43 protein-coding genes, 1 tRNA gene and 3 pseudogenes (1 of these 47 running past the window's edge) are annotated in these 43408 nt (G+C 63.5%); 19 read left to right on the top strand and 28 right to left on the bottom strand.

The window, feature by feature from the left end:
* Positions 1-74: 74 nt before the first annotated feature.
* A pseudogene (locus FOY53_RS08435) lies at positions 75-290 on the top strand (IS5/IS1182 family transposase); the annotation flags it as partial.
* An 11-nt stretch (positions 291-301) separates the two neighbouring features.
* On the opposite strand, the gene FOY53_RS08430 reads toward FOY53_RS08435, so the two are convergent.
* The 4 genes and pseudogenes from FOY53_RS08430 to FOY53_RS23040 form a co-directional block, all read right to left on the bottom strand.
* Positions 302-1132, bottom strand: a complete 831-nt coding sequence (locus FOY53_RS08430) for an NHL repeat-containing protein (protein ID WP_146587705.1) — start codon at positions 1130-1132, stop codon at positions 302-304.
* 102 nt (positions 1133-1234) lie between these two features.
* Positions 1235-1348: pseudogene (locus tag FOY53_RS24195) on the bottom strand (hypothetical protein); the annotation flags it as partial.
* Between the two features lie 19 nt (positions 1349-1367).
* Positions 1368-3170: pseudogene (locus FOY53_RS08425) on the bottom strand (Ig-like domain-containing protein); the annotation flags it as partial.
* Between the two features lie 1512 nt (positions 3171-4682).
* Positions 4683-4766 (bottom strand) — tRNA-Tyr (locus FOY53_RS23040).
* Positions 4767-4899: 133 nt separating this feature from the next.
* On the opposite strand from FOY53_RS23040, the gene rlmB reads away from it, so the two are divergent.
* Positions 4900-5679, top strand: a complete 780-nt coding sequence (gene rlmB / locus FOY53_RS08420) for a 23S rRNA (guanosine(2251)-2'-O)-methyltransferase RlmB (RefSeq protein WP_146587701.1) — start codon at positions 4900-4902, stop codon at positions 5677-5679.
* On the opposite strand, the gene FOY53_RS08415 is transcribed toward rlmB, so the two are convergent.
* Positions 5676-6632: a hypothetical protein gene (locus tag FOY53_RS08415; RefSeq protein WP_146587699.1), complete on the bottom strand. Its 957-nt coding sequence runs from the start codon at positions 6630-6632 to the stop codon at positions 5676-5678. The two genes, rlmB and FOY53_RS08415, sit on opposite strands and share 4 nt — an antisense overlap.
* 103 nt (positions 6633-6735) lie before the next feature.
* Here FOY53_RS08415 and FOY53_RS08410 point away from each other — a divergent pair, with 103 nt between their 5' ends.
* From FOY53_RS08410 to nusB, 4 genes are all read left to right on the top strand, one after another.
* Positions 6736-7041, top strand: a complete 306-nt coding sequence (locus FOY53_RS08410) for a hypothetical protein (RefSeq protein ID WP_146587696.1) — start codon at positions 6736-6738, stop codon at positions 7039-7041.
* Positions 7042-7247: 206 nt separating this feature from the next.
* Positions 7248-8375, top strand: a complete 1128-nt coding sequence (gene ribB, locus FOY53_RS08405; RefSeq protein ID WP_146587694.1) for a 3,4-dihydroxy-2-butanone-4-phosphate synthase — start codon at positions 7248-7250, stop codon at positions 8373-8375.
* On the top strand, positions 8375-8926 hold the full coding sequence (locus FOY53_RS08400) for a 6,7-dimethyl-8-ribityllumazine synthase (protein ID WP_146587692.1): 552 nt from the start codon (positions 8375-8377) through the stop codon (positions 8924-8926). Before ribB ends, FOY53_RS08400 begins: the two co-directional genes overlap by 1 nt.
* Positions 8923-9405, top strand: coding sequence for a transcription antitermination factor NusB (gene nusB, locus FOY53_RS08395; RefSeq protein ID WP_146587690.1), 483 nt, complete (start codon positions 8923-8925; stop codon positions 9403-9405). Before FOY53_RS08400 ends, nusB begins: the two co-directional genes overlap by 4 nt.
* Positions 9406-9527: 122 nt before the next feature.
* Here nusB and FOY53_RS08390 read toward each other — a convergent pair whose 3' ends face one another.
* The 5 genes from FOY53_RS08390 to FOY53_RS08370 form a co-directional block, all read right to left on the bottom strand.
* Entirely contained in the window at positions 9528-10148 is a 621-nt protein-coding gene (locus FOY53_RS08390; RefSeq protein ID WP_146587688.1) for a hypothetical protein, read from the bottom strand.
* 183 nt (positions 10149-10331) lie between these two features.
* Complete coding sequence (locus FOY53_RS08385; RefSeq protein WP_146587686.1) at positions 10332-11030, bottom strand: anti-sigma factor; 699 nt, start codon at positions 11028-11030, stop codon at positions 10332-10334.
* A complete protein-coding gene (locus tag FOY53_RS08380; RefSeq protein WP_146587684.1) occupies positions 11027-11569 on the bottom strand; it encodes a sigma-70 family RNA polymerase sigma factor in 543 nt (180 codons plus the stop codon). The genes FOY53_RS08385 and FOY53_RS08380 overlap by 4 nt, the downstream gene beginning before the upstream one ends.
* A gap of 726 nt (positions 11570-12295) precedes the next feature.
* Positions 12296-13042, bottom strand: a complete 747-nt coding sequence (locus FOY53_RS08375; RefSeq protein ID WP_146587682.1) for a COG3904 family protein — start codon at positions 13040-13042, stop codon at positions 12296-12298.
* Positions 13039-14388, bottom strand: a complete 1350-nt coding sequence (locus tag FOY53_RS08370) for a hypothetical protein (RefSeq protein ID WP_246107327.1) — start codon at positions 14386-14388, stop codon at positions 13039-13041. The genes FOY53_RS08375 and FOY53_RS08370 overlap by 4 nt, the downstream gene beginning before the upstream one ends.
* A 131-nt stretch (positions 14389-14519) precedes the next feature.
* Between FOY53_RS08370 and FOY53_RS08365 the strand changes: the two genes are divergently transcribed.
* Positions 14520-14972: an MmcB family DNA repair protein gene (locus tag FOY53_RS08365; protein WP_372833804.1), complete on the top strand. Its 453-nt coding sequence runs from the start codon at positions 14520-14522 to the stop codon at positions 14970-14972.
* An 11-nt stretch (positions 14973-14983) separates the two neighbouring features.
* Here FOY53_RS08365 and FOY53_RS08360 read toward each other — a convergent pair whose 3' ends face one another.
* Positions 14984-15184: a DUF6324 family protein gene (locus FOY53_RS08360; RefSeq protein WP_146587680.1), complete on the bottom strand. Its 201-nt coding sequence runs from the start codon at positions 15182-15184 to the stop codon at positions 14984-14986.
* Between the two features lie 125 nt (positions 15185-15309).
* Between FOY53_RS08360 and FOY53_RS08355 the strand changes: the two genes are divergently transcribed.
* Positions 15310-15789 carry a GNAT family N-acetyltransferase gene (locus FOY53_RS08355; RefSeq protein ID WP_146587678.1) on the top strand — a complete coding sequence of 160 codons (480 nt, stop codon included), beginning with the start codon at positions 15310-15312 and terminating at the stop codon, positions 15787-15789.
* On the opposite strand, the gene FOY53_RS08350 is transcribed toward FOY53_RS08355, so the two are convergent.
* Positions 15786-16085, bottom strand: a complete 300-nt coding sequence (locus FOY53_RS08350) for a DUF6476 family protein (RefSeq protein WP_146587676.1) — start codon at positions 16083-16085, stop codon at positions 15786-15788. The genes FOY53_RS08355 and FOY53_RS08350 overlap by 4 nt on opposite strands.
* Here FOY53_RS08350 and FOY53_RS08345 point away from each other — a divergent pair.
* The 3 genes from FOY53_RS08345 to FOY53_RS08335 all read left to right on the top strand — a co-directional run bounded on the left by FOY53_RS08345 (position 16084) and on the right by FOY53_RS08335 (position 19406).
* Positions 16084-17109: an RluA family pseudouridine synthase gene (locus tag FOY53_RS08345; protein ID WP_146587674.1), complete on the top strand. Its 1026-nt coding sequence runs from the start codon at positions 16084-16086 to the stop codon at positions 17107-17109. The two genes, FOY53_RS08350 and FOY53_RS08345, sit on opposite strands and share 2 nt — an antisense overlap.
* A 183-nt stretch (positions 17110-17292) precedes the next feature.
* Complete coding sequence (gene rpoH / locus FOY53_RS08340; protein WP_146587672.1) at positions 17293-18189, top strand: RNA polymerase sigma factor RpoH; 897 nt, start codon at positions 17293-17295, stop codon at positions 18187-18189.
* 248 nt (positions 18190-18437) lie between these two features.
* Positions 18438-19406: a Gfo/Idh/MocA family protein gene (locus tag FOY53_RS08335; protein ID WP_146587670.1), complete on the top strand. Its 969-nt coding sequence runs from the start codon at positions 18438-18440 to the stop codon at positions 19404-19406.
* A 92-nt stretch (positions 19407-19498) separates the two neighbouring features.
* Here the strand turns inward: FOY53_RS08335 and phaZ are convergent, their stop codons facing one another.
* Positions 19499-20767 carry a polyhydroxyalkanoate depolymerase gene (phaZ, locus tag FOY53_RS08330; RefSeq protein WP_146587668.1) on the bottom strand — a complete coding sequence of 423 codons (1269 nt, stop codon included), beginning with the start codon at positions 20765-20767 and terminating at the stop codon, positions 19499-19501.
* 109 nt (positions 20768-20876) lie between these two features.
* Between phaZ and FOY53_RS08325 the strand changes: the two genes are divergently transcribed.
* From FOY53_RS08325 to phaR, 3 genes are all read left to right on the top strand, one after another.
* Complete coding sequence (locus FOY53_RS08325) at positions 20877-22679, top strand: PHA/PHB synthase family protein (protein WP_146587666.1); 1803 nt, start codon at positions 20877-20879, stop codon at positions 22677-22679.
* Between the two features lie 119 nt (positions 22680-22798).
* Positions 22799-23257 (top strand): phasin family protein, encoded by a 459-nt coding sequence (locus FOY53_RS08320; RefSeq protein ID WP_146587664.1) that lies wholly within the window; start codon positions 22799-22801, stop codon positions 23255-23257.
* Positions 23258-23469: 212 nt separating this feature from the next.
* Positions 23470-24018 carry a polyhydroxyalkanoate synthesis repressor PhaR gene (phaR, locus tag FOY53_RS08315; protein WP_146587662.1) on the top strand — a complete coding sequence of 183 codons (549 nt, stop codon included), beginning with the start codon at positions 23470-23472 and terminating at the stop codon, positions 24016-24018.
* Positions 24019-24243: 225 nt separating this feature from the next.
* On the opposite strand, the gene FOY53_RS08310 is transcribed toward phaR, so the two are convergent.
* The 13 genes from FOY53_RS08310 to secG form a co-directional block, all read right to left on the bottom strand.
* Positions 24244-25548, bottom strand: a complete 1305-nt coding sequence (locus tag FOY53_RS08310) for an NAD(P)/FAD-dependent oxidoreductase (RefSeq protein ID WP_146587660.1) — start codon at positions 25546-25548, stop codon at positions 24244-24246.
* A gap of 80 nt (positions 25549-25628) precedes the next feature.
* Positions 25629-26990, bottom strand: a complete 1362-nt coding sequence (locus FOY53_RS08305) for a glutamine synthetase family protein (RefSeq protein WP_146587658.1) — start codon at positions 26988-26990, stop codon at positions 25629-25631.
* Positions 26987-27670, bottom strand: coding sequence for a type 1 glutamine amidotransferase (locus FOY53_RS08300; RefSeq protein WP_146587656.1), 684 nt, complete (start codon positions 27668-27670; stop codon positions 26987-26989). Before FOY53_RS08300 ends, FOY53_RS08305 begins: the two co-directional genes overlap by 4 nt.
* 82 nt (positions 27671-27752) lie before the next feature.
* The gene (locus tag FOY53_RS08295) at positions 27753-29087 is read right to left on the bottom strand and encodes a glutamine synthetase family protein (protein WP_146587654.1); all 1335 of its coding nucleotides are present in this window, start codon (positions 29085-29087) and stop codon (positions 27753-27755) included.
* A 139-nt stretch (positions 29088-29226) separates the two neighbouring features.
* Positions 29227-30033 (bottom strand): ABC transporter permease, encoded by an 807-nt coding sequence (locus FOY53_RS08290; protein ID WP_146587652.1) that lies wholly within the window; start codon positions 30031-30033, stop codon positions 29227-29229.
* The gene (locus FOY53_RS08285; protein WP_146587724.1) at positions 30030-30914 is read right to left on the bottom strand and encodes an ABC transporter permease; all 885 of its coding nucleotides are present in this window, start codon (positions 30912-30914) and stop codon (positions 30030-30032) included. Before FOY53_RS08285 ends, FOY53_RS08290 begins: the two co-directional genes overlap by 4 nt.
* Before the next feature lie 88 nt (positions 30915-31002).
* The gene (locus FOY53_RS08280; RefSeq protein WP_146587650.1) at positions 31003-31731 is read right to left on the bottom strand and encodes a transporter substrate-binding domain-containing protein; all 729 of its coding nucleotides are present in this window, start codon (positions 31729-31731) and stop codon (positions 31003-31005) included.
* A 55-nt stretch (positions 31732-31786) separates the two neighbouring features.
* Entirely contained in the window at positions 31787-32557 is a 771-nt protein-coding gene (locus FOY53_RS08275; protein ID WP_146587648.1) for an ABC transporter ATP-binding protein, read from the bottom strand.
* A gap of 336 nt (positions 32558-32893) precedes the next feature.
* Positions 32894-33334, bottom strand: coding sequence for a tellurite resistance TerB family protein (locus FOY53_RS08270; RefSeq protein WP_146587646.1), 441 nt, complete (start codon positions 33332-33334; stop codon positions 32894-32896).
* Between the two features lie 45 nt (positions 33335-33379).
* Positions 33380-33805, bottom strand: a complete 426-nt coding sequence (locus FOY53_RS08265) for a tellurite resistance TerB family protein (RefSeq protein ID WP_146587644.1) — start codon at positions 33803-33805, stop codon at positions 33380-33382.
* 280 nt (positions 33806-34085) lie between these two features.
* A complete protein-coding gene (locus FOY53_RS08260) occupies positions 34086-34865 on the bottom strand; it encodes a 23S rRNA (adenine(2030)-N(6))-methyltransferase RlmJ (protein WP_146587642.1) in 780 nt (259 codons plus the stop codon).
* A 714-nt stretch (positions 34866-35579) separates the two neighbouring features.
* Positions 35580-37223 (bottom strand): CTP synthase, encoded by a 1644-nt coding sequence (pyrG, locus tag FOY53_RS08255; RefSeq protein ID WP_146587640.1) that lies wholly within the window; start codon positions 37221-37223, stop codon positions 35580-35582.
* Between the two features lie 198 nt (positions 37224-37421).
* The gene (gene secG / locus FOY53_RS08250) at positions 37422-37805 is read right to left on the bottom strand and encodes a preprotein translocase subunit SecG (RefSeq protein WP_146587637.1); all 384 of its coding nucleotides are present in this window, start codon (positions 37803-37805) and stop codon (positions 37422-37424) included.
* Between the two features lie 223 nt (positions 37806-38028).
* On the opposite strand from secG, the gene nthA reads away from it, so the two are divergent.
* Genes nthA through FOY53_RS08235 form a run of 3 tightly spaced genes read left to right on the top strand, consistent with a single transcriptional unit; the run spans position 38029 to position 39643 of the window.
* Positions 38029-38649: a nitrile hydratase subunit alpha gene (gene nthA, locus FOY53_RS08245; RefSeq protein ID WP_146587635.1), complete on the top strand. Its 621-nt coding sequence runs from the start codon at positions 38029-38031 to the stop codon at positions 38647-38649.
* Positions 38646-39335: a nitrile hydratase subunit beta gene (gene nthB, locus FOY53_RS08240; protein ID WP_146587633.1), complete on the top strand. Its 690-nt coding sequence runs from the start codon at positions 38646-38648 to the stop codon at positions 39333-39335. Before nthA ends, nthB begins: the two co-directional genes overlap by 4 nt.
* Positions 39332-39643 (top strand): nitrile hydratase accessory protein, encoded by a 312-nt coding sequence (locus FOY53_RS08235; RefSeq protein WP_246107326.1) that lies wholly within the window; start codon positions 39332-39334, stop codon positions 39641-39643. Before nthB ends, FOY53_RS08235 begins: the two co-directional genes overlap by 4 nt.
* 53 nt (positions 39644-39696) lie before the next feature.
* Here FOY53_RS08235 and FOY53_RS08230 read toward each other — a convergent pair whose 3' ends face one another.
* Positions 39697-40092 (bottom strand): DUF6524 family protein, encoded by a 396-nt coding sequence (locus FOY53_RS08230; protein ID WP_146587629.1) that lies wholly within the window; start codon positions 40090-40092, stop codon positions 39697-39699.
* Positions 40093-40248: 156 nt separating this feature from the next.
* On the opposite strand from FOY53_RS08230, the gene FOY53_RS08225 reads away from it, so the two are divergent.
* Positions 40249-41541, top strand: coding sequence for an adenylosuccinate synthase (locus tag FOY53_RS08225; RefSeq protein WP_146587627.1), 1293 nt, complete (start codon positions 40249-40251; stop codon positions 41539-41541).
* Between the two features lie 22 nt (positions 41542-41563).
* Entirely contained in the window at positions 41564-41785 is a 222-nt protein-coding gene (locus tag FOY53_RS08220; RefSeq protein WP_146587625.1) for a DUF2842 domain-containing protein, read from the top strand.
* A 176-nt stretch (positions 41786-41961) separates the two neighbouring features.
* Here FOY53_RS08220 and FOY53_RS08215 read toward each other — a convergent pair whose 3' ends face one another.
* Positions 41962-43408 carry the 3' portion of a hypothetical protein gene (locus FOY53_RS08215; RefSeq protein WP_146587623.1) on the bottom strand. 1106 nt of this gene lie beyond the right edge of the window, so 1447 of the gene's 2553 nt are visible here — the last part of the coding sequence; the start codon falls outside the window, past its right edge; its stop codon occupies positions 41962-41964.

Here is a 43408-nt window from a genome sequence, read left to right as displayed (position 1 = left end):
CCTCCGGCAAACCATCAGGAAAAGTGAATCATGTCCTAAATCCCGCGTCCAGCGCGGGGTTTTTCAGCAGCGTGTTAGGCATCGACGAGCAGAAGTTGGAAATCAGGGCCATCGAAATCACCGGCAGCAGCGTTGGTGACGCTCCGATGCTCCCCGAACTTCCGGCCCGGATCCGCGCCCGCATGGAGATCGGATCGGTCCCTGCGGACGGCGCCCCGGATCCGCGCAGGTGCCACGAAGCAGTTGCCGCCCGGGGCGCGCATGCCGTCATCCCGCCGCGCAGGAACGCTGCTGAGGCTGCCTACAAGAAGAGCGTGTCGTCCACCTGAACCCCTTGTGTCGCAATGCCCCCAAAAATATCGCCAGGGTCAATCTCGATAAGTCGACCGTCCAGAACATGGCTGTTCCCGAAATCCGCCACATAGATGTGCGTCGCGCCGCTGCCGTCGCTTGCGGGGGCCAGTTCGATGTCCTTCACATTGGTTCTTATCGTGCCGCTGCCGCCGGGAACATGATCATTCCGGTAACCCTCAAGCAGGTCGATCTTTGCCAGCGTGTCGCCATTTCGGTCAACGATCCAGATGTCCGCACTGAACCCACCGCCGACAAGGAAGACATTGTGGACCGGATCGTACGCGATCGCCTCGGGATCTCTGATTTCCGGGTCCGAAAGTACCAACGTATTGACCAATGTCCCGGTCTGGCCCACATGATCGAGCGACAGCTCCTGAATGGATTGCGAGAAGCCGTTGATGATGAACAGATTTCCGGTTGCCGGATCAACCGCCACATCCTCGGTATCATCGCTGCCGAGGTTCTCGACATTCAGTGACCACAGCAAGGTCGTTGGGTCTGACGGGTCAACGACGAAGACCGAAGCAGCATCGTCGTCTGTGATGTACATCCGGTTTAAGTTTCCATCTATCGCCAGCCCCGTGGCTTCTGGTGTGAATGGAAGATCGTATGTCATATCCGGCGCCGCATCGAGTCCGGCAGGGCTCAGGTTGAACGCAAACAGGTCTTCGTTGTTGTAGATCGGCAGTTCGTCGACTTCAGAATCCGAGATGAGTATCCTATTCGAAACCGGATCGTATGCGATGCCTGAAGGGTCGGGGATATTATGTGACCACATCGTATGAATACCAACAACAGTCGGGGGGTTGCTGCCACCGGCGTTGGTGACCGAGATCGAGACTGTTGCCGTGGACTGGTCGCCGGTGCTGTCCTGGATCGTGTAGGTGAAGGTATCCGTGCCGGTGAAATCNATCGTATGCGATGCCTGAAGGGTCGGGGATATTATGTGACCACATCGTATGAATACCAACAACAGTCGGGGGGTTGCTGCCACCGGCGTTGGTGACCCAGATCGAGACTGTTGCCGTGGACTGGTCGCCGGTGCTGTCCTGGATCGTGTAGGTGAAGGTATCCGTGCCGGTGAAATCGGTGACCGGGGTGTAGTCGAATGTGCCGTTGCCGTTGCTGACCACAGCGCCACCGGCGGTGCCGACAGGATCGTAGGTGACGATGGTGGTCGGCGTGTCGCCCTGATCGTCGTTCGCAAGGACGTTGCCGGTGACGGTGGTGGTGTTCACAAGACCGGCCGCGCTGTCATCGAGCGCTTCAGGCAATAGATTGATGGCGACGGTGGCAACGGCAGTGTCGGAGTTCCGCGATCCGTCGTTCACCACCACATTGACCACCCGGTCGACCGGATCCGGGGACGTGCTCGCATTGTCGAACAGAACCTGCTGCAAGGCGAGCTGATAGTCGGCGAGGGAGGCGGTGCCGGACAGGATGATGTTGGTTGTCGTCGAGGCCGCATTGACGGTGATCCCGGGCGGCAGGCCCGCGAGGTTTACCGTCAGTGCATCGCCTGCCTGCGCATTCGTCAGCGTGATGGTGGCGCGCTCCATGTCGGTGTCATCGGTGTCGGTGATCACGGCATCGACATCGGCAATCGCCACCGGAGCGCCGCTCTCGACAAAGGTCGTCGCATAGCCGGTGCCTGCGACCGAGGAGTCATCAAGGTCGAGATCCAGGGTCGGCGGGGCATTGCCGTCATCCGGCAGGGTATATTCGACATGCAGCAGCGGCGCGCCGGCAGAACTGCCCTCAAAGGCTTCCGCGGTGCGCTCCCCGCTGCCGGTGATCAGGAAGGCCAGGTCGTTGAACGCAGCCCAGTCGCCCCGGTCGAGGATCTCCTGCACGATGGCCGCGAGGTCCGAGGTCCGCTGGGCGACCCCCGCCGCCCCCACGACGTTCCACGCGTCAGGCGCCCAGACGGCGGATGCCGCCGTGGCGCCGCGCGAGGAGACATCGAAACGGGCATTGGTGAAGGCGGCGGCGTCGTCTGTGTTCTCGCCCCGGATCGTCAGGGAAGAGGGGCCGGTATCGACCTCATCGACCTGGAACTGGATGTAGGCAGTGGTGATGATCGCAGCTGCCGGGATGTCGATGCTGGTGAAGCGAAGCCCGATGGTCTGGCCGGTCTTGCCTCCGTCATCCACAATCTCGAGATCGGAACTGTTGAGGTATACCGACCCCGACGTACGCTCCTCCGCATCATCCGCGCCGGAGGATATCCTGGCTTCAAAGACCGTCGGAGCAGCGCTGGTGACGGCGATCGAGACTGTTGCCGTGGACTGGTCGCCGGTGCTGTCCTGGATCGTGTAGGTGAAGGTATCCGTGCCGGTGAAATCGGTGACCGGGGTGTAGTCGAATGTGCCGTTGCCGTTGCTGACCACAGCGCCACCGGCGGTGCCGACAGGATCGTAGGTGACGATGGTGGTCGGCGTGTCGCCCTGATCGTCGTTCGCAAGGACGTTGCCGGTGACGGTGGTGGTGTTCACAAGACCGGCCGCGCTGTCATCGAGCGCTTCAGGCAATAGATTGATGGCGACGGTGGCAACGGCAGTGTCGGAGTTCCGCGAGCCGTCGTTCACCACCACATTGACCACCTGGTCGACCGGATCCGGGGACGTGCTCGTATTGTCGAACAGAACCTGCTGCAAGGCGAGCTGATAGTCGGCGAGGGAGGCGGTGCCGGACAGGATGATGTTGGTTGTCGTCGAGGCCGCATTGACGGTGATCCCGGGCGGCAGGCCCGCGAGGTTTACCGTCAGTGCATCGCCTGCCTGCGCATTCGTCAGCGTGATGGTGGCGCGCTCCATGTCGGTGTCATCGGTGTCGGTGATCACGGCATCGACATCGGCAATCGCCACCGGAGCGCCGCTCTCGACAAAGGTCGTCGCATAGCCGGTGCCTGCGACCGAGGAGTCATCAAGGTCGAGATCCAGGGTCGGCGGGGCATTGCCGTCATCCGGCAGGGTATATTCGACATGCAGCAGCGGCGCGCCGGCAGAACTGCCCTCAAAGGCTTCCGCGGTGCGCTCCCCGCTGCCGGTGATCAGGAAGGCCAGGTCGTTGAACGCAGCCCAGTCGCCCCGGTCGAGGATCTCCTGCACGATGGCCGCGAGGTCCGAGGTCCGCTGGGCGACCCCCGCCGCCCCCACGACGTTCCACGCGTCAGGCGCCCAGACGGCGGATGCCGCCGTGGCGCCGCGCGAGGAGACATCGAAACGGGCATTGGTGAAGGCGGCGGCGTCGTCTGTGTTCTCCCCCCGGATCGTCAGGGAAGAGGGGCCGGTATCGACCTCGTCGACCTGGAACTGGATGTAGGCAGTGGTGATGATCGCAGCCGCCGGGATGTCGATGCTGGTGAAGCGAAGCCCGATGGTCTGGCCGGTCTTGCCTCCGTCATCCACAATCTCGAGATCGGAACTGTTGAGGTATACCGACCCCGACGTACGCTCCTCCGCATCATCCGTGCCGGAGGATATCCTGGCTTCGAAAATGAATGTGTCGCTCATTGGTTTCTGCCAATCTGGCCGCAATGCCCATCAAAAAAAATCATAACTGTGGTGCGTTGGTAGAAAGTCCAATTCTTGCCAGTGGCAGTTGATCCTGCTCTGACAACTGTTGTACCGCGTCCGGATATCCGGCTTGCTGAGCCCCTGTCACCCCGACCGAAATCATCAAGGTTACCGGACAAAAATTACCCTTCAACAGACCAATTCCAGCCCGCGATGAGTATCAATACAATACTCCGATCTTGGCCAATCCGGTCGATTTAGTCAAGGTCAGGCTGTTTTGCGCAATCTGGCCTGGGGTCAGCACCCCCTTGGCCCAGATCAGCCTGACCGACGGCAAGAGCCGGCATGTGCTGCAATGCTGAGTCTCCGAACAGCACCCTGCGAGGACGACGAACAGCATTTTGGGGCCGGTCGCTCCCTGCAGCCAAGGTAACCTCCGTGACCATGCAAAGCGCGCTTGCATCGCTCACCGGAGCGACAGGCTGACTGCTTCCATCGCGCCCGCCCCGACGATAGACCCGCGCCGAGCACTATCTACACATCGGTTGCAGTTGCAGCCGCGCAACCGAGATTCCCTGGCTTTGCCGTTCCCGGATACCGTCCGGTCCGCGCCGTTCAATCTGCGGCGTTCGCGGCGGGGTGGATATGCGTTTGATCTGCTCACCGGGGGCCAAAGCGCTGGACGCTGCGCGTTCCGAATCGGATTGGTCGAGCGGGACACCTGACCTGCAAGTCATTGAGATATATGGTTTTTCTGCGTCAGGTGCGCGGGGCGCATCGGCGTTGGTCTCATTGAGTTTTCTGAGAATATGGTGGGCGACCCTGGAATCGAACCAGGCGTGCGTCTCCGCGAGGGAGTTACAGTCCCCTGCCACACCTTGCGGCCTGTCGCCCACTGTCGAGGCACCGGGGCGCTTCGACGTGAGGGGGTGATTACCGGTGCATAAAACCGGCGTCAACTGGAAAATCCCTTGCGGTCACTGTCGCGTTTGCCCATGGTCCCGCGCAATCGCAAAAGGGCCGGAACATGGTTAAAAAACCCAAATGGGTCGTGGAAAAAGAACAGTCCCGCAAAGCGTCCGCCGCCGAGACCGTGTGGCTGTTCGGACTGCATGCGGTCCGCGACGCCTTGATGAACCCCCGCCGCGAGAAGTTGCGGCTGATCGTGACGCTGAATGCGCAGGCAAAGCTTGAGGACGCGATCACGGCCGCGGGAATCACCCCCGAGATCAGCGACCCGCGCCGGTTTTCCGCGCCGCTTGAAGCGCAGTCCGTGCACCAGGGCGCCGCTCTCGAGGTCAAGGCCCTGAACTGGGGGCGGCTTGACGACGTGGCGCTGGGCGACGGTACGAGGCCGCCGCGGGTTCTGCTGCTGGACCGGGTCACCGATCCGCACAACGTCGGAGCGATCCTGCGCTCGGCCGAGGTGTTCGGCGCCTGCGCGGTGATCGGAACGCTGCACCACAGTGCGCCCGAAACCGGCGCACTGGCCAAGACCGCCAGCGGTGCACTGGAGCGCCAGCCCTATCTGCGTGAACGCAATCTGGCGGACGCGATGGAGAAGCTGAAGGCCATGGGCTATTTCGTCGTCGGGCTCGACGGCGAAGCCGAGCAGACGATTGAAACCGCGCTGGAGGGTCGGCGCGACCGGGCTGTGGCACTGGTGTTGGGGGCCGAAGGGCCGGGACTGCGGCAAAAGACGAAAGAGACCTGCGATGCGCTGGTGCGGATCGACTTTGCCGGTGATTTCGGCTCTCTCAACGTCTCGAACGCGGCGGCTGTGTCCCTGTATGCGGCCCGGGCCTAGTCGGGCTCGTCCGCAAGCCAGCGGATGAAGCGCCCCTTGGTCAGCCAGCTGAAGCCGAACGCGAGCAAGGCGAGGGTTTCGGCCCAGAAGGTGAAGTTGCTGGCGTCATAGGCACAGTCCGCCGCGCCGGTGCAGGCGATTTTCTTGAACAGCAATGCCAGGATCGTGGCGTAGATGACCACGCCCGAGACGACGTAGATGACATTGCGAATCTTTTTCCGTTGCCCCGTGCTGGTCGCGGTGCGCATTGATTTGTGCGACTGCACGCGCGTGAAGACGAACAACGAAAAGTACCCGAGGATCGCGAACATCACGCCTGCGGCCAGTCCGTGGAGGGTGGATGTCCAGGGCACGCCGGATATGGCGCTCAGGTCAAAGGCGACAATCACCTGATCGAGTGTCTGAGTGCCGGGGCCGAAAAGGCCAAAATCCGCAGGGATGACGAAATATCCGCGCATGGCGTCCTCGGACAGGAAGCAGCCCGAGCCATCGGTCGGCACGAGTGCAATGACAAAGGCCATGACCCCTGCGATCTTTGCCAGCCAAAGGTCACGCTGGGTGAAGCGGCGGAATTCATCCACCTGGCTCATGCGTTCGACGGTGTCGGCATCCTCGGGAATGGTGAAAAAGAACAGCATCAGCGCGCCGATCAGACACAGAGCCCCGACAAACAGGTCACCGCCGATCGGGCTGTAGTAATAGTGGCTGATCGAATCGAGGCCGTTGTTTTGCCGACAGGTGCCCAGCAGAGCGCCGGGCAGCCAGACTGCCAGCGGCAGGAGCGCCGCCGTATAGCCGACTGCGAGATTGACGCGGCGCAGGCTGACCGTGAAGGGCAGGGTGTCAAACCGGGACAGCGCCGGAATCCCGGGACTGGTGTTCGCCGGAGCCGGGGCGGCGGGAGGCGGCAGATCGGACATGGCAAAATCCATTTGGGTCAATGCCGCGAGCATAGCACACGCTTTGCGCGAGTTCAGCCCTGCATTTGCAAATCCGGCGGCTCTTGCAAACAGCAGGCGCCGAGGCGATATCAATCCCGACCGTACCGGAGGGTTCATGCCCCAGACGACCAGAATCGCCACCTGCTGCTATTGTGGCGCGCGTGCAGCATTGATCTTGCGGGGGGAAGTGCGACACGAACTGTCCTGTGCGGCCTGTGGCGCACCGTTGCGGGATCTCAAGCGGCTGCCCGTCAGTGGCCCCCAGCCGGACGGCGCGAAACCGCAGCGCACGCGACGGGCTGGCGAACCGGCGCCTGGGCGAGCTTGCAAGGACAAGCGCAAAAAGGTGAAACGGCGCAAGACTCTGGGTCGGCGGTTTCTGGACGAGGCGTTTGACGCGCTTGAGGATCTGTTCGACTGATCCCGTCCGGGACGGTGCCCTGCCGCACCGGGCATCGGGTCCGGTGTCGACAGATGTGCCCGCCGAACGTGTGTCTGCCGAGGGGGGCGATTCGCGGGGCAGGGCCACAGAGGGGTGCACGTCGCTCTGGTCAATTGCGCCTCTGTGGCTTATCTGCCCGGTAACATCCGGCCGTCCCGCGCGCCGGTGACATTTGCGGAGGTCCAATGGCGGATTACGAAACCCCTGGTCCGGTCGAAGAGAACTGGAAAGACGCGATCTCTTCGGTCGAGGAAATCATCGAGGATGCGCGCAACGGGCGCATGTTCATTCTGGTTGACCACGAAGACCGCGAGAACGAAGGTGATCTGGTGATCCCGGCGCAATGGGCCACCCCGGATGCCATCAACTTCATGGCGCTCTATGGTCGCGGGCTGATCTGTCTTGCCATGACCGCAAAGCGTGTCGAAACGCTTGGGCTCAAGCTGATGTCGACCAACAATTCATCGCGGCACGAGACCGCGTTCACCACCTCGATCGAAGCCCGCGAAGGTGTCACGACCGGCATTTCCGCCGCGGACCGGGCCAAGACCATTTCGGTGGCGATCGACGCCTCCAAAGGTGAACAGGACATCGCGACACCGGGGCATGTGTTCCCGCTGCGCGCCAAGGACGGCGGCGTATTGGTGCGCGCGGGCCATACCGAAGCCGCGGTCGATGTGGCGCGGCTGGCAGGGCTGAACCCGGCCGGCGTGATCTGCGAGATCATGAACGAAGACGGCACGATGTCGCGGCTGCCCGAGTTGGTCGCCTTTGCCCAGCGGCATGGCATCAAGATCGGCACGATCAGCGATCTGATTTCCTACCGGCGGCGGCATGACAATCTGGTGCGGGTGCGCAAGGAAGAGGTCATCACCTCGGAATTCGGCGGTAACTGGAACATGCGGATCTACACCGACGAAACCCACGGAGACGAACATATCGTGCTGACCAAGGGCGATCTGTCCGGCGACGCCCCGGTGCTGGTGCGGATGCACGCGATGGATCCGATGCTGGACGTTGTCGGCACCGGGCCGCGCGGCCGTGCGGCGGAATTCCACGTCGCGATGGAGGCTGTCGCCAGAGAAGGACGCGGTGTTGTCGTGCTGCTGCGCGACACGTCGATGAAGCTGGACGTGCATGACGAAGTCTCGCCCAAGACATTGCGCCAATACGGTCTGGGCGCGCAGATCCTGTCGTCTCTGGGGCTGTCGGACCTGACCCTGCTGACCAATTCGCCGACGCCAAAGATCGTCGGGCTCGACGCTTATGGCCTCAGGATTGTCGGAACCCAGAAAATCTCGGAGCTAGGATGATGGCGGCAACCGAAAACCACTACACCCTGCCACGGGCAGAATTTTCCAAGCCGGTCAAGCTGCTGATTGTGGTGGCGCCTTATTACCGCGCCATTGCCGATCAGCTGCTGGCCGGTGCGCGCGCCGAGATCGAAGCGTCGGGCGGCACGCACGAAACTGTCGAAGTGCCCGGCGCACTGGAAGTGCCCACCGCCGTGGGCATCGCTGAGCGGCTGAGCAACTTTGACGGCTATGTGGCGCTGGGCTGTATCATCCGGGGCGAGACCACGCATTACGACACCGTGTGCAACGATTCCTCGCGCGGTCTCGCGTTGCTGGGCCTGCAGGGGCTGTGCATCGGCAACGGCATCCTCACGGTCGAGAACATGGCCCAGGCCGAGGCCCGCGCCGAAGCGGCAGGCCAGAACAAAGGCGGCGGCGCGGCGGCGGCGGCCTTGCATCTGATCGCCCTCAGCCGTAAGTGGGGCGGCCAGCGCGAAGGCGTGGGGTTCAAACCCGCCCGGGACGAGTACCAGATCGCTGGCAGCAGCAAGGGCAAGACCTCCGTATGACCACGCCAACCGCCGCCCCCTCGGGCAACATGAAACGCAAGATGAAATCAGCGGCGCGGCTTTATGCCGTGCAGGCGCTGTTCCAGATGGAACATTCCAGCCTGACCGTCGATCAGGTGCGCCTCGAATTCCTCGACCACCGGTTCGGTGCGACCTACGAGGGCGACGAGATGATGGAGGGCGACGTCACCCTGTTCACCAAGACGATCGAGGACGCGGTCGCCTGGCAGGCCAAGATCGACCAGATGGCGGACCGGGCGATCGTGGCGAAATGGGCGATTGCCCGGATTGATCCGACCATCCGCGCCCTGTTCCGGGCGGCGGGGGCGGAACTCGTCAATTCCGACACGCCGCCGCGGGTGGTGATCAAGGAATACGTCGACATTGCCGGGGCGTTCTATCCGGAAGGCAAAGAGCCGAGTTTCGTGAACGCGGTGCTGGATCACATGGCCCGTGATGCTCGGCCCGACGCATTCTGAGAAAACGCCATAGGCTTCCCGGACAAAGCATCGGAACAGCGGTCTGTTTGCGCCGATGGCGAAATCTTGCGTTGGTGTGGCCTCGTCAGCGGAGGCTAAATTCTGGTGGACATTTTCTGCTGTCAGATCGGTGCCTGCACGGTATTTCCGGGCGGCGGCGTCTGGTTGGTGATTTGGCCATTGAGCGTGCGCCCCGTCTCTCTCTGATAGCGCTGGTTTTGCCGGACTGCGTAAATACCACCGCAGGTGATGCCTATGAGCGAAGCGGTGATCGGCTCGACAGCGGCGAGGCTTGCCAGGTTGAAGCAGGTTCCGAACATGCTGCCGCTTTCCACCGCGACGTTGGCAAGCGGCGCCTTGACTCCGGTTGCGACGATGCCTTTTTTCATCGCGTATTTCGCCGGGATCGTAACGATTGGCACCAGTGGCCCTGCCCATGAAAGAGCCGGATTCAGCTCTGCACCGCCATTGATCCACATGCCGACGCCGGTGGTGCCTGCATCCGCGAGGTCCGAGCCGCCCAGTCTCACCGAGTCGAGCGGATGCCTGCTTTGGCTGCTGATGGAATCGCCCGCAACCGGTGTGGATTGCTTTTCCGGGGCCGTATTGCCGACATGATGCATATCCGAGCCGGAGCTGTATCTGGATTCTTTGGAATATGGTTGAGCCGTACAGGCAGGCAAAGCCAGGGTCACAATCAGGCCGCAGGACATTCCGAGAATTAATCTGGTCATTTGATCCATTCACTCGCTGTTCCGAAGGGGGTCAGTGAATGATTGGGCCAGAGGCCTTAATATAACTGTAACACAGGTCCGCGCGTCGCCGGGCTTGTGAATGTGCACTGAATTGATTGGGGTAATGTTGGCGCGCCGGTTCGCGGCGCGCCTCTGGTTGTCTTCCGGGTCACGGACTACGCGGACTGAAGATCAAAGTTCGGTGACCTGGCCCACGGCCAGAACAGCCCCTGTCGGCGCCCCGGTGGTTGAGCCACCCGGCGGTTCGTCCGAGATCGCCAGCGTCAGGCCCGCGACTTGTTCGCGCAGATCGGCGGGCAGGGCGAGCGTGGCCCTGGGTTCGTCTGGCAGCACACCCAGCGACACCGGCGCGGCGCCCTCGGCGATGGCCCAGAGTTCCAGCGCGCGCCCCAGCGCGGCCTGTCCGGCGGTGCGGGTGACGGTCAGGCGCTGCTCGTTCGGATCATAGACCGCAAGCACGCGCAGCGACTGGTCCTCGGCCGCGATTTCGCTGATCAGCAGTGGTGCCGTCGTGCCGGGCAGGGTGGGTTCAGGCGTGCGCAGCATCTGCAGGGCCATGAATGCCGCCAGCGCCACCGCGGCAAAGCTGAGCGCCTGCCACAGACCGGTGCGCTGCCACAGGGTTTGCCGCTGGGTCGGTCCGAACAGCCGCTCCATCAGTTGCCGGCGGGTTCTGGACGGCGGCGCCACCGGGGCGACTTCGTCGTTCATGCCCGACAGGCGGGTGGCCCAGAACGTGACATAACCCATCAGACCGGGCTCCTGCGCCAAACGGTCCTCAAAGGCGGATTCTTCGCGCGGTGGCATCAGGCGCAGCACGTATTCGGCGGCCAGCAGGCCGTCATCCGGAGTCTCCGATGATGTGGTCATTGTTCCATGCACTCCTTCAGACTGATCAAGCTGCGCCGCAGCCAGGTCCGCATCGTGTTCAGCGGCACACTGAATTTTTCCGCCAGCTCGGCATAGCTGAGGCCCTGCAGGTAGGCCCCGCGCACTGCCTGTCCGCGATCCTGTTCCAGCTGGTCGAGGCAGGCGACGATCCGCGCCGCTTCGCCGCCGGCGACGGCCGACTGTTCTGGCGTCGGGCCGGGCGCGGCAAGCCGGTCGGCCAGGGCATCGACATCGGCCGCATCGCGGGTGGCGCGGATCCGGTCGATGGCGGTGTTGCGTGCGATGGTGATGAGCCAGGTCATCGGGCTCATTCCGTTCGACGTGTACCGGTCCGCATAGCGCCAGATCTTCATATATGTCTCCTGCAGGACATCCTCTGCATTGGCCCTGTTGTTCAACACACGCAGGGCGACCCCGAATAGTTTCGCCGAGGTCTGATCGTACAGGGTGGCAAAGGCCTTGCGGTCGCCCAGAGCCGTACGGGCGATCAGCGCTTCGATATCTTCAGATTGTGCCAAGGGTCTGGTCCTTTGTCGGGATACGGGGGACCCTGTGGATCCCCCGGCGGTCGGTTTGACGCTGAATGTACGAGTTCGGTCCGAAACTTTCGAATGGTATTCAATCTGTTGCGGGCAGCCGAGCTGTCAACCGTTGAAAGCGTGAAACTCTTTCGCACTGGTGGCCGTGACGTTGCTGGTGGCCGCGTGCGACAGTGACAGGCGATGCCGAAACGGGTGTTGGCGCAATCGCGGACCGGTTCGGCTCCAACCAGGCCCGCGGCCCGGACGGCGCCCATGTCCGAGCGGGCCAATGTGGCGGTGGCGCAGAACGCGGCGCGCTGTTGTGTGACCTTCTGTTGCAGGTTCCGTCGCTGCGGTGGTCCTGTCATTGCGGTCATGAAAAAGCGCCCCCCTTGCGAGGGGCGCTGTTCAGCGGCGGGAACCGCAGCAACCGTGAGGTTATCTCATTCCCGAGGACCTGTATGTACAGGTGGGCGTCAGGTAACCGGACCAGGGCCCGGACAGAGCCAACTCCCTCGGAATTGCTTAAGGCCACCGGAATGCAACCCGTAACGTGAAGAGCAGAAACCCGCCTGACGCTCAAGGTAGGAGGTGCGGCCGACCGCGACAAGGGGGCTGCGGCACGATCTTTTCAGCGTCAGGGCTTTCGGCGGCTGAGTGCGAGACCGCCATTACCGCGCAGGACCTCGGATCGCGTCATGTTTGCGGTGAGGGCATTGGCCGTCAGTTTCGGCTGGCGGGAAAGCCATATCGTTCCAGCTCGGTGGGCAACAGCACGTAAATCTGATCGGATGGTGTGGTCAGTGCGTGCTGCATGACCATGGGATCAATGCCCATCTCATCGAGATAGGCCATCACTTCGCCCTGACCGCGCTGGATATCCTCGACGGCGACAAAGGCAGGCAACAGGGTGTTTTCGCCGAAATAATGCTGATGCACACCAACAGAAGCCGCTGGCGCAATGTCGCGGGTCACGCCACCCGCCAGCAGATAGGGGCAGGCCGAATAGCAGAACTCGCCGTCCAGCATCCGGGTGCCGATGCCGCCTGCGCGCAGGTGGCGGCCCAGATCCAGTGCGTCCTGAACCGACCCGCCCGGGCTTTGCAGGATCAGGGTCTCGACCGGCGCGTCCGCGGCGTCGATCAGCGCGCCGATGCGGACCGCGTCACCGGCGACGATCCCGCCCTCAAGCCGCCAGGTGGAGCCGCTGACATGGGTCAGGGTCAGCCGGTCGGGCAGGGGCCCCGGGTCGCGCAGCGGTGCCAGAGGCGGACGGTCGCGGCCGGGGTTGAAGGTCCGGCGCTGATCGCCGGGACGTACCGGTTCGGAAAGACGGGGGGCTTGCGGGGTCAGGCGGGGCAGGCGAAAGCCGCCCTCGCGCATGTCCCCCAGCACCAGCAGGGCGCCGATCCCCAGTTGCAGGATCAACGCGGCACGCAGCACGCGCGAAACCGAGGGCAGGCCGATCATGCGGATTTGCCCGACAGGCGCGGAATGTCCGAATGTGGCGGGTGCGGGGCCGGGGCTGTGTCGACGTCGGCAGGGGCCGACGCGGGCTCGACCGCCGTTGCCACGTCGCGCGCCTCGCGCAGGCCGATCGCCTCTTCCACGTCGCGCAGGGCCTGCAGTGCGGCGCGCAGTTCGGCCAGGGTCATGGTGTCCTCGACCCCAACCCCTTCGCGCCCCGACCGGATCGCGGACTGGGTGATGGCGAGGATAAAGACCAGGACGGCAGGCAGCAGGTCAATGGCGATGGCGCCCGCCCAGGAGGGCACGAAGTTGCGGGCATAGAGGATCACCGCATCCGCCGCAGAGATCGGCGTATAGGTCACTTCTGGCGCGGGCTGCAACGCCAGCACGCCTTTCGCGGCGCTTTCCAGCGTCCGTGCCCGTTGCGCCAGAACCTCGAGCACCGAGGTGATGGTTGCCGCCTGATTGCCCCGGGTGGCCTCGGTGGCGCCATCGAGTTCCGGCAGGACAACCGAGGCGGCAAGATCCTGCGCCGCTCGTTCGACGAGGGCGGCGACCGAAAGCTGCCGCATCTGCGCGATCAGGCCCTGCAGTTGCACCGCGGATTCCGAGAATTCGACCGAGCGCGCCTCGACCGGGCCGGGTTCCACTGTCAGGGCGCGCATCCGCGACAGGATGCCGTTGCCCTGGGCAAAGGCCTGTTCCACCAGCGGTGTCTGCGCCGCGATCTGGGTTTCCAGACCCGAAAGCTCTGCCGATTTCTGGCGCAGCACCCGGAACACGGCGCCCCGCCCGGCCAGGCCGGACAGCGATCCCGCCGCCTCCTGCTCGGAAAGGTCCTCAAAACTCTGGCGTACCCGGGCCACATCCCGTTCCAGCGACTGACCGGTGAGGGCGACCTCATGCGCCCGTTCCAGCGAGGACTGATAGTCCTGCACGGTCTTGGCAAGATGCTGTTCGACCGCCGCCGATCCGGCAAGCGCCGCAGCGTTCAGCCAGGAGGACATCGCAATGATCGCCACCGAGCCAAGGCCCATCGACGCCAGCAACCCGGCCTTTGCTCCCTTCGAGCGGACGGCGGGAAACAGCCGTATCAGGTAGGACCAGAAGACGAAGATCCCGACCGACACCGCGACGGAATAGGCGATGGCGGCAAAAACCGACATCGCGCCGTTGTCATCCAGCAGGGAGGAGACGCCCAGATAGGTATAGATGCCCGACGCCACCGCCAGAACACCCAGCGCCGTGCCCGAGAATGTTTCAAGCCATGTGAGGTGGGTTTCCAGTTCGCGGGCATAGCGGACACCGCGTGCCTGGGCCGATGTGAGCTGCGTCTTGTCGGTCATGTCGGCTCCTTGGCGGGATGGGGCAGCGCTGGCATATCCGCCTTAAGGTAAGGCCGCAGCGCGCCGATGGAAGGGTGTGATGGCAGGGGCTTGCATTTGTTCACGTAATGTTCATAAATTTATCCATGTCGATGCCGCCCGATATCTCTCTCATGCCCGGTCAGATGCTGGCCCGCGGTGTCTGCCGCCATCTGGCAAGCCACGGATTCTCGGTGGTCGAGGAGTTCACCCCCGAACGCGGCAAGCGGGTGGATGTGATGGCGCTGGGCCCAAAGGGCGACATCTGGGTGGTCGAGTGCAAATCGAGCCGGGCGGATTTCCTGTCGGATGGCAAGTGGCAGGGATACCTTGACTGGTGCGACCGCTATTTCTGGGCAGTGGATCAGGCGTTTCCCACCGACCTGCTGCCCGAGGGCACCGGCCTGATCATCGCCGATGCCTATGATGCGGAAATCCTGCGCATGGCACCCGAGACCAGGCTGGCCGGAGCGCGGCGCAATGCACTGATCCGCCGATTTGCGATCCATGCCGCGCGGCGGCTGCAGATGATGCGCGACCCCGACTTTGTGCTGGCGTCGTATTGACGTGACGCTGCCTACCGCTTGCCGCGCGGCTTGACCTTGCGGGCGGCAGCGGCGGCGGCGCGGATCTCTTCGGCAATTTCCTCGGCCTCTTCGGGCGTGAAATCCATCGGGATCTCGAGCTGATCGGTCAGGACGAACAGGCGCACCATGCCGAGGTCGGTGGGACCGATCTGCAGGTTGGCTTCGATGTCGCGTTCGGTATTGATGCCCATGGCGTGCTCCGCGGCGGGGGCCGCTTGTCCGCCCGGACGGGCGTCTTTGCAGCAATCAGTTTCAAGGGCGGTTCCCTACGCTGCAGGGTGTTGAAATGCAAGCATGCCCGAGGCTATCTGTTGGCATGGATGTGATGCTGCGCGATCTTGAACCGGCAGATGTCGGCTGGCTGGTGGAACAACACGGGGTGCTCTACGCGCGCGCCGAAGGGTTTGATCCCAGTTTCGGGGCGCTGGTGGCAGAGATCCTCGAATCCTATCAGCGCGACCGTGACCCGGCCTGCGAGCGGGCCTGGATCGCCGTGCGCAACGGTCAGCGGCTGGGCAGCATCTTCTGCGTGCGGCAGGATGCCGAGACCGCCAAGCTGCGGCTGTTCCTGCTGACCCCCGAGGCACGCGGCCAGGGTTTGGGCCTGCGGCTGCTGCGCGCCTGCATGGGCTATGCCCGCGACACCGGGTACCGGCGCATGGTGTTGTGGACGCACGAAAGCCACCGGGCGGCCTGCGCATTGTATGCACGCAACGGCTGGCAGCTGGTGGACGCGCGGCCGGTGCACAGTTTCGGCGTGGACCTCGTCGAACAGGCCTGGGAAATCGCGCTTTAATCCAGAGCGATGGATTTGCGCAGCGCGCCGGTGCTGCGATCGAAGATCAGGATGCGGTTGTCCGCTGTCACCACGGCATACCAGTCGGACCCTTGGGTAAAGGCGGTGGCGGTGGCGCCATCCGGCAGCGTGATCGCGTCGGGCAGCGGCGCGCTGCGGTCACGGTAGCGGATGACAATCAGCGTGATGATGATTAGAAGCCCGACAATCATGGTGGCTGTCAGCGTCGTGACAAGCAACCGCAGGAATTTCAGATTGGCCGGCTCTGGCAGGGGCGGCTCGGGAGTATCGGTCATGGCGTCCAACGTGATGCAGGTGGTGATAGGCGCGGCACCGCCGCCGCGTCTTGATAAGGCGCTGGCACGCGATGTGCCAGAGGCGGCGGCGCTGTCGCGCACCCGGCTGGCCCGGCTGATTGGCGAGGGGCAGGTGACGCGCGACGGCGAGCTTCTGACTGATCCCAAGGCCCGGGTGGCCGAAGGGGACGTGATCGACATCGCCATACCCGAAGCCGAGGACAGCCATATCGGTCCGGAAAACATCCCGCTGGATGTGCTCTACGAGGATGCGGATCTGATCGTGGTCAACAAACCGGTGGGCATGGTGGTCCACCCGGCACCGGGGTCGCCGTCGGGGACGCTGGTGAACGCGCTGCTGCACCATTTCGGCGATGACCTGTCCGGAGTCGGCGGCGCAAAGCGGCCGGGCATCGTGCACCGCATCGACAAGGACACAAGCGGGTTGCTGGTGGTGGCGAAATCCGACCGCGCGCATCACGGTCTGGCCGCCCAGTTCGAGGCGCACACCGTCGCGCGCAGCTACCGCGCGCTGTGCTACGGCGTACCGGACACCGGTGATCCGCGTCTGCGCGGCCTGCGCGGCGTTTCCGCCGAGCCGGGGGCGGTGATCAAGGTGACAACGCAACTGGCGCGGCACCGGACCGACCGCCAGAAACAGGCGGTATTCTTTGGTCAGGGGCGGCACGCGGTGACACGGGCACGCTTGCTCGAGACATTCGGCACGCCGCCGACACTGGCGCTGCTGGAATGCCGGCTTGAGACCGGGCGGACCCATCAGATCCGTGTGCACATGGCGCATATCGGCCACGGGCTGGTGGGGGATCCGACCTATGGCGGGCGCCGCAAGCTGGCGGCATCGGCGGTGTCTGCGTCGGCGGCCGAGGCGGTCCAGGGGTTTTCGCGTCAGGCGCTGCATGCTGCCGAACTTGGATTTGAACATCCGGTGAGCGGTGAATGGATGCGTTTCGAGGCGCCGCTTCCGGCGGATATGGCGACGCTTATTGCGCATTTGCGCAGCTAAAGGGCTCTCGCAAACAGCACATGCGCGTGAGCGCACTGACATATGGATCCACTTCGCCTCTCTTTGCGTTAATCTCATGGAAACCAATGGCGCGTACTGCGCTTGAAACCCCTCGGGCCGCTGCCCATATGCATGTTAAGCGAATAAACATATCGCGGCCCCGATATAATGGAGGGAAGAGGGATGAGCAACTATGGCAATCTGCCGGCCCCGTCGCCGGAAGGCGGGCTGAGCCGCTACCTGCAACAGATCCGCAAGTTTCCGCTGCTGGAGCCGGAAGAAGAATACATGCTGGCCAAGCGTTGGGTCGAAGAGCAGGACACCGAGGCCGCGCACCGGATGGTCACGTCGCACCTGCGCCTCGCGGCGAAGATCGCCATGGGCTATCGCGGCTACGGACTGCCGCAGGCCGAAGTGATCTCGGAGGCGAACGTCGGCCTGATGCAGGCGGTGAAGCGGTTCGATCCCGAAAAAGGGTTTCGGCTGGCCACCTACGCGATGTGGTGGATACGCGCCTCGATTCAGGAATACATCCTGCGGTCCTGGTCACTGGTCAAGATGGGCACGACCTCGGGTCAGAAGAAACTGTTCTTCAACCTGCGCAAGGCAAAGTCACGCATCGGCGCGCTGGAAGACGGTGATCTTCGCCCCGAACATGTGACCAAGATCGCCACCGACCTCGGTGTGACCGAGACCGAGGTGATCTCGATGAACCGGCGTCTTTCGGGCGGGGATGCGTCGCTGAACGCCACCGTCGGCTCCGAAGGCGAGGGGACGATGCAGTGGCAGGATTGGCTCGAAGACGAAGATGCCGATCAGGCTGGCGATTACGCCGAACGCGATGAGCTCGAAGCGCGTCGCGCCTTGCTGGCCAGCGCGATGGATGTGCTGAACGATCGCGAAAAGGACATCCTGACACAGCGGCGTCTGGCCGATCAGGCTGTCACCCTCGAGGATCTCAGCGGCCAGTACGATGTCAGCCGTGAGCGCATCCGCCAGATCGAGGTACGGGCCTTTGAAAAGCTGCAAAAACGCATGCGCGAACTTGCGCGCGAACAGGGCATGCTCGCGCAGGCCTGAACGTTCCCGCATGGTGACATCAGGCGGCGGTCGGGATTTCGACCGCCGCTTTTTTATGCACTGCGCTCGGCCGATCGCGTTGGACGCACCAATTGCAACCCTGCGGGCTGCGCCGTCCGGTGAGCAGGACAGGCGAGTTCCGCGCATCCGGCGCTGCACCGCAACCCTGTGGTCAAACCGCTCAGAGTTCTGGCGTTCCGGTCGATGGTTGCGCTAGCAATGGCGGCATCAGACAAAGGGAGCAAAACATGTCAAAGACTGTACGCTGGGGCATTCTGGGTGCGTCAAACTTTGCGAAACGGCAGATGGCCCCGGCCATCCATCTGGCGAATGGCGGCGAATTGACCGCGGTGGCCACATCCGATCCGGCAAAGGCGGCGGATTTTGTCGCGATGGCGCCCGGATTGCGGATCCATGACAGCTATGAGGCGTTGCTGGCCGACCCGGATATTGATGCGGTGTACATTCCGCTTCCCAATCATCTGCATGTGGAATGGACAAAAAAGGCGGCAGAGGCCGGCAAACACGTGCTGTGCGAGAAACCCATCGCCTTGAACGCCGCCGAGATTGATGACCTGATCGCGCTGAGCGACAGCACCGGTGTTCTGATTGCCGAAGCCTTCATGATTCTGCACCATCCGCAATGGACCAAGGCGCAGGCACTGTTCCGCCAGGGCGCAATCGGCAAAATTGCCCGGGTCGGCGCCACGTTCAGCTACAACAATCCCGACCCGAACAATATCCGCAACCGCAAGAATATCGGCGGCGGCGGCCTGCGTGACATCGGGGTTTACATCTTTGGCGCAACCCGGTTCGTCACCGGGGAAGAACCGGACAGGATCCTGTCGACCCGGATCGATTGGGATGGCGATGTCGACACGACGGCGCATCTGACCGCGCAGTTCCCATCCTTCCACTACACCGGCCTGGTCTCGATGCGCATGGCCCCGTATCAGGAAATCGTGTTTCACGGCGATGCAGCGGTGATGACCCTGACCGCGCCGTTCAACGCCGGGGTTTACGGTGAGGCGCGGATCGCGCTTTCGGGACCCGAGCAGACCACGCAGGTCTGGCGGTTCACGGCGGAAAATCACTATGTGCGTCAGGTCGCGGCCTTCAATGCCACGGTGCAGGGCGGGGCGGATTATGCCTGTCCGCTGGAGTTTTCGCGCGGCACGCAGGCGATGATGGATATGGTGTTTGACGCTGTCCGCTGACCTGTGAAAGCCCAGCCACGGCACCGCCGTGGCGCCAAACAAGAAAGGCCCGGCAGACGGATCTGCCGGGCCTTTCTGTTCCGGGGAATCGCTCAGGCCGCGTTGCTGTTGGCCGGTGTCGGTTTCTTCTTGCCCGAGTTCGCGTCAATGAATTCCAGGACCAGCGGGCGGATGTTGTTGCGCCAGCTCTTGCCGGCAAAGATCCCGTAGTGCCCCGCACCCGGTTCCAGATGGCTGGCCTTCATCGAATCAGGCAGGCCGGTGCAGAGGGCAAGCGCCGCGACACACTGCCCGGGGGCCGAGATGTCGTCGTTTGCGCCTTCGACGGTCTTGACCGCGACCTTGGTGATCTTGCCGATGTCCACCGGCTTGCCCGCGACAACAAATTCGTTCTTCGCGATCTCGCCGTTCTTGAAGATCCTCTCGACCGTCGAGAGGTAGAATTCGCCGGGCATGTCCATCACCGCCAGGTATTCGTCGTAGAAACGGTTGTGGGCGTCGTGATCCGATGCCTCGCCCCGGGCGACACGCAGAATCTGGTCGTTGAACGCCTTGGAATGCCGGTCCAAATTCATCGAGACAAAGGACGACAGTTGCAACAGACCGGGGTAGACAAGCCGTCCGACACCCGGATAAGAGAAGCCGACGCGCTGGATTGCGGTCTCTTCCAGTTGACCCATCGTGACGCGACGTCCAAAGTCAGTGACATCCGTCGGGGTTGCATCAGGGTCGATTGGACCACCGATGAGCGTGAGCGAACGGGGTTGCGCGTCGGGATCTTCTTCGGCGAGGTAGGCGGTGGCTGCAAGCGTCAGAGGCGCGGGCTGACAGACCGCGATCACATGGGTGTCGGGACCAAGATGGCGCATGAAATCAACAAGGTAGAGGGTGTAGTCCTCGATGTCGAATTTGCCGGCGCTCACCGGTACGTCGCGGGCGTTGTGCCAGTCGGTGACATAGACCTCGCAATCGGGAATCAGCGAGATCACGGTCGAGCGCAACAGCGTTGCGTAGTGGCCGGACATCGGCGCGACCAACAGGATCTTGCGCGGCTGTTCCTCGCGTCCGGAGACATCGAAGTGCAGCAGGTCGCCGAAGGGCCGTTCGACAACGGTTTCGATGTTGACCAGATGGTCGCGTCCGTCCGCGCAGGTGATGCTGCGGATGCCCCAGTCGGGCTTTGCGTTCATCCGTTCAAAGCTGCGTTCCGCCACTTCGCCCCAGGCGGCCATCCACTGGATCGCCGGGTTGGAGAACAGCGCGAAGGCAGGGTAGGACGCCAGAGTGCGTGCCGTAGCACCCATCCACTGATTTGTGTTCCTGATGGTTTCCATCAGGTCGTAAGTCGCCATCTGGCGCATGTTGCGTCTCCTTGTTTCCGGAACGGGGTCCGGGCCAAATCGTCGCTTTGCCCCCCGACTGAGGCGACGGTATTCTGCACAGCAGCGAAGATACGGGGGAAATCTCGCAATGACAACTAATGACATCGTCGCATCCGAAGAACTTGAGCGGCTGAACGAAAACCTGACCAAAGTCGAGGCGCTGACCCAAAGGCTCCTGGCCGCGATGGGCAGCAAGCAGCGTGTAAACCCGGCCCTGTCGGGCCCTGGAAAGGACCTCTACGGCAAGGCCGTCAGCGCATACTGGCAGGAATGGGTTCAGAATCCGTCAAAGATCCTCGAGCATCAGATCAGTTTCTGGGGCAAGTCTGTCACCCATTTCGTTGAGGCCCAGCAGGCTCTGGCCAAGGGCAAGCTGCAGGCCCCCGCAGACCCCGGGCCCAAGGACCGGCGCTTTTCCAACCCGTTGTGGGATACACATCCCTATTTCAATTTCATCAAGCAGCAATACCTGATCAACGCCGCCGCAGTGCAGCAGGCGGTCGAGGATATCGAAGACATGGAGCCGGTCGAAAAGCGGCGCCTGCGCTATTTCGCGCGGCAGATCGTTGACATGATGGCACCGACCAACTTTTTCTCGACCAACCCGGATGCGCTGCAGAAAGCGGTGGACACCGAGGGGGCGTCGCTGGTGAAGGGGCTTGAGAACCTGGTCGCGGATCTCGAGGCCAACAACGGTGAGCTGGTGGTGAGGCTGGCCGACGAAGGCGCGTTCGAAATCGGCAAGAACATCGCCACGGCCAAGGGCGAAGTGGTCTATCGCAACCGGATGCTGGAACTGATCCAGTACAGTCCGACCACCGAGAAGGTACGGGAAATTCCGATTGTTCTGTTCCCGCCGTGGATCAACAAGTTCTACATTCTGGATCTGAAGCCCGAGAACAGCCTGATCCGCTGGGTTGTCGACCAGGGCTACACCCTGTTTGTGGTGAGCTGGATCAACCCGGACGAAAGTTATCGCGATGTCGGTCTGGACACCTATATCGACGAAGGCTTCCTGACCGCCATCCGCGAGGTCAAGGCGATCACGCGTCAGAAACAGGTCAACGCCGTTGGCTACTGCATTGCCGGAACCACACTGGCGCTGACCCTGTCGCTGATGAAACAGGAGGGTGACACCTCGGTCAAATCCGCGACGTTCTTCACGGCGCTCACCGACTTCAGCGATCAGGGGGAATTCACACCCTTCCTGCAGAACGATTTCATCGACGGGATCGAAAACGAGATCGGCGATACCGGGCTGCTGAAGTCCTTTATCATGGCGCGGACGTTTTCCTATCTGCGCTCGAACGATCTGATCTACGGTCCGGCGATCAAGAGTTACATGATGGGGGAAACGCCCCCGGCCTTTGATCTGCTGTTCTGGAATGGCGACGGGGCGAACCTTCCGGGCAAGATGGCGGTGCAATATCTGCGCCGTCTGTGTCAGGACAACAAGTTCGCTGATGGCACGTTCGAGCTTATGGGCCACACCCTGGATCTCAGGGACGTTTCGGTGCCGTTGATGTCCATCGCCTGCGAAACCGATCATATCGCCGCGTGGAAAGACTGCTACCGCGGGGTGCAGCGGATGGGCAGCCGTTCCAAGACCTTTGTGGTTTCGGAGTCCGGGCACATTGCCGGGATCGTCAATCCGCCCAGCAAGAAGAAGTACGGCCACTATACCAACGATGACCTGAGCGCCACGCCGGACGACTGGCTGAACGGGGCCGAGTTCAGTGAGGGGTCCTGGTGGCCGCGCTGGGAATCCTGGCTGGCCAAGCGTTCCGGGAAGTGGACCGAGGCGCGCACCCCCGGTGATTCGCAGCATCCGAGCCTTGAACCGGCGCCCGGCAGCTATGTGAAGATCAAAGCCAGACAGTCAAATCAATAGCTTGCAGAAGTTTGCTGCGGCGCAGCAATTTTACTTGAAATGCCGCGCCGCAGCATGCATATTGGTGACAGCTTCAGGAAAGGCGGGGTGGGCCCGCCGTAAGCGAAAGGATCACTAAAATGGCTGCTAAAGCACAAGATTTCACCGCCGCAATCAAAGACATGATGGGCGCATTCCCGGTCGACACCAAAGCCATGGACGACGCGTTCAAGACCACTGCAACCCTGAGCGAAAAGCTCTCGGGTGTGGCTCTGGAAGCCGCTGGCAAGTCGACCGAAATCTCGACCAAGTGGACCAAGGACACGCTTGCCAAGCTGGCCGAAATGTCCAAAGCCAAGTCCGAGCCCGCTGACTACGCCAAGGCGATGACCGACTTCGCATCCGCTCAGGCCGAAACCGCCGCCGAGAACATGTCCGCTTTCGCTGAAATCGCGAAAAAGGTGCAGATGGACACTGTCGAGCTGATGATGGCTGCCGGCAAGGACATCACCGAGGATGCTTCCGCCGCGATCAAGAAGGCCACCAACGACGCCACTGCAGCTGCCAAGAAAGCAGCGACAGCCGCGCCGGTCAAGTAAGCCAACGCACGGGTGCGCGGCCCGAAGGGCCTGCAAAGCTGTTCGAGTCGTGCCGTTCTCCTCCCAAACGGTACAACTCAAGGGCGGGTTCTTCGGAACCCGCCCTTTTTCGTGCCGGAGGATCCATGTGCACCTGCGCGCAGCTAAGCCTTTTCATTTGCCCGACAGCGGCCTAGACTTTGCTGCACCGCTGCATTCTTGGGAGGGACCCCGTGGCTGACCCGGACAAACCGCTGCTGATCAAACGCTACGCAAGTCGCAGGCTCTACAACACCGAGACCAGTGATTACGTCACTCTTGAGGATATCGCTGGTTTCATCCGTGTGGGCCGCGAGGTCAAGATCGTCGACCTGAAGTCGGGTGACGACCTGACGCGTCAATATCTGCTACAGATCGTGGCTGAGCACGAAAGCAAGGGCGAGAGCGTCCTGCCGATCAACGTCCTGACCGACCTCGTGCGCAGTTACACGACGCAGGCCACCAGCGTTGTGCCACAGTTTCTGGCCCAAAGCTTCGAGATGTTCCGCGACAGCCAGTCGAAGTGGGTCGAGAACATGAGCTCGATCAATCCGATGACCAAGATGCCGGGATTCGAAGCGGTCCAGGCCCAGCAAGAAGCCTTCCTCAAGGCGGTGTCGGGATCGGTCGGCAAACAGTGGTCCGGCCCCGCTCCCGAGGAAGAGGGCACACCCGAAGACCTCGAAGCGATCAAGAAAGAGCTCGCGGCCCTGCAGAAAAAGCTCAACAAGATGGGCGGCTGACAGCGGTCTGCTTGACGACCGGTCGCGATGCCGGGCGCATCGAAACGGGCCGCCGCACACTGATGTGGCGGCCGGATATCCGGGTCGGCCCTGGAAATCGGACAGGGCGCAGGTTCGCGCCCGCCGTGCGCCAGGACCTATGGCCGGCATACGGGCGTGACCTGCGTTGATCGGCCGCCCGCTCAGGACAGTGACGCCGCCAAGCGCGCAGCGCGCGCCGGGTTGCTACAGCCCCAGCCGGTCCCGCAGCGCATACCAGCTCATCGCCAGAGCCAGCAGCGGGCTGCGCAGCATCCCCCCGCCCGGAAAGGCGGGCAGGGGCACGGCGGCGAGGGTGTCAAAACCCGCGGCCTGGCCCTGGATGGCCTGCGCCATGAGCTTGCCCGCATGCACCGCCGTGCCGACACCGTGGCCCGAATATCCCGAGGCCGACAGCATATTTGGCGCCGGCCGGGTCAGGTAAGGCATCCGTTTCATGGTGATGGCGAGGGTGCCGCCCCAGGCGTAGTCCAGACTGACGTCCCGAAGCTGCGGAAAAACCCTCAGCATCGGTTTGCGCGCCACGGCGCGGATGTCGCGGGGAAAGCGGTAGCCGTAACTTTCGCCGCCGCCGAACAGCAGCCGCCCGTCGTGACTGAGCCTGAAATAATTCACCACGAACCGCGAATCTGCCACCGCCACGTCCCGGGTCAGCACCTCCCGTGCGCGTGTGCCCAGCGGCTCGGTCGCGACGATGAAATTATTGATCGGCATCACCCGGGCGGAAACCTTCGGCTCCAGCCCGCCAAGGTAGCCATTCGCGGCAAGGATGACATGGCGCGCAGTGACCCGGCCGGCGTCGGTCTGGACAACGGCGGTGTCGCCCCTGGTGATGTGATGGACATGGCTCGCCTCGTGGAGGCGTGCGCCGGCGGCCGCAGCGGCCCGCGCCAGCCCCTGGGCAAAGCGAAGCGGGTGCAGATGCCCGGCGCCCATGTCCAGTATCCCGCCGCGATAATCCGGCGACGGGCAGAGGGCAAAACAGGCGCCCCGGTCCAGCACCTCTATCCGGTCATACTCATAACGCCGTGACAGATGCGCGGCGTAAGCGTGCAGATGGCCGACGTCGCGCTCTGACGAGGCGGTCCAGGCCACGCCGGGCTTCAGATGGCAGTCGATCCGGTGCTCTGCGATCAGGCTGCGGACAAGCGCCTTTGCCGCTTCCCCCATCTCCCAGAGCTGGCGCGCGTGGTCTGCGCCAACCATCGACTCCAGCACGGTCTGATCCTGGCGCTGACCGGACCCCAGCTGTCCGCCGTTGCGCCCGGAGGCGCCGAACCCGACCCGGTGCGCCTCGAGCAGCACCACATCCAGACCGGCCTGCGCCAGATGCAGGGCTGCGGACAGCCCGGTGTAGCCGCCACCCACGATGCAGACATCGGCGCGTGTGTCTCCCTTCAGCGCCGCAAAGGGCGGCAGGGAGTCGGCGGTGGCGGCATACCAGCTGGGCGGATAGTGCCCCCGCCTGTCGTTGGAAAACAGCAGGTCCATCTGCCCGGCTCCCGATTTCTTCTCTTCGAAAATACTCCGGGGGTCCGGGGGCCGCGCCCCCGGTCCGGCCGGGCAGAATGTCAGACGTTCAGCAACAGGTGCTCGCGCTCCCAGGGCGAGATCACCTGCAGGAACTCCTCGTATTCGGTGCGCTTGACGATCGAATAGACCCGGGCGAATTCGCGCCCCAGCACGTCGTGCAGGTCTTTGGAGGCATCAAAGAGATCCAGCGCCTGCCCCAGCACCCGGGGAATGTCGCCTTCGCCTTCATAGGCGTCACCCTTGAACTGCTTCGACGGGCGCAGTTCCTGCATCATGCCGAGGTAGCCGCAGGCCAGCGAGGCTGCAATCCCGAGATAGGGATTGCAGTCCATGCCGGCGATGCGGTTCTCGATCCGGCGCGATTCCGGCCCGGACAGCGGAATGCGGATGCCTGTCGTGCGGTTGTCGCGCCCCCATTCCAGATTGATCGGCGCGGCGTGGTCCTTCACGTAGCGCCGATAGCTGTTCACATAAGGGGCCATGACCGCCAGGGCGGCGGGCATGTGTACCTGCAGCCCGGCAATGAAATTGAAAAACGCATCCGTCTCGCCGCCTGCCGGGCCGGTGAAAATGCTCTTGCCGGTGGCGGTGTCCAGCACCGAATGATGGATGTGCATGGCGCTGCCCGGCTCGTCGGCGATCGGCTTGGCCATGAAGGTGGCAAAGCAGTTGTGGCGCAGCGCCGCCTCGCGGATCAGCCGCTTGAAATAGAACACCTCGTCGGCCAGTTTCACCGGGTCGCCGTGACGCAGGTTTATTTCCAGCTGACCGGCGCCGCCCTCCTGGGTGATGCCGTCGATTTCAAAGCCCTGGGCTTCGGCAAAGTCGTAGATATCGTCGATCACCGGGCCGAATTCGTCCACCGCGGTCATGGAATAGGCCTGTCGCGCGGCGGCAGGGCGGCCCGAACGCCCCATCATCGGTTCGATGTTCTTGGCGGGGTCAATGTTGCGCGCAACCAGGAAGAATTCCATTTCCGGCGCCACCACCGGCTGCCAGCCCTGCGCCTTGTAGAGATCGCACACCCGTTTCAGCACATTGCGCGGCGCGCAGCCGACGGGGCGGTCCTTGCGGTCATAGGCATCATGGATCACCTGCAGTGTCCAGTCACCTGTCCAGGGCGCGGCCGTGGCGGTGCTCATGTCCGGTTTCAGGATCATGTCGCGTTCGATGAAGCCTTCGTTTTCATCCGCCGCTTCGCCCCAGTCACCGGTGATGGTCTGGAAAAAGATCGAATCCGGCAGGTGGAAATATTTCTGCCGCGCAAATTTCGACGCCGGAACCGCCTTGCCCCTGGCGATGCCCGGCAGGTCCGAGATGATACATTCGACTTCGTCGAGCCGGCGGTCTGCCAGATAGGTCCGCGCGGCTTCGGGAAGTTCGTCACTCCAGTCGCTCATGCAATCCTCTTTTCCCGGAAAAACAGCGCAAACAGGTCTGCCAGCCGGTCGCTGTCCGTGCTCTTGTCCAACTCGCCAAGCGCGGACTGGCGCAGGGTCTCGGGCACCACGCCGACGGCGCGGCGCTCCAGCAGGCCCTTGATGTAGGTGCGGTTGATTTCCGGATGTGGCTGGATGGTAAAGATCCTGTCGCCGTACAGCAGGGCGGCATGGGCGCAAAAGTCGGTGCTGCACACGGTCTGCGCGCCTTCGGGCAGGGCGGTCACCTGATCCTGGTGCCAGGCGTTCAGGTTCACCTCCTCGCCGTTCAGCACGTAGGGCTTGCGCCCCACCGACCAGCCGCCGGAAAATTTCTCGACCCGCCCCCCCAGTGCCTGGGCGATGATCTGATGGCCAAAGCAAACGCCGATCAACGGGCGGCCCGTCGCGTAGATGTCGCGGACCAACTGTTCGAGCGGCGCGATCCAGGGGTGATCCTCGTAGGCGCCGAAACGCGATCCGGTGATCAGCCAGCCTTCGGCGGCGTCGGGGCCCTCGGGGAACTGGCCGTCGACAACGGCGTAGTTGTCAAAGCTCAGGCCGCGCCCCGCAAGGAACGTTGCGAAGATTTCCGGATAGTCGCCGTTCTCGGCGACGAGGTCGTCCGCGACATGGCCGGTTTGCAGAATGCCGATTTTCATGTGGCCCCGATTTTTGGACTGTCATCCCTAAGGTAGAGAGGCAGCGGAGTGGCAGCAAGGGGCCGCCTGTCCGCCGCCGGTGTCACACCGTGTCGAGGTAGATCTCGACCTGTTCGTTGGGGCTGAGTTCGGCCATGTAGAACAGTTCCTGCCGCTTGGTCAGGACAAGGTTGCGGATCAGTTCCGCGGAAAAGATGCGCGGCACTTCGGTGCTGTTTTCAAAAGCGTCGATCGCATCGCCCCAGGTGGTCGGAATCCGCGGCAGGTCCAGCGCATAGGCGTTGCCGGTCACGGGATCCGGCGGCTCCACGCCATCCTCGATCCCGTTCAGAGCGGCACCCAGGATTGCCGCCAGCATCAGATAGGGGTTGACGTCCCCCCCTGCGACCCGGTGCTCGATCCGCCGCGCGGCAGAACTGCCCGAGGGAATGCGGATTGCCACCGTGCGGTTCTCATAGGCCCAGCAGATGCCCGACGGCGCATGCGCCCCCGGCACCATGCGGTCGAAGGAATTGAGATGTGGCGCAAAGATCAGCGAGGAATCGTGCATGGCGTTCAGACAGCCGGCCACGGCGTGGCGCATCAGTGCGGTGCCCCGTGGCCCGCCGTCGTCAAAGATGTTCGCGCCGTTCCGGTCGACAACGGAAAAATGGGTGTGCAGGCCAGAGCCGGCGTAATCCTCGTAGGGTTTCGCCATGAACGAGGCGGCAAAGCCGTGGCGGCGTGCCAGCCCCTTGACCAGCATCTTGAACAGCCAGGCATCGTCGGCGGCGCGCAGGGCATCGTCGCCGTGCATCAGGTTGATCTCGAACTGGCCCAGGCCCGCCTCGGAAATGGCGGTGTCGGCTGGAATGTCCATCGCTTCGCAGGCGTCGTAGAGATCGGTAAAGAAGGTGTCGAACTGGTCGAGCGCCCGGATCGACATGGTTTCCGCGGCCTTGCGCCGTTTCGACGAACGCGGCGAAATCGGCACCTGCAGGTTGCGCCCCGAGTCGTCGATCAGGAAGAATTCCAGTTCGACCGCCACAACCGGGGTCAGACCCTTGTCCTTGTAGCGATCCACCACCGCGCGCAGCGCCTGGCGCGGATCGCCGTCGTAGGGGCGTCCGTCTTCGCGGAACATCCAGATCGGCAGCAGGGCGGTCGGCGCTTCCAGCCAGGGCATCGGCACAAAGCCGCGCTCGGTCGGCTTCAGCACGCCGTCGGCATCGCCGGATTCGAACACCAGCGGGCTGTCGTCAACGTCTTCGCCCCAGATATCGAGGTTCAGCACCGACAGCGGAAACCGCGTGCCATCCTCGACCACCTTGTCGGCAAAGCGTGACGGCACACGCTTGCCGCGCGGCTGGCCGTTGAGGTCGGCTGCGGCAACACGGATCGTGCGGACCTCGGGATGTTTGCGCAGGTAGTTCTTCATGGCGGAGGACATGGGGCACCGGGGTTGGGGGGAATTTGATCAAATTAGGGATAACGAGTGCCCGGGGGGGCTGGCAAGAGGAAAATCGGTTTGAGTTTTGGACCGTGCCCAGGGTGTCGGCGCCGAGCCGGGGTCCGGATCAGCGGATGAGGTTGGGCCGGAACCGCATTCTGAGACGCTGCTCCTGTGGCAGATGGCGGTTGAGGCGGCGGTTGATCAGTCCGAAGACAGAGACAACGGTCAGCGTCAGAAGGATGAAGTACCCGGCCAGGATCGGATAGGGCACAAACGGGTTGAAGGTCTTGTCGGCAAAGTAATTCGCATAGTACAGCGCATCGCCGCGCTGCTGCCAGGCCGGAAATCCCGAGAAATAGACCAATGTGGTGGCATGGAACAGGAAGATCGCCTCGTTGGTATAGGCGGGCCAGGCAAGGCGCAGCATCGTCGGCCAGATGATCCGGCGGAATCTGGACCAGCCGGACAGGCCATAGGCATCCGCCGCTTCGGCATCGCCCTTCGGCACCGAGCGCAGGGCGCCATAGAAAATCTCGCCGCTGTAGGCCGCGGTGTTCAGGAACAACACGATCAGAGCGCCAAGCCAGGCGGCCGAGAAGGCATCAAAGACTGACGAGACTGACTTGAGACTTTGAAACCCGAAGTAGGCAAAGAAGAACTGGATGAACAGCGGCGAGCCGCGAAATACGAAGATGAACCATTCCGACAGTTTGCGGATGACGCGATGGCCCGATGCCTTGCCAAGTGCCACTGCGGTGGCCAGCAGAAACCCCGAGACCAGCGCCACCAGGCCGAAATAGATGTTCCAGATCATGCCCGATCCGATCAGCACGACCTGTTGGCACAGGGTGAAATCCGATCGCGGCAAAAGCCGTTCGCCGATGCCGATCGAGCGCAGGCCATAGTCGGCGAGGGTGTCCCAGCAGCTCATGCCGCCGCCTTTCGCTGGGATTCGCCGCCCAGCGTCGCCTGGCCGTAGGTCAGTTTGACCATCAGCCGCTCGAGCACGATTTCGGAAACCCGGGTGAAACACAGGTAAAACACCAGCAGGGCGAAAAAGTACCACATCCGCCAGTCGCCATGCGGGTAGTCGGTAAAGCGCGGTGTCTTGGACCCGCCCAGCTCGCGGGCCCAGTAGACGATATCCTCGACCCCGAGCAGGAACAGCAGCGGCGTCGCCTTGATCAGCACCATCCACAGGTTCGACAGGCCGGGCAGGGCATAGACCCACATCTGCGGCACCAGGACGCGGCGAAAAGTCTGGCGGGGTGTCATGCCATAGGCCTCGGCGGTTTCCAGCTGAGCGTGTGGCACGGCGCGCATGGCACCGTACAGGACATTTGCCGCAAAGGCGCCGAAGACGATCGAGAAGGTCAGTACCGCGAGAAAGAAGCCATAGGTTTCGTGTATCCATTGCGCGGCGTTGCCCAGCGGCAGCTTGGCTTCGGCGCAGACGACAAAGTCATTGCCCTGGCGCACCGGCTGGTCCCAGTCGGGGCATTTGATGCGGTGGCGGATGTATTCGAAGGCCTGATCCAGCGCGATCACGAAGAACAGGAAGAAGGCGATGTCCGGCACCCCGCGCACGATGGCGATATAGGCCTGACCGAACCAGCGCAGCGGCAGAAACCGCGAGCGCGCCGCCGCAGCGCCGCCAAAGCCGAAGGCCAGCGCGGTGGGCGCGGTGATCGCCAGCAGCAGCAGCACGGTCCCGAAGGACCAGTAGAGCGCCATATGCTTGCCGGTCGTGAGGTAACAGCCGAGCCATGCGGCATCGGACAGGGTGCTGGGATCGGTGCAGAAACTGAAAATGGCGGTGCCTCTGGCGCGCGTCGGCAAGGGAGTATTTGCAAAGAGAAGAAGGGGAGGCGTCCGCGCCTCCCCCCATCGGGTCAGGTCTTCAGAAGGTCGCCGAGCCGGGCAGCCATTTCTCGATCAGCGCGTTCAGCGAGCCATCGGCCTTCATCGCGTCGATGGCGGCCGAGAACTTGTCCTTGAGCTCGGTGTCGCTTTCGCGGATGCCCATGCCGATGCCGCCACCGATCAGGACGTCATCGCCCACGATCGACAGGTCCGAGGCCTCTTCTGCGATGGGAAGCAGATAGGCCTTGTCGGCGAGCACGGCGTCGGCTTCGCCGTTGCGCACGGCGGCGACGGTTTCATCCGGTGTCGCGAATTCGACCAGCGTGGCACCCGATGCGGCGATATGGCTGGCCTGGATGGTGCCGGCCTGCGCGGCAAAAACGCCAGCGGCGTAGTCCGGCTCTGCGCCGTCAAGCGCGAGATAGGACGACGGATCGGGCTGGGTGTAGTTCGAGGTGAAGTCGATGACCTCGTCGCGTTCGTCGGTGATCGACATGCCGGCAATGATCGCATCGTAGTTGCCCGACACCAGGTTGGGGATGATGCTGTCCCATTCGTTGGTGACCCATTCGCAGGTCAGTTCCGCACGTTTGCACAGCTCGTCGCCGAGCTCACGTTCGAAGCCGTCGACGTCACCGGCGTCGTTGATGAAGTTGTACGGAGGGTAGGCGCCCTCGGTGCCAAGGCGCACGACGGAATGGGCGGCGGCAAAGGCCATCGAGGCGGACAGGCCAAAAGCGGCCGTGGCGAGAAGGATTTGTTTCATGTGGTTCTCCCTTGGTGTTTTTTTGCTGGAATCGGTGCTCTGCTGGCACCGGATCTCATGTGGTGGATTGAAGGAAGCCTTGCAGACGTTCCGATTTGGGGTCGCCGAAGAGAGCCTCTGGCGGACCTTCCTCTTCGATCAGCCCCTGGTGCAGGAACACGACGTGCTTGCTGACGTCGCGGGCCATTTTCATGTCATGGGTCACAATCAGCATGGTGCGCCCTTCTGCCGCCAGATCCCTGATGACCCTCACCACCTCCTGCTCGAGCTCGGGGTCGAGCGCGGAGGTCGGTTCGTCAAAAAGGATCGCTTCGGGCTCCATGCACAGCGCACGCGCGATGGCGGCGCGTTGCTGCTGACCGCCGGACAGCTGCGCGGGGTAGTTGTCACATTTGTCGCCGATGCCCACCTGGTCCAGATAGTGGCGCGCAGCTTTTTCGACCTCGGCCGGGTCGCGGGCAAGCACGGTGACAGGGGCCTCCATCACGTTTTCCAGAATGGTGAGGTGGGACCAGAGGTTGAACTGCTGGAACACCATCGACAGATTGGTGCGGATGCGCAGGACCTGTTTCGGATCACCGGGGCGGCGCGCCATGGCGCGGCCTTTCCAGACCACCGGTTCACCTTTGAACAGGATGTCGCCCTGCTGGCTGTCCTCAAGCAGATTGGCACAGCGCAGCAATGTCGATTTGCCCGATCCCGAGGAACCGATCAGTGAAACCACGTCGCCGCGCCGCGCGGTGATGTCGACACCTTTCAGAACCTCAAGCGCGCCGTATTGCTTGTGGAGATTGCGGATGGCGATCACGGGGGTGCTGTCTGTCACGTAGGCCTTGCCGGTTGCTGATCATCGATACCCCGCAGGATGGCGGCAAAATTCGCGATATTGCAATGCGCAATTCGGCAATTTGGCGCGATATGCCCGCGAACTGACCATTGGTCAGCCACGCGGCAGCGCGATTCAGGGGCGTGGCACCGCCATGCAGGTGGCCTGCGGCAGACCGGCGACGGCGTGCGGGGGCGGAATGCCCCGGGGTTAAGAAGGCACCGTTCGTCTGCCGCCTGCGGGGCCTGACGCAGCCGCGACGACTCCAGACCGGAACCGGTGATGACGCGGGCAGCCGGGGCGTTTCGCTGTGATCGCAGATCCGCCTGGATGCAATCAGGGGTCCCTGGTGACCCGCTGGCGTGCCAGAGCACTGTCGACATCGCTGACTCCCAGCAGGCTGCAGACCAGCCGGAGCAGCGAATCCTCTTCTGCCTCGCGTACGCCGTCGGCCAGAACCACTTCCCACAGCGCTTCGATCACGGCGATCCGGTGATCGTAGGCCACCGCATCCTTGATCGCGCGGGTGAAGCGGACGGTATCCGGCGCCTGGGATTCAAGCTCTTCGGCCTGCATGCGCAGGTCGGAGGCGTCGGCGGGCGGCAGCCCGTAGCGCGCCGCCGCGATCCGGTCGATGCGCTGGCGTTCGAGGTGGTCATAGTTGCCGTCGGACCGGGCGACCCGGACCAACAGGGCGGTCAGGGCCAGACGCGCATCCGAGTCGGCAAGCGGGCTTGGGTCGGCCTGGGTCAGCCGTTTCAGGAAATCTGCGAACATGGTGCCTTGGACGATGTTGTTGGGATCTTGTCACCGGCCATTGGATCAAGAATTTCCCGGCGGCACAAGGGATTGCGCGTCAATTCCCAGAATCCGCGCCACAGCGCCGGTAGGCAGGCCGGAGGCGCCCCTAGCGGTCCCGGACGCGTGCAGGACATTTTGCAGGCAGACCGCCAGCAAAGCCCGCTCGGACTGTGGCACGTTCAACCGCATCAGCCGGGCCAGCGCTTCCGTCCGGGGGGCCACCGTGGCGCAGCCTTCCGAGGCGCGGCGCATGTCTCCGGCTTCGGCCAGTGTCAGATCATAGCGCTGGGCCAGGATGTGGTCGATCTGTGACGGGCGCAGCAGATCCGCCAGAGTATTGTCCCGGGCCATGCGTACCAGCAACGTCGCCATCGCCAAAGGTGTATCCGCCGGATCAAGCCAGGCGGCGTTCGGTGCGCTGAGCCAGTGATGCAGGCGGGAAGACATGGATCAGTCCACCCCGGGATGGCGCGGAACGAAGTGGGCGGAAACAAGGGTCCGGGGACTTGGTGTCGACATGGCGGCCTCCGTTGCAGCGGGCGGTGCAGCGGGCGGGCGCACCCCCGGCAGGCAGTGTGCGGGGCAACTTCTGGTCGGTCCAGAGTTATTTTGAGGCAATTCGGCGGCGGATTCGCCCAAAGCGGGCCGGGTGATCGGATCACCGTGTCACACCAAGCTGCGGAACGATTCACGATTCTCCTCGCCGTGGCGGCCAGATGCCGTGGCCCTACGTCAGCCGGGCGAACTTCCGGGTCAGGAATTCTGTCTCGGTTTCGACGCCGAAAGGCGGGTTGATCACAAACATCCCCGAGCCGATCATCCGGTGCCCGTCCCGGATCGGGGGGAATGTCACTTCGTGACGCAGGGCATCGGGGTGATCGCGTTGCAACTGACCCAGCATCTCGAGATGTGCGCCGGATTTCAGAAGTGGGTACCAGAGGGCCAGCACGCCGACGTTCCATTTCCGGTGCAGCTGCGCCAGAGTTTTCGGGATGGTGTCATAGTCGGACTTGATCTCGTAGCTCGGGTCGATCAGCAGCAGGCCCCGGCGCGGTTCCGGCGGGCAGAGGCTTTGCGCCAGCTCGAAGCCATCCTGCTGATATGTATGCCCCCTGTACTGCCAGAGCGCTTCGCGAAGGGCGGCGACCTCTCCGGGATGAAGCTCTGCGAAATGAAGGGTGTCCTGATCCCGCAGCAGTTTGGCCGCAATGAGGGGGGAGCCGGGATAGGCCGATGCCCCCAGATCAGTCCGCAGGGAGTCCACGGCCTTGCGGTAGGGATGGTCGGGGGCGAACCAGCTTTGGGCGCGGGTGATGCCCATCGCCGCCTCACCGGTCTTGACCGCTTCGGGTGCTGTCAGATCGTAAAGACCACGGCCCGCGTGCGTTTCGATATACGAAAGTGGTTTGTCTTTTTGAATCAGGTACGTGAGCATCCAGGCAAGCAACGCGTGCTTGTGAACGTCAGCCAGATTTCCAGCGTGATAGTGATGTTGATAGGACAGCATCCGCTGCTTATGCCCCGTCGCGACGGACGGGCGCAAGTGGGCTGCGTTGCCGCGCGCCGGTCGGGGATCGCATGTCTGGTGCGGTCAGGGGCATTCGCTCTTTGCCCGGTGATGCCGGGGGTGTGGCGGCTGCGCCGCGCGAGTGTTTGCGGCCCGAACAGGGTTCGTGCATTCGGGCCGCAGCGTTTCGACGTCACCTTTTCTAGATGATCGTCAGACGCTTGCTCGCGGCGCGCGTCTCATGCGCGCGGTCTGCCTGAAAGATGTCGGCGGCAAAAAGTGCGGCCAGTTCGTCGCGGCACATCGGGCTCACCCGGTCGCAGCGGGAATTGCGGGTTCGTCTGATCCGGTTGGCCAGATACCGGCCGCTCAGCCGCCACTGAATTCTGTTTCTCCGGGTCGTTATTCTGATGGTCACCATTTTGAGCCCCCCAAGAGCTGATTGCGATACCCATATGGATACCGGAGGGGCCCGCCATAAGCATTTGCGCAAAGGTTCAGGCCTGACGGGAATAGGTCATGGGATCTATACGTCGGGACAGGATCAGCCGCTGGCGCCGGTCCAGAGTATCCTTTTCACCGCCTGAACCTGAACGGACTGATGGCCGCCAGCGGCGACCGGTTGCGATGGTGATGCATGCAGAGCCCCGCGCCGCGGGGCTAAGGGGGCAGGCGCGGGATGCAAACCTGCGCCAGGTGCTGTGCGCCTCAGCGTCACACCAGCCGCGACACATCCTTGGCTGCCCGCACAAAATCCTTGAACAGCGGATGCGGGTCAAACGGTTTCGATTTCAGTTCCGGATGGAACTGCACGCCGATGAACCAGGGATGGTCCTTCCATTCGACGATCTCGGGCAGCTTGCCGTCCGGGGACATGCCCGAGAAACACAGGCCGACCTTTTCCAGCTGCTCGCGGTACTGGGTGTCCACCTCGTAGCGGTGGCGGTGGCGTTCGTCGATAGTGGTGGTGCCATAGATTCCGGCAACCTTCGAGTCCTTGGTCAAGACCGCGTCATAGGCGCCCAGCCGCATGGTGCCGCCCTTGTCGTCGCTGACCGAGCGGTTGACCTTCTGGTTGCCCTGTACCCATTCCTTGAGGTGATAGACCACCGGTTCAAACCGTTTCTTGCCGGATTCGTGGTCGAATTCTTCGGACCCTGCGGTTTTCACCCCGGCCACGTTGCGGGCAGCTTCGATCACCGCCATCTGCATGCCAAGGCAAATGCCCAGATACGGGATCTTGTTGACGCGGGCATATTGCGCCGCCTTGATCTTGCCTTCGGTGCCGCGTTCGCCAAAACCGCCGGGTACAAGGATGGCGTGCAGGCCGGTGAGATGCGGCGCAGGGTCTTCGGAATCGAAGATCTCGGCGTCGACCCACTGGATGTTGACCTTGACCCTATTGGCCATGCCGCCGTGGGTCAGCGCCTCGGCGATGCTCTTGTAGGCATCTTCAAGCTGGGTGTACTTGCCGACAATGGCGACATTGACCACGCCTTCGGGGTTGTAGATGCGATCGGCGACGTCTTCCCAGCGGTCGAGAAGGGGGCGCGGCGCGGGGGTGATCTGAAACGCGTCGAGCACGGCCTGGTCGAGCCCTTCGCGGTGATAGGCGAGCGGTGCCTCGTAGATCGACTTGAGATCCTGCGCGGCAATCACACTGTCGGGACGGACGTTGCAGAACAGCGCCAGCTTCTCGCGTTCCTTGACCGGAATCGGACCCTCGGAGCGGCAGACAAGGATGTCGGGCGCAAGGCCGATAGAGCGGAGTTCCTTGACCGAGTGCTGCGTCGGCTTGGTCTTCAACTCGCCCGACGCCTTGATGAAGGGCAGGAGGGTGAGGTGCATGAAGATGCACTGGCCGCGCGGCTTGTCCTGGGAAAACTGACGGATCGCCTCGAAGAAGGGCAGGCCCTCGATGTCACCGACGGTGCCGCCGATCTCGCAGAGCATGAAGTCGACCTCGTCTTCGCCGATCGAGATGAACTCCTTGATTTCGTTGGTGACATGCGGGATCACCTGGATGGTCTTGCCGAGGTAGTCGCCACGGCGCTCTTTCTCCAGCACGTTGGAATAGATGCGGCCTGACGAGATGCTGTCGGTCTTGCGGGCGGAGACACCGGTAAAGCGTTCGTAGTGACCAAGGTCGAGGTCGGTTTCGGCGCCGTCGTCGGTGACAAAGACCTCGCCATGTTCAAAGGGACTCATCGTGCCGGGATCGACGTTGAGGTAGGGGTCGAGCTTGCGCAGCCTCACCGAAAAGCCGCGGGCTTGCAGCAGGGCACCGAGCGCCGCCGAGGCGAGCCCCTTGCCAAGAGAAGAAACGACACCGCCGGTGATGAAGATGAAACGTGCCATGTGGCGCGAACCCCGTGATTTAGTTCAGGAAATTGTACCCACGGCCCTGTCACGGACCGCAGCATCACGGGATTAAAGCCATAGAGGATTCGCATTGAAATGTCCAGCCAACCGCAAGATGCTGTTGCGGTTGGCATGCGAAGCTCAAATTGTTGTGGCGTGGCAGGTGGTTGGATCCTGCAGTCGTGACCTGCGCGGTCAGTCCGACGCGCGCGGAACCAGTGGAGACGTCGCGTCGCCGTCCAAAGCTGACGGAGGCGGCAACAGGCCATCTGTGTTGATGTCGGGCGTCGTGATGTCGGCGGGCGCACTGGCCGGAGCCGAGCCGGTCAGCCGGTCCATGATGGAACTGCCCGAGCTGTTGGCCGCCGCGATCACGGTCAGCGCAATCGAGGTGCAGATGAAGGCCGCAGCCAGAACCCAGGTCACCTTGCCCAGAGCGGTTGCTGCCGCGCGGCCACTCATGGCGCCGCCACCGCCGCCGCCCATGCCAAGGCCACCGCCTTCGGAACGTTGCATGAGCACCACCCCGATCAGCGCAAGCGCCAGAAGCAGGTGGATGATGAGGATGACGTTTTCCATTGCGGCTGCCTTTGGTCCGGATCGTCGCGTACTTAGAAGCTCGCAAGGCTCTGCGCAACCCCGCTTGTTGCCGCCCTGCGGGACTTCTGCCCCGAGTGGTGCCGCCAGGCTCTTGCGCGGCACGAAAATCAGCCGAAAGTTCGGGCGCCATGCCCCCCTGTGCGCAGCGGCTGGCCGTCGGTTGGGCCTTGCCCGGACCCCGCCTTCGGCGCATCATCCCGCCATGCCACATGACCATCACGACCATGACCACCCGCACAGCCTGCTGCCATCCGACCCGGCGTTGCGGGTGAAGGCGCTGGAAACCCTGCTGGTGCGCAAGGGGCTGGTCGATCCGGCGGCGCTGGATGCCATCATAGACACTTACGAGACCCGGATCGGGCCGCAGAACGGCGCGCGGGTGGTGGCGCGGGCCTGGGCCGACGCCTCGTTTCGGGCGCGCCTGCTCGGCGATGCGACGGCCGTCATCTCGGAAATGGGCTATTACGGTCGTCAGGGCGAACACATCGTTGCCGTCGAAAATACCGACAGCACCCATAACATCGTCGTGTGTACGCTTTGCTCGTGTTACCCTTGGCCGCTGCTGGGGATCCCGCCGGCCTGGTACAAATCCGATGCCTACCGTGCCCGCGTTGTGCGCGAGCCGCGCCAGGTGCTGGCCGAGTTCGGGTTGGTATTGCCCGAAGGCCAGACGGTACGGGTCTGGGATTCGACGGCTGAAATCCGCTATCTGGTGCTGCCGCAAAGGCCGGCAGGCACTGACGATCTGACCGAAGAGGCGCTGGCGGCACTGGTCACCCGCGATTCGATGATCGGCACCGGGCTTGCGAGGGCGCCGGAATGAGCCGCGTGCACGATATGGGTGGACGGTTCGGCGACGGCCCGGTGCTGCCTGAACCCGAGGGCACGGCGGCGACGCCACCGGTCTGGCACAAGCGGACGCTGGCGATCACCCTCGCCTGTGGAGCCCTCGGCGCCTGGCCGATTGATGCGGCACGGCGGGCGCGCGAAAGCCTCGCACCCAGGGATTACATGCGCTTTACCTATTACGAGAAATGGCTGGCCGGGCTGGCGGATCTGCTGGTGGAACGCGGGCTGGTCTCCCGGGACGAGTTGCAGGGCGCGGCCTCCGGAACGGGCAAGAGGCCGGTGCAGGCACTGACGCCGCGTGCGCTGACGGCGGACAGGGTGGCACCGGCACTGGCGCGGGGTGGTCCCGCCACACGCGACAGCGATGTCAAGGCGCGGTTTGCCCCCGGCGATGCCGTGCGTACCCGCCGCCCTGCTGCCAACCGGCTGGTCCCTGGCGGCCACACCCGTCTGCCGGGCTACGCTGCCGGGGCCTGTGGGCGGGTGTTGCTGTGCCACGGTGCGCATGTGCTGCCCGACAGCAACGCCCACGGGCTGGGCGAACGCCCCGAGCCGCTTTATGCCGTGGTCTTTGCTGCCGCCGAACTCTGGAGTGATCCGGAATCGCCCAGTGACGAGGTGGTGCTGGACCTGTGGCAAAGTTATCTGGAGCACGCATGAAAGAGCCGGTCTTTCTGGAACCCTGGCACGCTCAGGTCTTTGCGCTGACCGTACATCTGTCCGACACCGGGGTCGTTTCCTGGCCCGACTGGGCCGCAACCCTTGGTGCGGTTCTGGCCGAACATGGGCTGGACCGGCAGCTTGACGGCGGCGAGGACTACTTTCTCGCCTGGGTCGCGGCACTCGAGCGGCTGCTTGCGGCGCGTGGGCTCGCCGGGGCAGCGGATCTGGACGATCTCAAGTCGGCCTGGACCGAGGCCTATCTGCACACCCCGCACGGACAGCCGGTGCGGCTGGCCGGAGGCTAGGGGGCGTCCTTCAGGCGATGCAGGTGGTTACGGGGCGCGCCGGGCCGCGCGGATCATTCGTCGACGTCATCCACATCCGCCTGGCCCGACAGTTTGCGACGGATGATGCTCCAGCTCAGGCCGATGCCCAGAACCAGCGACAGCGCCAGCAGACCCAGCCAGACGGTGAAGTCTCGGTTGGAGAGGTCCAGCAGACCGTAGTCGTAAAGCACCCAGAGCAGGGCGGTGACAACCGCGAGGATCAGCAGCATGCCGAAAGCCCCGATGGATCGCAGGGTGGCGCGCAGGTAAATGATGTAACCGACCAGCAGAACCAGCCCCAGCAGCACTGTCAGCGGCAACTGGCTGTCATAATTTTCAGCCGTCCAGCGCACATAGCTGAGCGCGGTGGGATTGTAGGTCAGCGCCAGCAGCGCAAAGGCACAGAGCCAGCGTGTCACGAAACCCATGATCTGTCTCCACCCCTTGCCGGTCTGCGTCGCGGTCCCCATTGATGGCGCGAAGCCCGGGGCCTGTCCAGCCTGTTTGCAATTTGGTGGTTTCGCTGGCCGATCAGCGTCGCTATACCGACGCGGGTTTGGAACCGCAGCAGAAGGTCGTGAGACATGGCAAACGTGGTCGTCGTGGGCGCTCAGTGGGGCGATGAAGGCAAGGGCAAGATTGTGGACTGGCTGTCGGAACGCGCGGATGTGATCGCGCGCTTTCAGGGCGGGCACAATGCGGGCCACACGCTGGTGATCGACGGGGTGGTGTTCAAGCTGTCGCTGTTGCCCAGCGGTATCGTGCGCGGCGGCAAACTGTCCGTGATCGGCAACGGCGTCGTTCTGGACCCGTGGCACCTGAAGAAAGAAATCGAAGACCTGCGCGGGCAGGGGGTCACGATCACCCCCGAGACGCTGATGATTGCCGAGAACACGCCGCTGATCCTGCCGATCCACGGCGAGCTGGACCGGGCCCGCGAATCCGCAACGAACGTTGCCAAGATCGGCACCACCGGCCGGGGCATCGGCCCGGCCTACGAGGACAAGGTGGGGCGCCGGTCGGTCCGGGTGGCGGATCTTGCGGATGATGCCACGCTCGAGGCACGTGTCGACCGCGCACTGGTGCATCACGACGCATTGCGCCGCGGGCTGGGTCTTGATCCCGTGGATCGGGACAAGCTGCTGGCGGACCTGCGCGAAATCGCGCCCCTGGTGCTGGAATACGCCGCTCCGGTCTGGAAGGTGCTGAACGAAAAGCGCCGGGCGGGCAAGCGGATCCTGTTCGAAGGGGCGCAGGGGGCCCTGCTCGACATCGACTTTGGCACCTATCCGTTCGTGACCTCGTCCAACGTGATTGCCGGGCAGGCAGCAACCGGCACCGGCATCGGGCCGGGCGCCATCGATTTTGTCCTCGGCATCGTCAAGGCCTACACCACCCGGGTCGGCGAAGGCCCGTTTCCGGCGGAACTGAATGATGCGGACGGTCAGCGTCTGGGCGAGCGCGGGCACGAATTCGGCACGGTGACGGGGCGCAAACGGCGCTGCGGCTGGTTCGATGCGGTGCTTGTGCGTCAGACCTGCGCCACCTCCGGCGTCAACGGGATCGCGTTCACCAAACTTGACGTGCTCGACGGCTTTGAGACGCTGAAGATCTGTACCAGCTACGAACTCGACGGCAAGCGGCTGGATTATCTGCCCACCGCAGCGGATGCGCAGGCGCGCTGCACGCCGATCTACGAGGAAATGCCGGGCTGGTCACAGTCGACCGAAGGCGCGCGCAGCTGGGCCGACCTGCCTGCCGAGGCGATCAAATATGTCCGCCGCGTCGAAGAGTTGATCGGCTGTCCGGTGGCGCTGCTGTCCACCTCGCCCGAGCGTGAGGACACGATCCTTGTGACGGACCCCTTCGCTGACTGAACATAACGAACCGGAGAGAGCCATGGCGCTGAGCTACAAGACCCGCCGCCGTCTGTCGGCCCTGATCCTTCTGGTCGGGCTGCCGGTCTACATTGTCGTGGCGATTTCGGTGGTCAATTGGTTCGGGCGGCCGCCGATCCTGCTCGAACTGCTGATCTACCTGGCGCTCGGGCTGCTGTGGGCGCTGCCGTTGAAATATGTCTTCCGCGGAGTCGGACAGGCTGATCCGGACGCGGACAAGTAGGCAGGCTCGCGCTGCGCTGTCAGCCGCGACCCCCCGGCGCGATGGGCGGCGCGGCGCTGACCGGATGCTGTTTCGGGTAAAGCCTGCAGGGCCGGGGCTGCGCCCGACCTGCAAATCGGAATGCAGAACGGCGGACCCTCAGGCCCGCCGTTTTTGTTCGTTCAACGCTTTCGATGTCAGCCGGCGGCACGGGCGCCCGGCTTGAAGCTGATCCGCTCGGAGGCCGTGAAACGCCCGCCGCGGGTTTTTTCGATTTTGCCTTCGCGCAGCAGCTGCCCGAAGGAACGCAGACGGTCCTCGCGGCTGGATTCCTCGGATTCGACGGCACGCACCCGCGTCATGAGCTGCGGGCGCGAGAACTGGTCGCGACCTTCGACAAAGGACATGTAGGCGGCGGCGGCCTCCAGCAGTTCGGGGAGCTCGGTCGCGCCCATGTCTTCGGCGAATTCGGCGAACCCGCCAGCGGCTTCGTCAAGGTCGAGCAGATCCGGCGCCGTGTCGTCGCGGATCACCCGACGGGGGCGAACCGTTTCGTTTGCCTCTGCCTGGGTGGGACGGGCATCGACACGCTGTTCGGCCACCAGCTTGAGCGGTGCAGGCTTGAGCTCGGCGGGACGTTCCGAACGGGCCGCAGCCGGGGTCTCGGGGCGGCGCGGGCGCACAACGGTGGCCAGGTCGGCGCGGTAGGGCTCGGCTTCTTTTTCGGTATCCTTCTTGCGGCCCAGAATGCGGTCGGCGCGGGTGGCGGCGACGGCGGCCCGCAGGTGGGCAATGGCCGAACGGCGGCGGTTGCCTTCGGGTTCCTGCAGCTGGGTGTTGGTCTCGTCCAGAATGCGCTCGACCGAAGTGTCATCCTCTTCGATCTTGTTTTCGGTCAGCATGACGCGGGCCGGGCTGGACATCTTGACCGCCTTGCGGATGCCGTCGCGTGCCATACGCTCGACCGCCGCATCGACCGAGTCCTCGCCTTCCGGCGTCTCGTCGCGGCTCGCGGCCAGGGGGGCGGCGTCGTTTTCGGTGTCGTCGTCCCACTCGTCGTCCATGCCGAGCTCTGAATGCGACACATCCCGAGGCGCGTCCGGTGCCGCCGGATCCGGCAGCAAGCCGGCATCGCCAGAGGCGACAAGGCTGTGATCGGCCGTGTCCCAAACTTCGTCGGCATCGTCCTTCAGGACATCAACTTCGGGATCGCTATCCGCAACTTCTGCGGTGGAATACGCGGCGGCCTCTGCCTCGGGCGCATCCCAGTCATCGTCTTCGGCGTCGATGTCGTCGGACAGGGTGGTCGAAGTCTGGCGCGGTGCTGCGGCGAGATCCCAGTCGTCACCGTCGTCAAAGTCCTGGTTCAGCTCCCCCGCCACTTCGGCAAGCTCGCGGGCAAGATCGGCTTCCTGTTCGGCGGTCAGGCTGCTGGCCGGGGTCTGTACAGCCGGCGTTTCCTTCAAGGTGCCAGCGGCCACGGCGGCATTGTAATCCACACGTTTGACGCGGACCACACGGGCACGCACCGGGTGCGAAGCGGGGGTCTCGGCAACTGGCGCCGGCGCCTGCTCCTCTGCGACATCGTCGATCGCACTGTGCGCTTCGTCGGCATCCGGGGTGTCAAACGCGGCCTCGTCCAGA

The organism is Puniceibacterium confluentis, assembly GCF_007923445.1.
Lineage (GTDB): Bacteria > Pseudomonadota > Alphaproteobacteria > Rhodobacterales > Rhodobacteraceae > Puniceibacterium > Puniceibacterium confluentis.
This window is presented reverse-complemented; position numbering and strand designations above follow the sequence as displayed.

What these genes read in the sequence shown, in the direction of transcription:
- FOY53_RS08310 (WP_146587660.1), bottom strand. Translation starts at nt 25,548, where the DNA reads ATGGACCTGCTGTTTTCCAACGACAGGCGGGGGCACTATCCGCCCAGC.
- FOY53_RS08225 (WP_146587627.1), top strand. Translation starts at nt 40,249, where the DNA reads ATGGCAAACGTGGTCGTCGTGGGCGCTCAGTGGGGCGATGAAGGCAAG.
- nthB (WP_146587633.1), top strand. Translation starts at nt 38,646, where the DNA reads ATGAGCCGCGTGCACGATATGGGTGGACGGTTCGGCGACGGCCCGGTG.
- FOY53_RS08360 (WP_146587680.1), bottom strand. Translation starts at nt 15,184, where the DNA reads ATGGGCATCAATACCGAACGCGACATCGAAGCCAACCTGCAGATCGGT.
- FOY53_RS08235 (WP_246107326.1), top strand. Translation starts at nt 39,332, where the DNA reads ATGAAAGAGCCGGTCTTTCTGGAACCCTGGCACGCTCAGGTCTTTGCG.
- secG (WP_146587637.1), bottom strand. Translation starts at nt 37,805, where the DNA reads ATGGAAAACGTCATCCTCATCATCCACCTGCTTCTGGCGCTTGCGCTG.
- FOY53_RS08265 (WP_146587644.1), bottom strand. Translation starts at nt 33,805, where the DNA reads ATGTCTTCCCGCCTGCATCACTGGCTCAGCGCACCGAACGCCGCCTGG.
- FOY53_RS08370 (WP_246107327.1), bottom strand. Translation starts at nt 14,388, where the DNA reads ATGACCGACAAGACGCAGCTCACATCGGCCCAGGCACGCGGTGTCCGC.
- FOY53_RS08430 (WP_146587705.1), bottom strand. Translation starts at nt 1,132, where the DNA reads ATGTGGTCACATAATATCCCCGACCCTTCAGGCATCGCATACGATCCG.
- FOY53_RS08390 (WP_146587688.1), bottom strand. Translation starts at nt 10,148, where the DNA reads ATGGATCAAATGACCAGATTAATTCTCGGAATGTCCTGCGGCCTGATT.
- FOY53_RS08415 (WP_146587699.1), bottom strand. Translation starts at nt 6,632, where the DNA reads ATGCTCGCGGCATTGACCCAAATGGATTTTGCCATGTCCGATCTGCCG.
- nusB (WP_146587690.1), top strand. Translation starts at nt 8,923, where the DNA reads ATGACCACGCCAACCGCCGCCCCCTCGGGCAACATGAAACGCAAGATG.
- FOY53_RS08305 (WP_146587658.1), bottom strand. Translation starts at nt 26,990, where the DNA reads ATGAGCGACTGGAGTGACGAACTTCCCGAAGCCGCGCGGACCTATCTG.
- FOY53_RS08220 (WP_146587625.1), top strand. Translation starts at nt 41,564, where the DNA reads ATGGCGCTGAGCTACAAGACCCGCCGCCGTCTGTCGGCCCTGATCCTT.
- rlmB (WP_146587701.1), top strand. Translation starts at nt 4,900, where the DNA reads ATGGTTAAAAAACCCAAATGGGTCGTGGAAAAAGAACAGTCCCGCAAA.
- FOY53_RS08355 (WP_146587678.1), top strand. Translation starts at nt 15,310, where the DNA reads ATGGATGTGATGCTGCGCGATCTTGAACCGGCAGATGTCGGCTGGCTG.
- FOY53_RS08260 (WP_146587642.1), bottom strand. Translation starts at nt 34,865, where the DNA reads ATGCTGTCCTATCAACATCACTATCACGCTGGAAATCTGGCTGACGTT.
- FOY53_RS08375 (WP_146587682.1), bottom strand. Translation starts at nt 13,042, where the DNA reads ATGATCGGCCTGCCCTCGGTTTCGCGCGTGCTGCGTGCCGCGTTGATC.
- FOY53_RS08280 (WP_146587650.1), bottom strand. Translation starts at nt 31,731, where the DNA reads ATGAAACAAATCCTTCTCGCCACGGCCGCTTTTGGCCTGTCCGCCTCG.
- pyrG (WP_146587640.1), bottom strand. Translation starts at nt 37,223, where the DNA reads ATGGCACGTTTCATCTTCATCACCGGCGGTGTCGTTTCTTCTCTTGGC.
- FOY53_RS08385 (WP_146587686.1), bottom strand. Translation starts at nt 11,030, where the DNA reads ATGACCACATCATCGGAGACTCCGGATGACGGCCTGCTGGCCGCCGAA.
- FOY53_RS08270 (WP_146587646.1), bottom strand. Translation starts at nt 33,334, where the DNA reads ATGTTCGCAGATTTCCTGAAACGGCTGACCCAGGCCGACCCAAGCCCG.
- FOY53_RS08335 (WP_146587670.1), top strand. Translation starts at nt 18,438, where the DNA reads ATGTCAAAGACTGTACGCTGGGGCATTCTGGGTGCGTCAAACTTTGCG.
- FOY53_RS08400 (WP_146587692.1), top strand. Translation starts at nt 8,375, where the DNA reads ATGGCGGCAACCGAAAACCACTACACCCTGCCACGGGCAGAATTTTCC.
- FOY53_RS08325 (WP_146587666.1), top strand. Translation starts at nt 20,877, where the DNA reads ATGACAACTAATGACATCGTCGCATCCGAAGAACTTGAGCGGCTGAAC.
- FOY53_RS08345 (WP_146587674.1), top strand. Translation starts at nt 16,084, where the DNA reads ATGGCGTCCAACGTGATGCAGGTGGTGATAGGCGCGGCACCGCCGCCG.
- FOY53_RS08320 (WP_146587664.1), top strand. Translation starts at nt 22,799, where the DNA reads ATGGCTGCTAAAGCACAAGATTTCACCGCCGCAATCAAAGACATGATG.
- FOY53_RS08295 (WP_146587654.1), bottom strand. Translation starts at nt 29,087, where the DNA reads ATGAAGAACTACCTGCGCAAACATCCCGAGGTCCGCACGATCCGTGTT.
- rpoH (WP_146587672.1), top strand. Translation starts at nt 17,293, where the DNA reads ATGAGCAACTATGGCAATCTGCCGGCCCCGTCGCCGGAAGGCGGGCTG.
- nthA (WP_146587635.1), top strand. Translation starts at nt 38,029, where the DNA reads ATGCCACATGACCATCACGACCATGACCACCCGCACAGCCTGCTGCCA.
- FOY53_RS08300 (WP_146587656.1), bottom strand. Translation starts at nt 27,670, where the DNA reads ATGAAAATCGGCATTCTGCAAACCGGCCATGTCGCGGACGACCTCGTC.
- phaZ (WP_146587668.1), bottom strand. Translation starts at nt 20,767, where the DNA reads ATGCGCCAGATGGCGACTTACGACCTGATGGAAACCATCAGGAACACA.
- ribB (WP_146587694.1), top strand. Translation starts at nt 7,248, where the DNA reads ATGGCGGATTACGAAACCCCTGGTCCGGTCGAAGAGAACTGGAAAGAC.
- FOY53_RS08350 (WP_146587676.1), bottom strand. Translation starts at nt 16,085, where the DNA reads ATGACCGATACTCCCGAGCCGCCCCTGCCAGAGCCGGCCAATCTGAAA.
- FOY53_RS08290 (WP_146587652.1), bottom strand. Translation starts at nt 30,033, where the DNA reads ATGAGCTGCTGGGACACCCTCGCCGACTATGGCCTGCGCTCGATCGGC.
- FOY53_RS08365 (WP_372833804.1), top strand. Translation starts at nt 14,520, where the DNA reads ATGCCGCCCGATATCTCTCTCATGCCCGGTCAGATGCTGGCCCGCGGT.
- FOY53_RS08410 (WP_146587696.1), top strand. Translation starts at nt 6,736, where the DNA reads ATGCCCCAGACGACCAGAATCGCCACCTGCTGCTATTGTGGCGCGCGT.
- FOY53_RS08230 (WP_146587629.1), bottom strand. Translation starts at nt 40,092, where the DNA reads ATGGGTTTCGTGACACGCTGGCTCTGTGCCTTTGCGCTGCTGGCGCTG.